We start from the raw sequence: 54,135 nt of genomic DNA, 5'->3' as shown, positions 1-54,135 counted from the left end.
CCAGGCCGAGGATCTGGCAAAGCTGCTGATGCAGGAGGATCCCTTGTTCAAGGCGGCCCTCTCCGAAGCCCTGGCACTGTCTCGCGAAGATGCGCAGGACCCTGCGATGGGTGAGACATCCGGCGGGGCATCTTCGGAAATGATGAGATCCGGTATGGAAATCCCAAAGGCCCGGCGCGGAAAAGCACATTTGAAACTAGCTGAGTTTGCAGCGCGGCAATTGCGTGGGGAGACACGCATCGCTTCGTTTTCATTGAACGGCTGGGATACCCATACCCGTCAGAAGAAAGCACTTGGGGCAGCGCTGACGCGTCTGGGGGACAGTATTCTTGCCCTCAAGCAAGGCCTGGGCGTTGACGTCTGGGACAAGACCGCGATTGTCGCAGTGACGGAGTTCGGGCGCACTGCGCGCCAGAATGGTACGGGTGGGACGGATCATGGCACGGGCGGCGCGATGATCCTAGCGGGTGGCGCCATTCGGGGAGGGCGTGTTTTTGGCCAGTGGCCGGGGCTAGCCGAGGCGGATCTTTACAATCGCCGAGATTTAATGCCGACCGGAGATCTGCGGGCAACCCTTGCTTGGATCATGCAGGGCATGACGGGCGTCAGCCGTACAGTGCTGGAACAGCAGGTCTTTCCGGGAGTGCAGATGGCAGCAGATCCCGGCTATCTCCGTTGAGATCTCAGCCACGGGTGTCTCGCCCAATGAAAACTTGGGCATTGTGATCACTGCAACGTAGTTTCTCACAGAACCGCTTTCTGCCCGGACTGGTTTCGCACGGCCAGCGGTCGGCTTTGTACAGGGTCCCGGCGTTGTAAAGGGTCACAGAGGTCGCGACCCCAGCGGGTATGTGATCACGCTGCTAGTGGTCGCGTGGATGAAGCAGCAGCGGCGACTGGGTAGCGCTGCTTTGGGCCAGGTTTCGACGAATTTCCCGCGCCGATTGGCGGGCTTGCAGATACAATACGATTGCCAGCGTTGCAGCAGCGATAAAAAAAATCTCAAGCATCGTCAGATCGCAATTTTCCGTTCCAAACGCTCTTGGAGAAGACCTGCGATCATCGCGGCATCGCTGGCGACGGGACGCCCTGCAGAGCAGGCTTCGGCCAGGTTTTCAGCAGCCTTGGCAAGCGACGAATCTCCGGCGCTGCGAGCGACACCGCCTAAGAACTGAGCGACATAGTCCAGATGCCCATCTGTCTGTGATTCATTCATAATATCAGCGGCATGGGCCATATCATCAAGGAAGGCCAGCGGGTCTGGCTCGACCGTCTCGTCGTTCAGTTGACGCGGGCCTGTGGGCTGGCGATCATCTGGCAGACGCGACAGAATTGCGTTCTGAAAGGCCGCCAAAGAGGTGATCGGTTTGGCAATGAAGCCGTCAGCTCCGGCCGCCATGGCGTTAGCCTCGACGTTTGCATCGCCGGAAATGGCAAGAACGACCCGCACCCGCGGAGATGAGGTGTTCATTTCCTCGATCAGGTCCAATCCTGAACCATCGGGCAGGCCGATATCTGTGATCACCACAGAAGGGCGATAGACCTGCAAGTGACGCCTGGCGGATTTTAGACAATCCGCGCGACGGATGCGTGCGCCACTGCGCAGACATAACAGGCGAAGGGCTTCACAGGCATAGCGACTGTCTTCGATGACCAGAATGGTCAGACCCAACAGCGGTCGGCGCGCGCTGGGTAGGCGGTGGGCGGCAGCAAACAATTCCGAATCGTCCATAACTCATACTCCTCTCGGGATACAAAGCGACGCTATGAATTCGAGGCTAATTACAGGTTAACAAGCCCGGGTTGTCGCAAGTGTCCGAACGGGAGGGCCGCAGATGGCCGCGAGACGACGCGAACCCTGCGTGAGAAACAGCCCTGGGCGCATTGGCGCACTTGCGTGGCAGGGCTGGCATCGCCAAAAAGGCCGCAACGAGAGTGTTTGCACAGGAGAAGTAAGATCATGATTGGCCGCCTGAACCATGTCGCCATTGCCGTCCCCGATCTGGAGGCCGCCTCGGCACAGTATCGCAACACTTTGGGAGCCAATGTCGGTGCTCCGCAGGATGAGCCGGATCACGGGGTCACGGTTGTTTTTATCGAGCTGCCCAATACCAAGATTGAGCTGCTGTATCCTTTGGGAGAGAATTCTCCGATCAACGGGTTTCTGGAAAAGAACCCGGCCGGTGGTATCCACCATATCTGCTATGAAGTAGATGACATTCTGGCGGCACGTGACCACCTGTTGGCCGAAGGCGCACGGGTCCTTGGCACGGGTGAGCCTAAGATCGGGGCCCACGGAAAGCCGGTTCTGTTCCTGCATCCCAAAGATTTCACCGGCTGCCTGGTGGAACTCGAACAGGTTTGAGGGTAGGCAGAACCCTGCTCCGATCCGGGGCAGGGTTTAGGCAGAAGGAAAGCGCACAATGGCAATCACATCCGGGCTGGTCCTGTTTTCTGTGATCTGGTTTCTGACCTTTCTGGTCATTCTGCCGATCCGTATCGAGACACAGGGCGACAAGGGCGAGATCGTGCCGGGAACCCATGCCGGCGCGCCCGAGAACCACTATCTCAAACAAAAGGCCTGGATCACCACGGGGGTTGCCTGCCTGCTTTGGATCGTGATCGCCGGGATTATCCTGTCGGGTGTGATCACCGTGAACGATTTTGACTGGTTTGACCGTCTGCCAGATCCGCAATAAATTGCAGTCCGGCCGCGCCCTTGCTGGCGCTTGGGGCGGCGTGCTTTCTTTTGCCTAACCTTGCCGCCAAAGCGCATGGAACAGGTGGGTAAAGGTCGCAGCACCCAGGATCGGGATGACCAGGTTGACCAACGGTAGCGACAGAGGCAGCGCCATCAGCGTGCCTGCCGCCCAGATTGTCGCCATGTGTTTGCGTCGCATCTTGCGGGCTTCTGCCAGACCTACGCGCCGGGCCGCCGCCAGTGTGAAATACTCGCGCCCCAGCAAAAATCCGTTCAGCCCCCAAAAGATAAAGGGTGCTGCCGGCGGAAAAATTACATAGAGCAGCAGCGCAAGAATATTCGCACCCAAAAGAACACCGAGAAAATTCACGGTGTCCTTGAGAGCAGCCCAAAGGGGTGTCGGGGTTACGGTCGGTAGATGCGGAAAATGCCTGTCTTCGACGGCCTGCGCCACCTCGTCCAGAAACATCGAGGTAATGGCCGATGCCACGGGGACCATCAGGAACATCGACAGGACCAGCATGAAGATCAGCGATCCCACTGACAAAAGATCGTCCAGCCAGGTGACTTCGCCGATATAGGGGAGCGTGACGGTGGCGCCTGTGAACCACTGGATCAGAAACAGGAAGGCAGCATAGGCCGCGATCAGCAGGGCAATGGTCAGGCCGACCCCCAGAAACAGCACCCTGCGAAAGCGCGGATCGCCGGTCTGGCCGAGGGTCTTGTAGAAGGCGTCAAGAATCATTTGTCCATCCATGTGGTCAATTGCGAAAGATCGGGGCGCGGTCGTTCTGGTGGCTTTGGCCCTTCGGTTGCAATGTGGATGATGCCGGCAATGCGTTCGTGACCTGCCATATCAAAGGCGGCCCGGCAAAATTCGGGATCATGGCTGGCCCAGCCAGAAAGCCAGTTGGCTCCCCATCCTGCAGCCAGTGCGGCATTGACCAAGGCCAGGCAGACCGCGCCGGCACTATAGGTCTGCTCGATCGCGGGGACTTTGGGGCTGTCTTTTTGCACTTCGATCACCACGACCGCGAGGTGCCCCAGCTCAAACTGGCTGCGCGCCTTGGTGATCTCCTCGGGTGATTTTCCCAGACGTGCTCCGGCCTGTGCTGCGAGATCAGCTAGCCGTTGCATGGCTCCGCGTTCGACCACGACAAATCGCCAGGGTTCCAGTTTGCCATGATCCGGGGTGCGGGCCGCAGCCGTCAAAAGCGGTAGCAACTCCGTGCGGCTGGGGGCCGGGGCGACCAGTGTCTTGGCAGGACGGGAGCGACGCGACAGAAGAAAATCCAGGGCTGCATCATTGCGTTGTGTCATATGTAAAGCCTTTTTACATTTATGCCGTAAACCTTGGCATCACGAAGGTGGTTTTCAAGTGTGAAAGGCCTGGCTGGTCGAATTTTTCCAACCTTCATTCGTCAGGTTGGAAAGCTGCGGGCATCGCTTGGGTCTGGCCGTGTTTATCCGTAGGAGCAGGCAAAAGTCTATGGTCAAGCAGGCCGGAACACGGCATCACTGCCGACATGGGGAAACTGAAAAAGAAAGATCTCCCGGATTTTGGCCATCTGGCGCAGCCTGGTACAGAGATCATGGTACGGGTGACGCCCAAAGCGGCGCGCAATGCGATCCTGGTCAACAAAGATGAGATCCAGATCACGGTGACGGAGGCGCCGGAGAACGGCAAGGCAACCGAGGCCGTGCGCCGCCTTTTGGCGCGGGCCATGGGCACGGCAACCTCCAATCTGGAACTGCGCCGTGGTGCCACCTCCCGAAATAAGGTGTTCGTTTATGTTGGCCTCTGAAATGAATGGTCCCTGAAACGAATGGCACCTGAAAGGGCTAGCGAATTGGATCCTGACAGCCAATTAGGCTGCAGTCACCCATTCCATTTCAGCCCTTTTCTGTGACCATGCGATACACGCCCTCTGGCAGGTCAAGAGCTGCCGCCAGATCCCGGACCTGGCTGAGAGAGAGGGTGATCTTTTGCACGCTGTCCGTTCTGGGGTCGAACTGTTCCACAGTGACGCATTCTGCAAATGCGTTCAGCACAACATCCTCCAGCAATGGCTTTTTGCCTTCGTCCACCAATGTGACGGTGGTGCAGTCAAATTCATGTTCGATGCTAAACATAGGCATAAGGGTGCCCGGTTTGTCAGGGACTTGCAAGGGGGGCGGGCAACGCAGGGCCAAAGCGGCGGGCCAACAGACCATGCCTGTGCCGACCTGTTAGCTATGGCACGCGTGTTACTGCCGTAACAACGAGTTGTGATTGAACAATCCATAGGTTGCAGCCTATTCTTGAGCAGTCATAGCCAGAGGAAGCCGCAATGCGCCGCCCGATTTCGAACCTTCTATTTGTCGCTACATCCGTGTTGCTGGCCGGCTGTGGGGTCTCGCTTGAGGTGCCGCCACAAAGCTCTGCGGTACCGGCTCCAGCGGCGCAGCGGGTCTCGGGGATGGCTCCGGTCGAGGCGCGACAGGCCTTTGGCGAAGTGACCCGGCGGGTTGAACCTGTCGCCGAACGCAGCTGCCGCGAGATGACAACCAATTTGAATTGCGATTTTCTCATCCGGATCGACCCGGACAGAAAGGCACCGCCCAATGCCTATCAAAGCTTGAGCAAGTCTGGCCGTCCGGTGATTACCTTTACGCAGTCGATGCTGGGGCAGATCGCCAATCGCGACGAGTTGGCCTTTGTGATGTCGCATGAAGCCGCCCATCACATCCGCGGCCATCTGGCACGCCAGCAACAAAACGCGGTGGCAGGGGCGGTTCTCCTGGCTGGATTGGCGAGCCTCGCTGGGGGCACGGCGGCGGATATTTCCAATGCGCAGGATCTAGGGGCCACGGTTGGCGCCCGCAGCTATTCCAAGGGCTTTGAGCTGGAAGCGGATGAGCTGGGTACCTTGATCACCCATAAAGCCGGCTATCGCCCCAGCGTCGGAATTCAGTTTTTCTATCGGCTGCCGGACCCCGGTGACCGTTTCCTTGGCACCCATCCCGCAAATCCTGACCGGGTGCGGGTGGTGCAGCAAGCCATAGACCGTTATGGCTTGAACTGACGCCAAAGCGCGCTTTGGGGAAGCTGCAGAAAGACGGATTGCCTGATCATGACTGGACGACCCAAGACCGATCCTACACCCGCGGTGAGCAAGCCCATGATGACCAAGCCCATGATGACCAAGCTTGGCGTGGTGCTGACGGATCGTGGCTCACGCTATGCGGTGACAGGGGCCAGTGTGCGGTCACGGGCCGAAGTTGACGCGGTACTAGCGGCGCTGAAAAGTGACCGTGCCTATGCCAAGGCCACCCACAATACCTGGGCGGCGATCCTGCCTACGGGTGGTTTGAAAGCCGATGATGGCGAAAGCGGTGCAGGCATGGTGATCCTGCGCATGCTGGAACGCGAAGGATTGAGCGATCACGTCATTATCGTCACGCGCTGGTATGGCGGCAAAAAGCTGGGCGGCGACCGTTTTCGCCGTGTGCAGGATGCCGTGCGCGCCTATCTGGAGCGATAGGGGCACCACCGGCCTCACCCTTGGATCCCACCCAAGTGAGCGTTGATCTGCATCAAGGCATTTTACCGCCTTTTTGGATAGGTTTTGCCGCAACACCCTGGTGCAATACACTGGCAGGAGAAGAGATTTGCGCGAAGCTTCGACACTCAAGACCCACGCGGCCCTGTTGGATGGTATGAGCAGTGCTTTGGGACTGGACCTGCAGGAGGAAGCCATCGCTGGCCGCCTGCAGTTTGATGAAATCTCCGAAGCTGTGCTGCGGTGTACCCGCTGTGCCCATCCGCAGCGGTGCAAAACCCAGCTGGCGCAGGCCTCTGTTGGAATGACGGCGCCGCCGGATTACTGCCGCAATCGCGATTTGTTGGACTACCTGCTGGAACAAAAAGCCTGACCCTGCTTTGGCCAGGCAGGGCAGGGTGTCACCCATAGTCGTCAGGCACGGGGAAGGGGTGTGCAGTGCTGGCCTGAGTAGGTCGCGCGTAACAGGTTGAGTAAACGGTGTAAAAGGTACTGAGTTATGGGGAATACAGCGCCGACCATTGGAGTTTCTCAAGGTGAGGTTGCTCCCAGAAGTCTTTTGGGGGATTTCAACCGGCACTTCTGGCAGCTGCGGTCGGTTGCAAGAGTGGCAGGTATCGATCTTGGCGAAGCGATGCGCGAAGGCCAGATCAGTGAGTCTGACTATGCGGCGATCGTGACACGCTGCCGTGGCGCCGGATGTGCGCAGGCCTGTGCCCAGTGGCTGGCTAACAGCTCTGGCGCACAGCGGGAGATCCCCGAATTCTGCGTCAACCGGGCTGAGCTGGAGCGCCTGCGCACCAATCGCTAGCGGCGGGGCAATGGCCTGTAGTCAGCCCCATGCCTGCGCGTAAGTCTGCGAGTCTACAGCCCGGAGTGGCTGCCATCGCAGAGCGGTTGCTTGGCGGAATGTTTACAGCCACAAAAGAACAGCTTTCCCGATTTCTCGGCGGTGTATTTCACCGGTGCAAAGGAGCTGCCCTTGTGGCTGCCGTCACAAAAGGGCTGTTTCTGGGACTTGCCGCAGGAACACCAGAAATAGCTTTTGCCTTCGGTGACCTCGACGGCATAGGGGCTTTTCTGGGCGATCACGGGAATCTCATCTGACATGGCTTGGGTCTCTCCCTGGCTGGTTGCAATGGGGAGAGCGTAGCAGGATTTAGCTCACAAAGCCTATCGGGCGTAGACTGTGCCCGACCCTCCCGTCAAACCTTAGGTTTGCCTCCGGCAAAAGGGGAAGGCGCTTTCGCTCCCTCCCCTCGGTCCGGGCTGGATGGCGTGCTTCAAATACCGTCAGGGCTGAAGGGCTGAAGGGCTTGGGGGCGTAGGGGCCTCGGATTACTCCGGCGTGGCCAGTTTCCCCCAGAGGTCATAATCCCCGGCCTCATCGACCTCGACGGTGACCAGATCTCCGACGGATAGCTGCCCGGTGCCCTCGTCAATGAACAGGTTGCCGTCGATCTCTGGCGCGTCGGCCTTGGTGCGGCAGGTGGCGATGCCGTCTTCGTCGATGTCATCGACAATGACCTGCATGGTCTGGCCGACCTTTGCCTGCAGTTTGGCCTCGGAAATGGCCTGTGCCTTTTCCATGAAGCGTTCCCAGCGGTCCTGCTTGACTTCTTCGGCCACATGATCGGGCAGGGCGTTGGACCGTGCGCCATCGACGTTTTCATATTTGAAGCAGCCGACCCGATCCAGCTGCGCCTCATCCATCCAGTCCAGCAGATGCTGGAATTCAGCCTCGCTCTCCCCCGGATAGCCGACGATAAAGGTGGAGCGCAGGGTGATGTCCGGGCAGGTGGCGCGCCAGGCGGCGATCTCATCCAGGGTCTTGGCACCTGCAGCAGGGCGGGCCATGCGTTTCAACACGTCCGGGTGCGAATGCTGGAAGGGGATATCCATGTAGGGCAGCAGCGCGTTGTCGGGATCCGCCATCAGCGGGATCAACTCGCGCACATGCGGATAGGGGTAGACATAGTGCAGCCGCACCCACAGCTCATCCGCCGGGGCCAGTTTGCCCAGCTCACGCGACAGATCCAGGATATGGCTGCGCACCTCACCATCTTGCCAGGGGTTCATGTCATATTTGCGATCCAGCCCATAGGCAGAGGTGTCCTGGCTGATCACCAGCAGTTCGCGCACGCCTGCCTGAACCAGCTTGTCGGCCTCGCGCAGGACCGCATGTGCGGGGCGCGAGGCAAGACGGCCTCGCATATCAGGGATGATGCAGAACTTGCACTTGTGATTGCAGCCTTCCGAGATCTTCAGATAGCTGAAATGGCGCGGGGTCAGCTGCACGCCAGTGGCGGGCAACAGATCAATAAAGGGGTTCGGGTCTGCAGGAACGGCGGCATGTACGGCGTCCAGCACCTGCTCATATTGATGCGGTCCGGTGACGGCGAGAATATTGGGGTGATGTTCGCGGATGTAGTCCGGCTCGGCCCCTAGACAGCCGGTGACGATAACCTTGCCGTTTTCCTTCAGTGCTTCGCCAATAGCATCGAGGCTTTCGGCCTTGGCGCTGTCGAGAAAACCGCAGGTGTTGACGATCACCGCATCTGCGCCTGCGTAGTCCGGCGAGATGCCGTAGCCTTCGGCGCGCAGACGGGTCAGGATACGCTCACTGTCTACCAGTGCTTTTGGACACCCCAAAGAGACCATGCCAAGGGTTGGCTGGTCAGGGCGGGCACCGTCTCCCAACAGGGGTTTCGGGGCGAGGTCGGGGCGGAGTTCTGGCGGATTGCTGGTCATAGCAGCGCATATAGTATGCGCGCGGGTATTTTGGAATGGAGGATTTTGGCAGCGTGACTGCTCCAAATGACATGTTCCGTTTGAAAGGACGCTATTTTTGCCAGGGTTGTGCCATTGCGCCCGGCAGTACTTGCGCTAATCTGTTAGAAACAAAGGGCAGGAGCAAATGATGCGGCTGATACTACGGGTGATAAGCGCACTGTTTTTTACGCTGGCGGTTTTGATCGGGTTGGTGTTCTTGCTGCCCGGGGAAAAGGTCGCAGCGCTTGCGGCTGATCAGATTGAGGCTCAGACCGGGCGCAAGCTGACATTCCACGGCAAGGTGCGGTTTACGCTTTGGCCTGTTCTTGGGGTCAAATCCGACAGGGTAACGCTGTCCAATGCAGATTGGGCCGGCGCGGCGCCATTGCTGACGGCTGAACGCCTGTCAATCGGGATTGCACCTGGGGATCTGCTACAGGGCAAAGTTCGCGTGACCGAGGTGTCTGCGGTGCTGCCGCATCTCAACCTGTCAGAGCGCGAAGACGGGCTGGGCAACTGGGTGTTGGAAGGGCCGACCGATGCAGCCGCCACAGAGGTGGTTCCGGCGGAAATTCAGGATGCAGTGCTGCCCATCAGTATCGAAAAGCTGACCCTGACAGGGGCTTCGTTGCGCTATAGCCCCTATGGGGGCGATGTGGTTGAGATGTCCTCGATCGATATGGTGCTGCAATGGCCGGATCCCAGTGGCACGGTGAATGTGGACCTGACGGTGCGCCCGGCAGGAGAGCCGGTTGAAATCAAGGCTGAGGTCGGAACTTTTGCAGATTTCCTGGCTGGTGAGGTGGCCTCGGTTGGAGCCTCGGTGGAGGCTAAAGGCGGCTTTCTGCGTTTTGATGGTCGGGCCGATCTTGCGGGTGCCGCTTCAGGCCGTATCACAGCCAAGACCACTGATACAGCTGGGCTTTTGGGTGCCTTTGGGCAGACTGGCCTGTCTTTGCCCAAGGGATTGGGGCAGCAGATGACGGTTGGGGCCGACGCGACCTATACGCCTGATGGGCGCTTGGCTTTGCGGGATTTGGCGCTGAATCTCGATGGCAATGCTTTGGAAGGCGCCGTGGATATAACCCTCGCTGAGGTGCCGCAATTTGCAGTTCAACTGAAGGCCAAGGAATTGCATGTGCCGGGGCTGGAAGAGGCTACGGGATCGGGGGCTTCGGCTGGCACAACCAGTGCATCTGGTTGGTCTAAGGAGCCCATTGATGCCTCGGCTCTGGCACTGGCAAACGGCACGGCGGTGCTGAGCTTTGATCGTCTGGTTGCGGGCGGGTATGACCTGGGCGCAAGTCGTCTTTCGCTCAGTTTGGATCGCGCCCGTGCGGTGCTGAAACTGCAACCGGCCGCCGTGTTTGGCGGCAGTGTCGAAGGTCAGGTGGTAGCCAATAATCGCAAGGGGCTCTCGGTTGGGGGTAAACTGGCCTACAATGGGATCCGTCTTGAGCAGGCACTGGGGCAGATGGCAGGCTATGACCGTCTGAACGGTGAGGCCCTGGGAGAGCTGGAATACCTGGCCTCTGGCAATTCGCTGGATGCGATCATGCACAGCCTCTCTGGCAAGGGCTGGGTTGAGGTCGGCAAAGGCTTTTTCTCAGGCTTTGACCTGGAAGCTCTGATGCGGTCGGGGCAGGGCAACGGCGGTAGCACCGTTTTTGACCAGCTCACCGGTAGCTTTACTCTGGCCAAGGGCAACCTTCAGAATGAGGATCTTCTGATCACGCTCAAGGGCATTCGCGTTGACGGGGCCGGTCGCATTGGCCTCGGGGCGCAGGATCTCGACTATCTGTTTACACCGACGATTTCGGGGGTGAACGGTTCTGCCGGCCTGTCCATACCAGTAGCCGTCACAGGCCCTTGGGCGGATCCCAAAATCCGGCCCGATCTGAAACGGGCGCTGCAGCCCGAGATCGACGCCGTTGAGCAGGACCTAAAGGACCGCGCCCGACAGAAGTTGAGCGAGGAGCTGGAGACCGAGATCGCGCCCGAGCAGGACCTGAACGAGGTCATTCGTGACCGGATCGAACAGGAAGCCAAAGACCAGTTGCTGCGCCTTTTGCAGGGCAATTGATTTCGGCGTTATCGCCCTTGGAATAGCTGATCCGCACAAAAGGAAGGCCCGCCAGATGGCGGGCCTTCCTTGTTTGAAAACTGATCAATAAGACCTGTCAGATCGTTTGGTCGTAGTCGCCGACCAATGGTTCGGTGCGAATGACCGCATCAATATCAGCAAAGATGGCGCGCATCTCTGCTTCGCTGTCGGAGCTTTCGCAGACCACCACCAGGTTTGGTGTGTTGGACGAGGCGCGCACCAGCCCCCAGGAGCCATTATCAAGAATGACGCGGGCACCGTTCACGGTCACGACTTCCTTGATGGCGCGGCCCGCCAGTTGCTCGCCCGCCTCGTGTTTGGCGACCAGTTTTGCGACCAGACGCTCCAGCACGGTATATTTTTCGGTGTCGGCGCAATAGGGCGACATGGTCGGGGTCGACCAGGTCTTGGGCAGTGCCTTGCGCAGATCCGACATCGACATGTCCGGGTTGCGCTCCATCAGTTTGCAGATCTCAACCGCGACGCGCATGCCGCAGTCGTAGCCCCGCCCCACAGGTTCCGCGAGGAAGTAGTGGCCGGATTTCTCAAAACCCGCCAATGCGCCAATTTCCTTCACACGCCGTTTCATATGGCTGTGGCCGGTTTTCCAATAGTCTGCTGTCACCCCATTTTTGATCAGCTCGGGGTCCGAGGCAAACAATCCGGTGGATTTCACATCCGCCACAAAGGTCGCATTGGGATAAATTTTGCTGAGATCGCGCGCCATGATGACGCCCACCTTATCGGCAAAGATCTCTTCGCCCTCATCATCGACCACGCCACAGCGGTCGCCATCGCCATCAAAGCCAAGCGCCATGTCAGCGCCCGAGGCTTTGACGCTGGCTGACATGTCATGCAGCATTTCCATCGCTTCAGGGTTGGGATTGTAGTGGGGGAAGGTATAGTCCAGCTCATTGTGGCTGGGCACAACTTCGACGCCGATACGTTCAAACAGTTCCGGCCCAAAGGCCGAAGCCGTGCCATTGCCGGTGGCGCAGACGACCTTGAGCTTGCGAGTCATTTTGAAATCACCGACGAGATCGTCGAGATAGGCCTCCTTGACGCCATCGACAAACTCGTATGAGCCGCCGGGACGGGTCTCGGTTTCGCCGTTCAACACGATGTCGCGCAGTTCCGACATTTCATCGGGGCCGTGGGTCAGCGGGCGTTCAAAGCCCATTTTGACGCCAGTCCAGCCGTTGGGGTTGTGGCTGGCGGTGACCATGGCCACGGCGGGGACATCGAGATGGAACTGGGCAAAATAGGCCATTGGCGACACGGCCGGGCCGATATCTTTGACCTGAATACCCGCCTGCATAAGGCCCAGGATCAGCGCCTGTTTGATCGCCAGAGAATAGTCGCGGTAGTCGTTTGCGACCGCAATCACCGGCGGGATGCCACGGCGGTGCATCTGGGTGCCCAGCCCCAGACCCAGCGCGGTCATGCCGGGCAGGTTGATTTCTTCGGGGTATTTCCAGCGGGCGTCATATTCGCGAAAACCCGTAGGGGTAATCATCGGGTCACGCAGAAAATTCCAGGTGTTTGGCTGCACCGGAGAGCTTGGTTTGATCATTGTAAGAATTCCTTGGGGCTCAAATCTTAATCGGATTTTCTTTGGCTAAGGTATCAAAAGCCATCAGGGTCTCGATCAGTTTTGGCATCTGGTCTAGATAGATCATGTTGGGGCCATCACAGGGGGCATTGTCAGGGTCTTCATGAGTTTCCATAAAGACCGAAGCGATGCCGGTCGCGACGGCTGCGCGGGCCAGAACCGGTGCAAATTCCCGTTGCCCACCAGAGGCACCACCCAGGCCACCGGGCTGTGCCACGGCATGTGTTGCATCCATCACCACCGGGTAGCCGGTGCGGGCCATCTCAGGCAGGCTTTGCATGTCGACAACCAGGCGGTTGTAGCCAAAAGAAACGCCACGTTCGGTGAGCATGATCCGCTCGTTGCCGGTGCTTTCGATCTTGGCCACTACATTTGGCATATCCCAAGGGGCTAGGAACTGTCCTTTTTTGACATTGATCACCGCGCCAGTGCGGCCAGCCGCAAGCAGAAGCGAGGTCTGGCGGCACAGAAAGGCGGGGATCTGCATAATGTCGACCACAGCCGCGACTGGGTCGCATTGATCGGCTTCATGGATATCGGTCAGCACGGGAACTCCGATACTGTCCTTTACGGATTGCAAAACCGCCAGCCCCTTGTCCAGACCGAGTGCCGGTTTGGCATTTATAGAAGTGCGGTTGGCCTTGTCAAAAGAGCCCTTGAATACAAACTGCGCCCCGACCTTGTCGCAGGCCTCTTTCAGGGTGCCTGCGATCATTTGGGCGTGATCTGCGCTTTCCAGCTGGCAGGGGCCGGCAAGAATGGTCAGAGGGCGATCATTGCCGATATTGAGGTCGGCGACTTGGATGTTTTTCATGACTTACGATGAAACCTGTTCCCGGAGAATGGAGGCTGTGAGCGAACACATCAGGTAGATACCGGAAAAGATCAAGAATGCCAAAATCGTATTTTCGAACTTGCGCGGATAGGTGGCTTCCTCGCTGGCGACAGGGGCTACGGCGGTGGTCAGATAGCGTACCTGCCGGTTGGCCTCCATACGGGTGGATTCCACTTGCTGCAAAGCCGATTGCAGCATCAGATCACGGGTCGCTAGATCGGCCTGGGCCATCTGAATTTGCACCCGATGATTGGCAAGCGAGTTTTCGCCGGCCGAGGCGTCTGTCATACGGTTGTTTAGGCGCTGGATCACGCCATTCAGGCGGCTGATATCTGCAGTGGTGCCGTCAACCTTGGCGCGGTTGGGGCGGGCATTGTCCAGCAGGGCGGCCAGCTCCAACTCCTTTTGTTGCAGCTGGATCTCGAATGTATTGATCTGCGAGCGCAGCGAGACGATCACGCCTTCTGGATCGAGAACCATACCTTTCTGCTGCAGGTGCACCAGGCGTTCCTGCGCAGTTCGGCGTTTTCCCTCGGCCAACTCCAAAGCAGCTTCGGCTTCGCCAACCTGGTCGGCCCGCTTTTGCTCCGAAAGGCTGTTCACCTCTTCCTGGGCATAGGAGATCAGGCGTCGGGAGAATTCGGCGGAGACTTCGGGATCAGCTGCGGAGACTTCCATGCGGACGACGCCTTCGGTCGGATCATAGCCAATTTTTACGTTGCGCGAATAGACTTTATAGGCTTCTTCATTGGTCGCATCAGGTTCCAGTCTCTGGATCGGGTCGATCCAGCCTTGGGCGAAATGCGAGGTGAAACCAATGTCATCGTCAAGGCGCAGCATCGCGACTTTGGATTGCAAAAAGCCCTGTACGGCGATGGAATCCTGACTGGTGGCAAACTGGGTGCCGCTCAGCAGCCCGCTGACCGCACCGGCGCCATCCGCCTTGAGCACCAGGAATTCTGACTTGGTGGCATACATCGGCGTGGCCACGGCGTAGAAAAAATATCCAGTGATAATGGTGGGAAGCATGACAAAAAACGCCAGCCGTCCCAGCAACAAGGTCAGTTTGCGCCGCCGCCGAGCGGCGATGTCACGCTGAATTTCGCGGATTTCGCGATTGCGACGTTCGGCCGGGCTAAGTTCCGTGGATGGCAGGTTGGTCTTTGCTGCAGGAACTGTCTGCGGCAAGTGAACCGGGTCACCGGGCTTTGGAATGCCGTCGGGACGGGCCTTGTTATGGGGAACGACCAATTCCAGCATATTTGCCCGTTTGAAAGGATCGATACCCTTTTCGCGAAGCAGTCTGACAGCATCAAAATCAGAGGTGGCAGGAAGGCCATTCTTTTGAGCGACGCGTCGGGCCATACGCAACTGGCGCCCGGTCAGCCCTTCTTTGCGAATCGCGTCGATGTCGGTTTCAAGTTTGGTTTCGCGGGCCGAACTGACCTGTCCTGTCAGCGGGGTGCGCGCGTCGGTCTGTGGTGCATTGGGGTCTGCCTGCGGGCTGCCATTTTGCGGCCCAGCTGCTGGCGGAGAGGTCGAGGCACTGGCCGCGCTGGCACTGCTATCGGCCGCAGGCGCAGGCACGGCGCGGGCCGTGTCCGAAGCCTTGTCGGGGGTCGCCGGGTTGCGGCGAATTCTGAATTTTTTAGCCTTGGGTTTGGTAGTCATAGAGCTGTTTCGCTTCTTCCAAGGTTTCAAACATGTTCAACTGGCCGTCTATCAGGACTGCTGCGGAACGGGCAAATTTTTCCAGTGTCTTGGCCTGATGCGAGACGATGATGATCGTTGTCGTCTGCAGACGCTCCTGCAAGATCGCACCGGCTTTCTTATTAAACTCGACATCTGTTGTGCTGGGCATGCCCTCGTCGATCAAGTAGACGTCAAAATCCAGCGCCAGCATCAAAGAGAAGCTGAAACGCGACCGCATACCCGAAGAGTAAGTGCCCAGTGGCTGGTCGAAATATTCGCCCAGACCACAGAGCCAGCGGCAGTAGGCTTCGACATAATCGGGGTCCAGGCCGTAAAGGTTCGCGATGTAGCGACAATTGGCCTGGGCAGAAAGGCGGCTGACAACGCCGCCCATGAACCCCAGCGGAAAGGAAATCTTGCAGCCGCGGCGGATTTCACCTTCGTCCGGTTTTTCGAGCCCGGCCATCATATTGATCAAGGTGGTCTTGCCGGTGCCGTTTGGGGCCAGAATGCCTAGGGATTTACCGAGTTCAACACGAAAGGACACCCGGTCAAGAATGACCTTGTGCTGGGTCCCCGTCCAAAAGGACTTGCTGACGTTTTCAAACTCAAGCATCGCTTGTTCCGGTTTTGCCTGTTTTGCCCTTGGGCCCCTTTACGATGGGCTCTTGGGGCGACGGTTTCTTGGTTACGTGTGGCTTCTTGAAGAAAGCCATGTCTGCCATATCTCAGGATTATCCCAAGAATGTTAAGGGTATGGGCCTCGATTTGGGCTTTATTATGTCGAATTATGGCATAAATTTTCAACGGATCATTAACCTTTTGAACGGATCCGCCTTCAGGTGCAAACGGAAACAAAACTCGCTTAAGCTTAGCATTTGTATTTACTGGGGAAACAATATCGGTCTCGCAGTTGAGCGCGGGAAAGGGGGAGCAGGACGCGGATGAGTGAGACTGACATCAAAAAACTGCGCGCGGAGGTTTTGGCGTGTGAGCTATGTGCCGCGCGATTTGCCGCGACCGAAACCAGGCACCAACCGCGCCCGGTGGCCTGGTTTTCCAGCTCAGCCCGCATCCTGATTGCCGGGCAGGCACCAGGTCTGAGGGTGCACAAGAGCGGCAAGCCCTTTACAGATCCTTCGGGGGACAGGCTGCGGGACTGGCTCGGCCTGTCAGAAGAGCAGTTCTATGATCAGGACCGGGTGGCAATTGTTCCCATGGCTTTTTGCTTTCCTGGCTACAATGCCAAGAAATCCGATCTGCCACCGCCACCGATTTGTGCCAGAACCTGGCATGACCGGGTGATGCGCGGGCTGAAGAATATCGAACTGACCGTGCTGGTTGGCGGGCATGCCCACGGGTTTCATCTGGGGGGGAAGATGCCGGTTAACCAAAGGGTGCAAGCCTGGCGAGACCATGCGCCGCGTGTCTTTCCCTTGCCTCATCCGTCTTGGCGCAATACCGGGTGGTTGAAACGAAACCCCTGGTTCGAAGCCGAGCTGCTGCCGGTGTTGCGCGGGCGGGTAAAGGAGTTGATGGAATGACGGAACAGACACCTTTGGATCAGGCCCATGCAGCCATGCAGGCCGCGCCGGACGATGATGCGGCACGCCTGCGGTTCTATGAGCGTCTTGCTGATAGCGAAATGTTCCTGATGCTTAGCCGCGAAGCGGAAGGGGATCAGATCAGCCCGGAGCTGTTTGAAACACCAGAGGGCCGTTTCGTGCTGGTCTTTGACCGCGAAGAACGATTGGCACAGTTTGCCGGGCGCGCGGTTCCCTATGCAGGGCTGGCGGGGCGCGGCATCGTTGAAATGCTGGCGGGGCAGGGCATTGGCCTAGGGGTGAACCTTGAGGTGGCATCTTCGTCGGCGCTGTTGCCCGCAGAGGCCGTCAGCTGGCTGCATGACACGCTGCAGAATGCGCCGGATCAGGTTGAGGCGGCGATCGAAGAGCTGTTGCCCCCGGCTGGATTGCCAGAGGTGCTGCTGACAGCGCTGGATGCCAAGCTTGCGACAGCAGTTGGCCTGGCAGAGGGGGCCTATCTTGTGGCGCTGCGCTATCAGGGCGGTGGGCAGGGGCATCTTCTGGGTTTTGTCGGGGCAAAACCCGAGGCGGAAGGCGCGCTGGCCAAAGCTGTGAGCGAGGCGCTGACATTTTCCGGGATTGAGGCGGGAGCGCTGGACGTTGGGTTCTTTGCCGCTGCGGATGCGATGGCCGCCAGTCTGGCCCGCGTAGGCCTGCGGTTCGATCTGCCAAAGCCGCAAGAGCCAAAACTGTATCAGCCGCAAATTCCGGGAAGTGACCCAGACAAGCCGCCCCTGTTAAAGTAGGTATGCCGAGGCCGGTTGCGGGCCGTAGCCGTAACTGGGTGGATACACATACATACTGATCGGTACTGTCGGGTTGATCGGTACTGTCGGGCGTGGTTCTCGACAGCCAAATGCTCCCGCCCGTCATCGCCCCTGAAGGGGCTCTTCCCGTTGGGCATGGCGCCACGCGATGCGTGGCGCAGTGGCGCGCTTTGCCAGGGGCATCGCATCTCGGAGGTCTGATTCCAGATTTTGTCTGTCGCAGGGTCTCTGCGGATATCATCGCGCAAACACAAATGGCCCTGCGTCAACACACAGGGCCATACTTCGGGTCATGTCCGAAATTTCCAATCGTTGTGCTAGCTTTCTGTTGGCTCAGCGGCTTCTAGCTTGTCCTGTGTTTTGGTCTCAAAATCACTGGCATCGTGACGCTCGCGCAGCTGCGTGTGCAGCTCGCCAAAGGCGCGGTTTACCATACGGCCGCGGCTGACGGCAGGGCGGGCATCGATGGCCTTGGCCCAGCGCATCACGTTTTTGTAGCTTTCGACGTCAAGGAACTCTGCCGCGCTGTAAAGTCGGCCCAGTACCAGCTGGCCGTACCAGGGCCAGATCGCAATATCGGCAATGCTGTAGTCTTCGCCCGCAATGAATGTGTGGTCCGCCAGTTGCCGGTCGAGCACGTCAAGCTGGCGCTTGGCTTCCATGGCGAAGCGATCAATGGGGTATTCCCATTTTTCCGGCGCATAGGCGTAAAAGTGACCAAAGCCGCCGCCCAGATAGGGTGCGCTGCCCATCTGCCAGAACAGCCAGTTCATCACCTCGGTGCGGGCTGCGCCCTCTTTGGGCAACAAGGCGTCGAACTTCTCAGCCAGATGCACCAGGATCGAGCCGGATTCAAACACCCGCTGGGGAGCATCCCCACTAAGATCGTGCAGCGCCGGGATCTTGGAGTTGGGATTGATCGCCACAAAATCTGAACCGAACTGGTCGCCTTCGCCGATGTTAATCAGCCAGGCGTCATATTCCGCGCCGGAATGGCCCAGTTCCAGAAGCTCTTCGAGCATGACCGTGACCTTAACGCCATTGGGCGTGGCCAGTGAATACAGCTGAAAGGGATGCTTGCCGACTGGCAGCTCCTTGTCGTGGGTGGCGCCGGCAATGGGTCGATTGATCGAGGCGAACTGGCCGCCATTGCCCGGCTCCCAGGTCCAGACCTTTGGCGGGGTGTAAGTTGTGTCACTCATGTGAGGGCCCTGTCTTTGGAGAAGTCTTTTGCAAATCGCGGAGTGAAGAAGGATCATGTCGATCCTGCCGCTGTGGAATATCTCAGATAGGAGCCTTGCTGAAAATTCCAATGACTGGAAGGTCTGTCGTGTTCAAATTTTACGTGATCACGGAAAACGCCGGGTCAAACACAGTGACGTGAGACCTGTTTCGCCACGCAGTGTTACCGAATATTGTCACTAGCAGAGCATACTGCGCATCGGGCGCAGGGCCGTTTTCCTTGGCGCCGATTCCTGCGCCCCGACTGATCTTAGGAGAGAACAACATGAAGCGCTTTGCATTTGCCGCCCTTGCGGCCCTGAGCTTTGGCCTCCCAGCCTTTGCAGGTGAGCAATTTGTCGACCACACCGGCTATGCAGTGTCCGGCTATGATGTCGTCGCCTACCGTGGCCTGGATCAGGTCGCCGTGGGTGAGGCGCAGCCAGCCGGCGTTCCAGGGCGTGCGGATATCACGGCAGAATACAACGGGGCGAAATTTGCCTTCGCCAGCGAAGAGAACCGCGCAAAGTTTCTGGAGAACCCCGCGCATTTTGCCCCACAGTATGACGGGCATTGCGCCTATGGCGTCTCCAAGGGCGGTAAGGTTCCGGGCAACCCGAACCTGTGGCGCATTGTTGATGACAAGCTGTTTTTGAACATTACCAAAAACGTTGTCGGTTTCTGGGAAGAGGATATCCCGGGCAATATCAATCTGGCCGAGGGCAACTGGCCCGGCATTGAGCCAAATGAAGCTTCGGAAAACCCGATCCCGAATTTCTCTTCCAGCGCTCCTGACCAAGGTTAAAGCTGCGGGGTGACCTGCGGCTTCGCGGGTCCCGGAAAAATTGAACTGAAGAGTGTCAGATAGACACTTGGCAGGAGGCCCGTTGGGCCTCCTGTTTCTGTATTACGCTTCAGAAACCTTCTAAGACGAGCTTGCCACGGGCGGCGCCGCTTTCCAGAATGGCATGGGCCTTTTTCAGGTTGTCGGCATTGATCACACCCAGCGTTTCGGTCGCGGTTGAGGAGATCTTGCCCGCATCCAGCAGCTGCGCGGCTTCGTTCAGGATCTCGCCCTGACGCGCCATGTCAGGCGTTTCAAACAGGGGGCGCGTGAACATCAGCTCCCAGTGTGTTGAAACCGCTTTCACCTTGAAGGGCATGATGTTCAGGCTTTCAGGGTCGTCTATCAAGCCGAACCGACCCTGTGGAGCGATGAATTCTGCTGCCTGTTCAACGTATTGGTGGGTGTGGGTGGTAGAGAAGACAAACCCCGGCGCACCAAGGCCCAGGGATTCGATCTGTGGGGTCAGTGGCTTGCTGTGATCAATGACATGATGCGCGCCCAGGGTTTTCACCCAGTCTTTTGTCTCTTCGCGCGACGCGGTGGCGATCACCGTCAGGTCTGTCAGGGCGCGCAGCAGCTGGATGGCGATTGAGCCGACGCCCCCCGAGCCGCCGATGATGACAACCGCATTTGCGGCTCCGGGAACGGGCGTGGCGACACGCAGGCGGTCAAACAGCATCTCATAGGCGGTGAGGGTGGTCAGCGGCAGGGCTGCTGCCTGCGCATCGCTGACAGATTTCGGCGCCTTGCCGACGATGCGCTCATCCACCAGATGGAATTCGGCATTGGTACCGGGGCGATTGATTGCGCCGGCATACCAGACCTGATCGCCGGGTTTGAACAGGCTTGTGTCGTTGCCGACCTCCACCACTTCGCCGACGGCATCCCAGCCCAGAACGGCGGGTTGATCAGTCTCCGGGGGACGGGACTGGCGAATTTTGTAGTCGACCGGGTTCACCGAGACCGCGCGCACCTTGACCAGCAGGTCACGCCCCGTCGGGGCAGGGCGGTCCATGTTCAGATCAACCAATGCATCGGCGCGCTCGATGCTTCCGGTTTCAAAATATCCAACAGCTTTCATAAAGGGATTCCTTGGTTTGCGTCTTGTAGTCTGCAGGTGGGGCAGCGTTCAGTCGGTTTTGGTCATTTCATTGAGGACAAAGGCGTCAACCGCATCCTTTGTGGCCTCAATATAGGCTTTGAGATGCGGCGCGTTCATATGCTGCTGCCACAAGGCGCGGCTTTCCCACTCCTCATAAAAGACAAAGAAATGAGGGTTTTCATTGTCGCTGTGCAGGACGTATTGCAGACAACCTGGCTCCGCGCGTGTAATATCGACCAGCTTGTTCAGCTCTGCACGCACGAAGTCTTCCTTGCCTTCGGTAGCAGTGATTTGTGCCAGAATGGTGAGGGTCATAACAGATTTCTCCTTTGACATTGATCTTGCTGGAAAGCATGTATCTTCAGGAGCAATCTGGGCAATACGCACATAATTGGCAGGTAGGCACGAAATGGATACTGTAAAAGCTATTCCCGCAACGGAGGACGCGATGAAGCCAGATGCGGAGACATCCCTGGCTGGCGCGCAGGCGCGGTTTCCACAGTATAATTGTAGTGCAGGCTGCCCGGTCGAGGCCGGGCTGGAGCAAATCGCTGGCAAGTGGAAGGGGTTGATCATCTATCATCTGCTCAGCGACACTTTACGCTTTAACCAGCTGGCGCGCCGGATGGGCAGCGTCACGCAGCGCAGCCTTACCAAACAGTTGCGCGAGCTTGAGGCGGATGGAATTTTGAACCGCAAGGTATTCCCGGTGGTGCCGCCACATGTGGAATACAGTTTGACGGAAAAGGGCCAGAAGCTGCGCGGTGTCATTGAGGCGCTGCATGCCTGGGGCCGGGAATACAGGCGCTAGGGAAACGGATTTGACCTCAGAGGTTTAGGTCACGAAAGGGTTGATCATTCAGACAGAGACGCCCTTTAGCAGCTCTGCCTTTGTCAGCACGTCCTTTGCCCCCTCAAGCATAACCTCGCCACGGCGCAGAACCACGAATGTATCTGCCAGATCATAGGCAAATTCAAAATATTGCTCCACGAGGATAATCGCCATATCGCCCTGCTTGCGCAGCAGGCGAATGACTTCGCCAATCTGCTGAATGATATTTGGCTGGATGCCTTCGGTCGGCTCGTCCAGAAGCAGGAGTTTGGGGCGGGTGATCAGCGCGCGGGCGATGGCCAATTGCTGTTGCTGGCCGCCGGACAGATCACCGCCGCGCCGCGCCTGCATCTTGTGCAGGACCGGAAACAGTTCAAAGATCTGGTCAGGAATGACATGGTCCTGAGGCGGCAGGCAGGCAAAGCCGGTTTCCAGGTTTTCTCGCACAGTCAGCAGCGGAAAGATCTCCCGCCCCTGCGGCACATAGGCGATGCCCATCTGCGCCAGCTTATGGGCAGGTAGCACCCCGAGATCCTCGCCATCCAGAGACATGGTTCCGCCAGAGCGTGCATGGGTGCCCGAAATCGCCTTGATCAGGCTGGTCTTGCCAACGCCATTGGTGCCCATGACACAGGTCACTTCGCCCTGTTTCGCCTCCAATGAGATGCCATTCAGGATTTGCGAATGCCCATAGTGCAGGGTCAGATTGTCAAGTTTCAGCATGGTTTATCGCCCCAGATAGACATCAATGACTTTTTGGTTCGCAGTCACATGATCCAGACTGCCTTCAGCCAGAACAGAGCCTTCGTGCAGAACTGTCACCTTGCAGTTCAGGCGACGCACGAATTCCATGTCGTGTTCAACAACCACGACGGCGCGGGTCTTGGCAGCCTCCAGCAGGATGTCGGTTGTGTGCTCGCGCTCTTCGGGTGTCATGCCGGCTGCGGGTTCATCGACCAGCAAAAGCCGAGGCTCCTGCGCCAGCAGCATGCCGATTTCCAGCCATTGCTTTTGACCATGGCTCAGCTCGCCTGATTTACGCAGGAGCGCATCCGCCAGACCAACTTGCTGCGCCAGATCTGCGACCTTGGCAAAATCGGTGTCATTTGGCCGGTACATCAGCACGGCCATCCATCCACGTGGTTTCTTTAGCGCCAGCAGCAGGTTTTCCTGCACGGTTTGATCCTCAAACACGGTGGGTTTTTGGAACTTGCGCCCAACACCAGCCTGGGCAATCCGGGCTTCGCTCAGTTTGAGCAAAGATATCGATCTGTCTTCGCTCGTCTTCCAGGTGACGCGGCCTTCATCGGGGCGGGTCTTGCCGGTGACAATATCCATGAACGTGGTCTTGCCGGCCCCGTTTGGGCCAATGACAGCCCGCAGCTCTGCCTTGCCAATGCGAAAGGATAGGTTGTTGATGGCGCGGAACCCGTCAAAGCTGACGGACACGCCGGAAACTTCCAATAGTGGGCTCATTTCAAAGCCTCCTGTTCGCGTAGGGCGCCATCATCGGGGCCAAGATCTGCGCCATGTCGGTCAGGTGTCTGGCGATTGGTCCAATAATCCACCAGACCGCCGATGCCTTTGGGGGCGAACAATGTCACTGCGACAAAGGAAAGCCCCAGCAGGACCAACCACCAATCAACCCACTTGATTGTGTAAAACCCTAGCGAGATGTCGGGGGCTTGGCCGCCAGTGAACCATGTGGACAACAGGCTAACCAACGCGGCTCCGATCACCGCGCCATACAGCCGCCCACGCCCGCCGATTGCGACCAAAACTGCCAGGTAGATCGACGCGATGGGGGCCATCTCTGCTGGATTGATAATCCCCGCCTGCGGATAATACAGCGCCCCTGCGATGGCCGCGATGCAGGCGGTCAGGGTGAAGATCGCCAGCTTGTAGGACACGACCGAATAGCCAAGGAACCGCACGCGGGCCTCATTGTCGCGAATGCCGCGAATGGCAGAGCCGAATTTGCCGGAAACGATCCAGGCGGACAGCAAATAGCCAAGCCCCAGAGCCAGCGCCGAGGCCCAGAGAAACCAGAGCGAGACCGCATCCTGCGAGGCGGAAACTCCTGGCAGGTTCTGCAAACCAGACAGGCCGTTGTTGCCCCGCAAGCCGCTATCGTTCTGAAACAGATATAGCGCCAGCGCCAGGGTCATCGCCTGTGTCAGGATTGACAGATAAACCCCGGTGACCCGGCTACGAAAGGCCAGCCAGCCAAAGACCAGTGCCAGAATGCCGGGTACCAGCAGCACCAGTGCCAGCTGCAAAACCAGACTGTCGGCAAAGATCCAGACCAGCGGGAATTCACTGGATCCAACCACGCCGAAAATCTGGTTGCCGATGGCGTCGACCACCTCGGACTGGGTGGGGGGGATTTCCGATTGCGATAGCGATTGCACCACGATCAGGCGGGTGCGCTCATACATCAGCCACATGCCGATCATATAGCCGCCCAGGCCAAAAAAGGCGAAATGCCCGAGGCTGAGAATTCCTGTAAAGCCCCAGACCAGATCCATCGCAACCGCAATCAGGCACAGACACAGGGTCTTGCCCAGGGTTTTGACAAAACTGGTGGAGATGAGCCCAAGCCCAAGCCCTTCGGACAGCAGGGTCACGCTCAGGGTGAACAGCGCAAGGATTGCAAGAAAGACCAGAACAGACGGGTTTTTGCTGATGAAAGAATGCTGCATGCCCTTAGTCCCCCGCAGCCCGACCTTTGAGGGCTATGATGCCTCTGGGTCGGAACTGAATGAAAATGATGATGAAGACGATCATGTAGGTTTGCGCGGCAAGGGTGTTGGAAGGGTTCAGCCACTCGATCCCTTTTTGCAAAAAGCCCACCATGGCAGCGCCCGCGAGGGTGCCCCAGATATTGCCAACACCGCCGACCACAACGGTCATGAAACTTTGGACGATATAGTCCGACCCCAATTCCGATGTGACCTTGGCAAACAAACCAATCGCCACGCCTGCGACGCCGGCAATGCCTGAACCCAGCCCAAAGGTCAGCATGTTCACCCACCCCGGATTGATCCCCATGGAGGCGGCCATGTTGGGGTTCTGGGTCACCGCACGGGTTTCCAGCCCCAGTCGCGTGCGTTTCATGATGTAGAGGAAAATCCCCAGAAAGATCAGCGCCAGACAGAAGATGGCGATGCGGATGTAGCTGATGGAGACCACGTCATTGAGCGCCCATGCCCCATCCAACCAGCCAGGGGAGGTTAGCGGTCGGGCTTGGGTTCCAAAGATGTTTTTCGCCAGCTGTTGCAGGGCAATGGAAATCCCAAAGGTTGCCAGAAGGGTTTCCAGCGGGCGGGCATAGAGCCAGCGGATCACCAGTCGCTCCATCGCGACCCCGGCGGCAAAGGTGACGGCAAAGGCAGCTGGGATCGCCACGATAATGGACAGTGTGTGATCCGGAATGATCTGCTGCACAACGTAGCCGGTATAGGCCCCCATCATGATGAATTCGCCATGGGCCATATTGATCACCCCCATCACCCCAAAGGTGATAGCGAGACCAATGGCGGCCAGGAAATAGATCGAAGCAAGCGACAGTGCGTCCAGTGTAAGATCAACCGCCTGGTTCAGGCTGACCTTTGCGTCGATGTTGCGCAGTGCTGCAACAGCGGCAGTGGTCACTTTGGGCGAAGGATCGGCGAAGCTGTCAAAAAAGACGTGGCTTTGCAGCGCGGCGGCGACTTGATCGTCGGTTACAAAGGGTGAAACAGCCCCTGAATTTGCCAGGACACTATAGGCCTGCTGTCGGGTGGCGTCATTGTCCAGCTCTGTCACGGCAAAACCGGCAACCTGTTCATCCTTGATATTTGCAGTCAGGGCCGCGCGTATGTCCGCCTGCGTGATGCGCGGCGGTGCCAGTCCTTTGGCAACCAGTAGCTCATAGGCTTGGGCCTGTGAAAACCCGTCCTGCCCTGGGGTGAGCACCGCTGCGACATTGGCCGTTTCGGGCCGCGCGGCGGGGAAAGTGCCAGCGACGACATTTCTGGTGGTGGCGACAAGTGGGTTCAGGGTGGCGCGCAGATCTACGCCGAGACCCCCGGACATATCGCTGATGGCCGCGATACGCGCCTGGGTGTCGCTGTCATAACCAATGGTCATCAACCGTTCCAACCGCTGTTTCTGTGCCTTCAATCCTGCATCCGGCTCAGCAGGGATCGAGGCCCGCAGGGGGGCGAGGAGCGTGGCGTCGGGGTCTCTTTGCAGCGAGGTCAGCGCGTCCTGGCGACGGGCTGGGTCTGGATCGCTCAGCTGAAACCTGACCAATGCGGTGGCGATCAGTGCCCGTACACCGCTGTTGGGTTTCAGTTGCTTTACTTCGGCCTTGGGAAGCGCTCCCAGAACAGCGCCACCGTCGAAATCGGTCAGTTCGATCAAACCATTCTCTGTTGGGGCACCGATAAAGAACTGCAGATCGGATTTGCGCATCCACATCTTTTTTTCGGCCCAGACCTGCAGCACGGTCTGCGCCTGTTCAAGCCCGCTGTTGGCAATCGCATCAATCGCAGGCGCAATTGTTTTGCGTGAGCTTTTGGCGATCAGTGCCTGATGCTCCTGCAAAACGGCCTGAATCGCAGGCCCCTGTCGTACCTCCTGTCGTACCTCCTGCGCGGTGGCCATCAGGCAGGACAAAAGAATTGCGAGACCCGCAAAAAGTAGGTTTTTCATATCAGGACGTTCCGCAGGTCAAAAACGGGAGAGGGCCAGCCCGGCCCTCTCCGAAGGTTGTAAAGGAAAGTCGGATCAGTAGTTCGACAGCGTCTGAACGCAGGTCTTGGTTTCGGTATTGTACATACCGCAGCCCAGATCTTTCCAATCAGACACCAGAACCGCAGATTCCGGCAGGAAATCGGTCCAGGCATCGCCGGGAACCTCGGTGGTCTGGCTGATGATGTCAAACTGGCCGTCCGCCTGGATCTCGCCGATCAGAACCGGCTTGGCCAGGTGGTGGTTGGGCAACATCACAGCGGTGCCGCCAGTCAGGTTCGGGTATTCTTGCCCGTACATGGCGGTACGCACGGCATCGACCTCGACACTGCCAGCTTCGGTGGCGGCATTCAGCCACATGTTGAAGCCGATGAAATGCGCTTCCATCGGATCATTGGTGACGCGTTCCGCCCCCATGGTGGTTTTCCAGGTGTCGACAAATGAGGCGTTGATCTCTGTGTCGGCAGATTGGAAGTAGTTCCAGGCCGCCAGGTGTCCCTCCAGATTGGCAGTATCCAGCCCCGACAGTTCTTCTTCACCAACAGAGAAGGCAACGACTGGAATGTCATCCGCCGAAATACCAGCTGCGGCCAGCTCCTTGTAAAAGCCGATATTGGCATCGCCGTTGATGGTGGAAATCACCCCGACCTTTTTGCCATCCGCACCCAGTGCCACAACGTCTGCCACGATCTTGGACCAGTCAGAGTGTCCAAAGGGAGTGTAGTTCACAAAGATATCGGCATCGGCAATGCCGTTGGATTTCAGATAGCTTTCAAGGATATTGTTTGTGGTGCGTGGGTAGACGTAGTCGGTGCCGAGCAGGGCGAATTTTTCAACCCCCAGCTCTTCGAGGAAGTAATCCGTCGCCGGGATGGCCTGCTGGTTGGGCGCCGCACCAGTGTAGAACACGTTCTTGGAGCTTTCTTCGCCCTCGTATTGCACCGGGTAAAACAGCAGGCCGTTCAGCTCTTCGATTACTGGCAGCACGGATTTACGGCTGACAGAGGTCCAGTTGCCAAAGATCACGTCGACCTCATGCACGGACAGCAGCTCGCGGGCTTTTTCTGCAAACAGCGGCCAGTCAGAGGCCGGGTCAACCACAACCGCCTCAAGCTGTTTGCCAAGCAGGCCGCCCTTGGCGTTTTGCTGTTCGATCAGCATCAGCATGGTGTCTTTCAGCGTGGTCTCGGAAATGGCCATGGTGCCGGACAGCGAATGCAGCACGCCTACCTTGATGGTGTCTTCTGCGGAAAGGGCCGCCGTGGCCAATGAGGCAAAAACCATTGAGCCTGCCAGAGTGGATTTCAGAAAGTTCATGTTGTTCTCCCTGCGGGCTCCCGGTGGGAAGGGCTTGCACAGCAGTGCCCACTTCCCTTACCTGATCCCGCAACTTCGTGTTGCAAACCGTGTGGCGGCCGTCTCGAGGTCCAATCGTCTGGTCGTCACACACCCCCGTTTTCAGACATCCTGTTTTCAGACACCCTGTCCCCGGCAAGTTCCTCATCGTTTCTTGCGGGGGAGCTTTTTGGCAAATCTGCCAAGGGGGATTTTCACAAATAGCTGCGCTATGCCTTTTTTTTCAGCGCAAACGACTGGCGGCGGGCGAAATTTAGGCGCCGCAGTGGCCTGTGATGCAAAAACAGGCGAATTTTGTGGTGGGCAGGCCTTGTGAGAGCAAAATGCAAAGGCATTTGGCGCAACCCGAGGATATCCCGATTACCCAGCAGTTCAGTATAATTGCTACGCGGCCCGTGCTGCCGCAGCCGCCACAGCCGAGAGCGCGCGGTCGGTTGCATGTCAGCACCAAGCGGGCAGGCCAGCGCAGCGTGCTGGACGCTCTGCATCAATCGGGATCTGCGAAATGCCTGTTTCCGCGGTCGCCGGGACGCAGTGCTGATAGTGCTGCCCATGATAGTGCTGCCCATACCGGTGTCGCCTATGCTGGTGCGCTGGAGGCGGTTTTTCTGAATACTGCTGGGGGCATTACCGGCGGCGATCAGTTTTCATTTTCTGCGCAGGCAGCCGCTCACACGCAATTGACCATTACCACACAGGCCTGCGAGCGGGCCTACAGGGCGCAACCGGACGAGACAGGTGAGATCAGAACCGATTTGCGTGTTGCAGCAGGAGGGAGACTGAACTGGCTGCCGCAGGAAACCATTCTGTTTCAAGGCTGCGCAGTTGATCGGCGCCTGGATGTCGATCTGGAGGCAGGTGCAGAGTTTCTGATGGTCGAGCCGCTGGTTTTTGGGCGCACCGCCATGGGCGAGATCCTGACGCAGATCGATTTTCGCGACCGGATCGAGATCCGACGCAGAGGGCTGCCGTTGGTTCTGGATGCCATGCAGCTGTCAGGCAATGTCGCGGATCACTTGCAAAAGCCCTTTATCGCAGGCGGAGCGGGGGCCATGGCACTGGTCGTCTACGTTGCCCCGGATGCGGCAGCGCATCTTGACAGCATCCGCCGCCAACTCCCCGAGACGGGTGGGGCAAGCCTGCTGCAGGAAGATGTGCTGATCCTGCGCCTGCTGGCGCCGGATAGCTTTTTGCTGCGCCAGACCCTTATGCCTGTTCTGAAACGCCTAAATGGCGCCTTCCTTCCCCGATGCTGGATGACATGACATGAACCTCACGCCCCGAGAAAAAGACAAACTGCTGGTGGCTATGGCTGCTGAAGTTGCCCGCAAACGACTGGCGCGCGGCGTCAAGTTGAACCACCCCGAGGCCATCGCCCTGATCACGGATGCCGTGGTCGAAGGCGCGCGGGACGGCCGTTCCGTGGCCGAGATGATGGAGGTTGGCGCGCAGGTGGTGCGGGCCGATCAGTGCATGGAGGGGATCGCTGCGATGATCCATGACGTGCAGGTCGAAGCGACCTTTCCGGACGGCACCAAACTTGTCACGGTTCACAATCCGATCCGCTGATCCTTCCGCTGACCTATTCGAAAAAGGAGAAACCTCATGACTTCACGATTTATCCCTGGAACAGCCCTGGGAGCCACCCTGATTGCGACTGCACTGCTGGCCACACCAGCTTTGGCCCATACCGGAACGCACCTTCATCCGCATGGTGCCGAAACACCCTGGGGGCTGGTTCTACTTGCCGGATTAGCGGTGGCTGCGGTTGCTGGGGTTCTGGCCCTGCGCGCCAGATGATCCCTGGCGAGCTGTTCCCGGCCGAGGGCCAGCTGACCTTGAATGCAGGGCAGGCGCAAACCGTTTTGATGGTTGCCAATACGGGTGACCGCCCCGTGCAGGTCGGCAGCCACTATCATTTTGCCGAAGCCAATGGGGCGCTGGACTTTGACCGAGCAAAGGCCCGTGGCCTGCGGCTGGATATCGCGCCGGGGACTGCGGTTCGGTTTGAGCCGGGCCAGCGCCGCGAAGTCCGTCTTGTTCCGATTGGCGGCGCGCGGCGGGTCTTTGGCTTCAACCAGGCCGTCATGGGCTCGCTCTGATCCCTTAGCTGTTGCGCGGTGTCACTGGTGAACCCCTGTTGCGGTGAACACCTGCTGCGCTGCCAGCTCCAAATTCAAAGGACCTTTTCATGCCCGCCCAGATTGATCGCGCAGACTATGCCGCCATGTTTGGCCCCACCACCGGTGACCGGCTGAGGCTGGCCGATACGGATCTGATAATCGAGGTTGAGCGCGACCTGACCGCAGACCTGGCCGCCGGGGCGGGCAATGCACCGCGCTATGGCGAAGAGGTCAAATTCGGCGGTGGCAAAGTGATCCGCGATGGTATGGGCCAAAGTCAGGCAACCCGTGCCGAAGGCGCGGTTGATACGGTCATTACCAATGCGTTGATCGTTGACCACTCTGGGATTTACAAGGCGGACGTCGGCCTCAGATCGGGGCGCATCCGTCAGATCGGCAAAGCGGGCAATCCGGACACTCAGCCAGGGGTGAATATCATCATTGGCCCCGGCACCGAAGTCATTGCTGGCGAGGGCCGCATTCTGACGGCCGGGGGGTTTGACAGCCATATCCACTTTATCTGTCCGCAGCAGATCGACGATGCATTGCATTCCGGCCTGACCACCATGCTGGGTGGTGGCACCGGCCCGGCCCATGGCACATTGGCGACGACCTGTACGCCGGGGCCTTGGCATATGGGACGGATGTTACAGGCGGCGGATGCATTCCCAATGAACATGGCCTTTGCAGGCAAGGGCAATGCCTCGCTGCCTGCCGCCCTCGAAGAGCAGGTGCTGGGCGGCGCCTGCGCGCTGAAACTGCACGAAGACTGGGGCACCACACCGGCCGCCATTGATTGCTGTCTGTCGGTGGCCGATGACATGGACGTGCAGGTGATGATCCACACCGACACGCTGAATGAAAGCGGCTTTGTGGAAAATACCGTGGCCGCCATGAAGGGGCGCACCATCCACGCCTTCCACACCGAAGGGGCCGGCGGTGGCCATGCCCCTGATATCATCCGCATCTGTGGCGAAGAGCACGTGCTGCCCTCATCGACCAACCCGACGCGGCCCTTTACGGTGAACACCCTCGAAGAACACCTGGACATGCTGATGGTCTGCCATCATCTGGACAAATCCATCCCCGAAGACGTCGCCTTTGCCGAAAGCCGCATTCGCCGCGAGACCATTGCCGCCGAAGACATCCTGCACGACATGGGCGCCTTTTCGATCATCGCCTCTGACAGTCAGGCGATGGGGCGCGTGGGCGAGGTCTTGATCCGCACCTGGCAGACCGCTGACAAGATGAAAAAACAACGCGGGCGCCTGTCGGAGGAAGCTGGTGAAAATGATAATTTCCGCGTTCGCCGCTACATCGCCAAATATACCATCAACCCGGCCATCGCGCATGGGATCTCGCATGAAATCGGTTCTGTCGAGGTGGGAAAACGCGCGGATCTGGTCCTGTGGAACCCGGCCTTTTTTGGGGTGAAGCCTGAAATGGTGCTGCTCGGCGGGACAATCGCCATGGCGCAGATGGGCGATCCCAATGCCTCTATCCCGACACCGCAACCGGTCTATTCGCGGCCGATGTTCGGCGCATTCGGGCGCTCGGTTGAAAACTCTGCTGTTACTTTTGTCAGTGCGGCAGCACAGGATGCAGGCATCGGCGCGCGTCTGGGGCTGGCAAAGCAGACCGTGGCCGTGCGCAACACCCGCGGTATCGGCAAATCGGATCTGTTGCTGAACAATGCGACACCGGACATCGAAGTGAACCCGGAAACCTATGAGGTGCGCGCGGATGGCGAATTGCTGACCTGCGAGCCCGCTGAGGTATTGCCCATGGCGCAGCGCTATTTCATGTTTTGATACCCGTTTTCTGATCAGAAAAGAGACCCGGATGACCGAAGAAGCCAAAATTGCCCGCGCCTATCATGATCACGGCCATGGCCGAGAATTTGCCCGCATTTCATTGGATTACGATGCCAGATTCTTGCGCCGCAAAATGCTGCAGTGCGATGATGGGCAGTCTCTGTTGGTGGATCTGCCTCAAACCACCTCGCTGAACCATGGGGGCGTGCTGGTGCTGGATGATGGATCCGAGATTTCCATCATTGCCGCCCCCGAAGAGCTGCTGGAAGTCACCGGCGACGCCCTGGCCCGGATTGCCTGGCATATTGGCAATCGCCACACGCCCTGCCAGATCGAAGACACCCGTCTGTTGATCCAGCGCGACCATGTGATCCGCGACATGTTGGGCAAGATCGGCGCGCAGGTGCGCGAAGTGGTGGAGCCCTTTACCCCCGAAGGGGGCGCCTATGGTCATGGTCGTACGCATTCTCATGCCCACTGAAAAAGATATCCTGACGCTGGCACAGTGGTTTTCACCCGGATTCCCGGTCGGCGCCTATGCCTATTCTCATGGGCTTGAGTGGGCCGTGGAAGTGGGGGACGTCTGCGATGCGGTGTCTGCGCAGCAGTGGATCAGTGATGTTTTGCAACATGGGACTGGCCGCAATGACTGCCTGTTGTTGGCAGCAGCCTATCGGGCTAAAACTGCTGACGCACTAGCTCAAGTCGATGCAACCAGCCGGGCCTTTGCGCCATCGCGCGAACGGCTGAAAGAAGCCGATCTGCAGGGCAGTGCCTTTTGTCAGGCGGTCGCTGCGATCTGGGAGGCAGAGTTAAAAGCGCTTTCCTATCCGGTTGCGGTGGGGCGCGCCGCGCGGTTGCAGAGGCTGCCGCTCGGGCTGACAACGCAGATGTATTTGCAGAGCTTTGTTAGCAATCTTGCTGCGGCGGCGATGCGGCTGGTGCCTTTGGGGCAGACCGAAGGCCAGCGCATGATCGCTGCCCTGATGCCGCAGGTTCGCGACGTCGCCACTGACACACTGAGCCAGGGGTTGGATGCGCTCGGGGCAAGCAGTTTTTTGTCGGATATCGCGTCCATGAAACACGAAACACAATATTCAAGGATCTTTCGCACATGACCTCTATGAATGGCCCGTTGCGCGTGGGGATCGGTGGTCCCGTCGGCGCTGGCAAGACAACACTGACTGCGGCGCTTTGCGAAGTGCTGCGTGATCGGCATTCCATTGGTGTGATCACCAATGACATCTACACGCAGGAAGATGCAGAGGCCCTGATGCGGTTGCAGGTGCTGCCTCAGGACCGGATCATCGGCGTCGAGACCGGCGGCTGTCCGCATACAGCCATTCGCGAAGACGCCTCGATCAATCTGGCCGCAGTTTCCGAGATGGTCGACCGGCACCCGGATGTCGAAATCGTGCTGATCGAAAGTGGCGGTGACAATCTGTCTGCTACCTTTAGCCCCGAGCTGGCCGATGTGACGCTCTATGTCATCGACGTGGCAGCGGGCGAGGAAATCCCGCGCAAAGGCGGTCCGGCGATTACAAAATCCGATATCCTGATCATCAACAAAACCGATCTGGCCCCCCACGTCGGAGCCTCGCTGGAGGTGATGACACGCGATGCTACAAAGATGCGGCGGGGGCGTCCTTTTGTGTTTTCCTCTCTGCGCAATCGGCAGGGTGTCGAGGAGATCGCAGAGCTGCTTGCCAAGATCGGCGGATTCTCCTTTCCCCCAAGCCAAATCTCAAGCCAAACCCCGGCTCAAGCCCTGGCTTAAATCCTGGCTTAAACTCCGGCCGGATCCTTTGTGGCAGCCTCGATGGCCTAGGCAAGAGACTGCCCGCTAGTCGCACTAATTACGGCGAAAACGGTCGGCGAGAAAGTTCACAAAAGCGCGTGTTTTTGGTGGAAGGTTGCGTTTTCCAGCAAAGACGGCCGCGACGTCGGCGTGTTTTTGAACATAGTCCGGAAACAATCGGATCAGCGCGCCTGAGTTGATTTTGTCTGCAACCAGGTAGGTTGACAGCCGCGCGATCCCCAACCCGGCGAGGGCGGCCTTGAAAACCGCATCGGCGCTGTTCCCTTCAAAATTTCCAGTAGCATCGACCCGGTGTTCAACCCCGTCCAGCTCTGCCTGCCAAGCGTTTCTGCCCACAACATTCGATGTGCGCAGACAGTTGAAATTGGCCAAGTCATCAAATGATTTGGGGACGCCGTGGCGGTTGAGAAAGGCAGGAGATGCGCAGATAATACGTTCATTTGACATGATTTTTTTGGCGATAACATGCTGGTTAGTCAATTGTTCGGCAAAGCTAACCGCGACATCAAAACTCTCCTCTTCCAGATCGACCTTGCGATCGGTCAACTCGAGCGAGACTGTGATTTCGGGATGCATTTCCAGAAATTCCGGCAAAGATTTTATCAGCTGAGATTTACCGAAGGCCACGCTGCAGGCGACGCGCAAAATGCCTTTGGGTTGGCCTTTCAGGCTGGAGATATGTTCTTCCGCCTGACCGAATGTATCGGCAAGGGCACGGCACTTTTCGTAGTATTCCCGGCCTTCATCGGTCAGCGAGACGCCGGATTTGGTCCGATGTAACAGGCGGTGACCAACGTGGTCTTCGAGATGTCCGATCTGCTTGCTGACTGCCGAAGGTGTCTGCCCGCTCAGCCGGGACGCGGCGGAAAGACTGCCCATTTCGACAACCTTCACGAAGGTGAGCATCTGTGAAGGTACATCCATTTTGCTGCTATCCTTTCCTGTTCGGCAAGACCCCTATGCGAATTGAGAGACTAGGACGTTCGCCGCGTTAGCGCTACTTCTGCAGTGCAGCATAAATACTGCAATGCAGCAAAAGCAAAAGGAGACGCAGCGATGTTCATGCCTATTTCACGCGAAAACCTTCGTCCACAGACCGTTCTGAGCGATTTTTACGCGCAGTTTGCGGGATTGCGGCTCGCTGCACAAAATTTCATCGCGCGCCAAACCCGCTACCGGCAGACAATGTCTGAACTGCAGGCGCTGTCAGCACGTGAACTTGCAGATCTTGGAATTCACCGTTCGCATATTCGTCGCCTGGCATTGGAAGCAATGAAGAAGGAGCCACAAAATGAAGCTTAACAGTAGCCTTGTAGGCGGCCCAATGCTCTGGCCGCATCTTTTGACCATCCTTGGTGGCACGGTGAAAATGCTGGCTCGGGGTTTTGTCAGTATCCGCCTGGCCGGGGCGCGGGCTTTGACACGCATGCAGGTTGGCAGAATGCAATCTGTCCTGCAGGAGCTGTCTGACGCGCAACTCAAACAAATCGGAATAGATCGCAGCGGTATCCGCGAGCACGCTGAATACCTTGTGAACTACGAATACGACGGGCTTTGAGCGCCCTGTTTAGCGCGCCCTGTCAGGTGCAGCATGTCCTGCGCCAAACTTTTAGCTGAATCAATCGCCCGCATGTAGGAACGTGGACGATTGCCAGGTGTCAGAGCTCGCTCCTCCCAGAGTAAATCTGACGCCACCCTTAACGGTCTTTCCTCCCGAAACCCGTTAAATTAGGGGCCAGCACATTCCTCCTCCTCCCGAAAGTGCTGGCCCATTTTCCCTCCATCAATAAGTATTTCAGTTTGATAGGCGCAGTGGCTGCAAGGCTAAAACTCAGGCTGGGTATTTTTCTGTGTTTGCCGGGTTCGCTAAGTTCGCCGGGGCAGGTCACAAGCAAAAAGCCCCGCATCAAATGATGCAGGGCCTTTGAAATTGACTGGAGTGTTTGCCGATTCAGCGTTTGCGATCGCGGCGTGCGCTCATCGGCTGGAAGGCGACGCCGACATGGGCCTCACAATAGGGTTTGCCCTGTTGCACAGGCAGACCACAGAACCAAAAGTCTTCGGTGGCGGGATCGCCCACGGGCCATTTGCAGGTCCGTTCTGTCAACTCCATCAGCGAAAGCTTCTTCGCCTTCTTTTCGATCTCGTTGACCTTGGCCAGTGCCTCGGGGCTGATCTCGTTGGCCGAAGGTTGTGGCGGCAGCGGCTGACCGGCCGGAATGATCTGTTTGCGCGCAGGCACAAGTGGTTTGGCCTCGGCTGCTGGGCTCGCGGCGGGCGGCGGCGTCACCGGGCGCGCGGGCTCCGTCTTGGGCTGCGGTTTCGGCTTTGGCGCCGGTTTCGCAGCTGCTGCGGGCTTTTCCTTGGGCTCGGCTGCGGCCTTGGCACCCGTGGTGGTGCGGTTGGACAGGCCGAGGCGATGCACCTTGCCAATCACAGCATTGCGGGTAACCCCGCCCAGTTCTTTTGCGATCTGGCTGGCCGACTGACCTTCGCCCCACATCTTCTTGAGCAATTCGACGCGCTCGTCTGTCCAGGACATCTGTTGCCTTTCCAAGCTAATAGCGGCCCCAGAATCCTGCGGCCGCCATCGAGTTCCGTATTAGCTCTCTATCTTAATCACTGGGGCGCGAGTTACAAGAGACCTTGCGCCTCAGAACCCAACGGCTATGCAGTGAAAACACAACAATTGCGGGGAAAACATGCCGGAGCATCAGACAGGTTACCAGATTCCACTGGGCGAACGCCGCTTTGGTCGGGTCAATTGGTTGGGGCTGAAAACTCTGGCCGGGCGTGAAATTACCCGGTTCTGGGTGGTCTGGACGCAAACCTTGCTGGCGCCATTGGTGACGGCGGCGTTGTTTTTGATGATCTTCAACCTGGCGATTGGCCCGAGCCGGGGTGATGTCATGGGCGTGCCTTTCCTGAATTTTCTGGCGCCGGGCATCATGATGATGGCGGTGATCCAGAACGCTTTTGCCAATACATCCTCGTCGATTGTGATTTCCAAGGTGCAGGGCAATATCGTTGATACCTTGATGCCGCCCCTGTCGGGGCTGGAGATTTTGCTGGGGTATCTGGCGGGGGCTGTCGCGCGCGGCACTGTGGTGGCGCTGGGGATCGCGCTGGGACTGGCGCTGTTCTTGCAGATTGTTCCGGCCCATCCGCTGGTGGCGCTTGGGTTTGTGATCCAAGGCGCACTGTTTCTGGGTGGTCTTGGCATTGTTGCCGGGGTATTTGCGGACAAGTTCGACCAGATGGCCGCCATTACCAATTTTATCGTCACCCCTTTGGCGTTCCTGTCCGGTACCTTCTATTCAGTATCGGCGCTGCCACCAGTGCTGCGGACCCTGTCGCAGCTCAACCCGGTCTTCTATCTGATTGATGGGGTGCGCTATGGCATGATTGGCACTTCGGATGGATCACCCGTGACGGGAATGGTGATTTGCAGTGCTGCGAGCCTTGCTATCTGTTTTCTGGCCTGGCTCATGCTGCGCAGTGGCTACCGCTTGAAAGCTTAGGCTGCATCTTGCAGTTCTGGCCGCCTGCGCCCTTCGCGCCAGGCCAGAACCGCTGCTCCCGTGAGGATAACGCAGGCGCCAAGAACCGTCACCCGGTCTGGGATCTGCCCGAAGCCCACAAAATCATAGAGCGTGGCAAAGATCAGCGTCGCATAGCTGAACGGGGCCACAAACGACGCATCGCCGCGCGCCATGCCATTTACGAAACAGGCCTGCGCGCAGGCCATCAGGGTGCCAAGCGCTGCCAGCGCGCCCCATTGTTCCAGCGTCGGCATCTGCCAGACCGGCAGCACCGCAAGGCTGGCAATGGTCATGCCAAGGGCATTGTTGAACCACAGCACCTGCAGGGGACGTTCGCGCCCTGATAGCTTCTTGATGAAAATCAGCTCCAGCCCGATCACCATAGCCGCGGCCAGCGCCAGCAGGGCTGCGGGCTGAAAACTATCCGGTGTTGGGCGCAGCAGGATCATGGCACCTATGAAGGCGATTCCGGCAGCCGCCCAACGCCAGGGGCCGACGCTTTCTTTCAGCAAGGGGATGGCCAGCAGCATGGCAAAGACCGGGTTCAAGAACGTGATGGCCGTGGCATCTGCCAGCGGAATATGGGCCACGGCGGCGAACATCAACGTGATACCGAGCCAGCCACAGCTGGTGCGCCCCAGATGCAGACGCCAAAGGGGGCGCTGCAATTTGAACCGCAAGACTGCAACAGCGCTGGAAATCGCAATGAATGCAAAAAAGAACCGGCCAAAACTGACCTGCATTGGATGCAGGGCAGGCCCCAGGGTCTCTGTTCCCAAAGCCTTGGCAAGCAGGGTTGTCGCGGCCATGAATATGGTTGCGATCAGGATCAGACAGGCTGCGAGGCGTGGGTTTTGCGGTGTTGAAATGCTCATGTGACAGGGGTGCGCTGCTGTCGCATCATTTGCAAGCCTTATCGCGTCATTGGCGGGCTTGGGTCAGCAGGCTTGGGTCAGCGGACGTGGGGGGGAGCACGCGCCGAAGGTGATTTGGTCGTTAGGGGGGCGAAGTTTCAAAATGCCACATAGGGCTTCACAAAAGGGCTTTCATTTCGTCAATTCCTCCGATATGGAGCCTGACTATGATCAAAGCCACGCATATCCCCTTGCTTCGACGCCGACGCCGTTTGGCGTAATCCGGCCCGCTTGATCTGTGTCCTGGCCCCTTCTGCGGCGCGGGAACACAAAAACACTTTCTCTTTATTGACCCTCTGGCCCAGCTCATGCACTGCTTTGGCCTCAACTTGTGAAAAAGGATGATCCCGATGATCCCGTCCGTACTGCCCACCTATAATCGTGCTCCGCTGGAGTTCGTAAAAGGCGAAGGTTCCTGGCTGTTCGAGGCGGACGGGCGCCGATTTCTGGATCTGGGATCTGGCATCGCTGTGAACGCGCTGGGCCATGCCAACCCAAAGCTGGTCGAGGTGCTCACCAATCAGGCGCAGAAGCTCTGGCATGTCTCCAATCTCTACAAGATTCCACAGCAGGAAAAACTGGCGGATCTTCTGGTTGAAAACACATTTGCTGACACGGTTTTCTTTACCAACTCCGGCACCGAAGCCTGCGAGCTGGCGGTCAAGATGGCGCGCAAGTATTTCTATGAAAAAGGCCAGCCTGACCGGGTTGAGATCATCACCTTTGATGGTTCTTTCCATGGACGCTCCTCGGCGGGTATTGCGGCTGCGGGTACCGAAAAAATGGTCAAAGGGTTTGGCCCCTTGTTGCCGGGCTTTGTGCATCTCACCTTTGGCGATCTGGATGGGCTGACCAATGCCATCTCAGACAAGACCGCAGCGGTGCTGATTGAACCGGTGCAGGGCGAAGGCGGTATCCGCCCGGTTCCCGATGCCGAGATGAAGGCGCTGCGCCAGATCTGCGACGACGCTGGGGTGCTTTTGATCCTTGACGAAGTGCAGTGCGGTGTCGGCCGGACCGGTAAATTCTTTGCCTATGAATGGGCCGGGATCACGCCGGATATCATGATGGTCGCCAAAGGCATCGGCGGCGGCTTTCCCCTCGGCGCTGTTTTGGCCACCGAAGAGGCTGCATCGGGCATGACGGCTGGCACCCATGGGTCCACCTATGGCGGCAACCCGCTGGGCTGTGCGATCGGCTGCGCTGTGGTCGAAGAGGTGCTTGCCCCTGGGTTTCTGGAAGACGTGAACCGCAAGGCAGGGCTTTTGCGCCAAAAGCTCGAAGGGCTGGTGGCGGCTCATCCCGATGTCTTTGAAGCGGTGCGCGGATCGGGCCTGATGCTGGGGCTGAAATGCAAGGCCAGCAATATAGACGTGGTCAATGCAGGCTATGACAACGCCGTGATCACGGTGCCCGCCGCAGACAATGTCGTCCGGCTTCTGCCGCCTCTGACCCTGAGCGATGAGGATATCGCCGAGGCCTTCGCCCGTCTGGATCAGGCCGCGACACAGGTCGAGCAGGCCTGAATCTCATCTTTCTTCAAATATTCCCGGGGGTGCGGGGGCAGGTAGCCCCCGCTTTTGGAAGCACCCCAATCGACAAAAAGAGCAATACGATATGAACCATTTTCTCGACATCCACAAAACCAGTTCAGAAGATCTGCACGGCATCATCGATCAAGCCAAAATGATGAAGCAGGCACGCGCCGATCGCCCCAAGGGCACACCGGATGACGAACAGCCACTTGCCGGTCAGATGGTCGCGCTGATCTTTGAAAAACCCTCGACCCGGACACGGATTTCCTTTGATGTTGGTGTGCGCCAGATGGGCGGGCAGACCATGGTCCTGTCCGGCAAGGACATGCAGCTGGGGCATGGTGAAACCATTGCGGATACCGCCCGGGTGATTTCGCGTTATGTGGATCTGATCATGATCCGCACCTTTGACGAAACCGTGCTGACCGAGATGGCGGAATATGCCTCTGTGCCGGTGATCAATGGTCTGACTGATCGCACGCACCCTTGCCAGATCATGGCCGATATTCAGACCTACGAAGAACACCGTGGCTCGATCAAGGGCAAAAAGGTGGTCTGGGCTGGTGACGGCAACAACGTCTGCGCCTCCTTCCTGCATGCGGCGGCGCAGTTTGGCTTTGATCTCACCTTTACCGGACCTGCCCAGTTGGACCCCGAAGAGGAATTCGTGGGTCTGGCGCGTAAGGCAGGATCCAAAGTGGTGATTGAACGCGATGCATTCAAAGCCGTCGAAGGGGCCGATCTTATCGTGGCCGATACCTGGGTCAGCATGCATGACAGTCAGTTGTCAAAAGAGCGGCGCCACAATATGTTGCGCCCCTATCAGGTCAACGAGGAGCTGATGGCCCACGCCAAATCGGATGCCTTGTTCATGCACTGCCTGCCTGCGCACCGCGAAGAAGAAGTGACTTCTGCCGTGATGGACGGGCCGCAGTCGGTGATTTTTGACGAAGCCGAGAACCGTTTGCACGCGCAAAAGGCTGTTATGCGTTGGTGCCTTGGGGTCTAGTTGACCTGCCGCAGGGACTGGATATTTTGAATGACATCTGCAACCCTCGGGCCAATTCATTTTGGCGCGGGGGTTTTTTGATGGAACTTGGCACGGCACTTTTGATTGTTGATATGCAGATGGAGATGGCAAATGCCACGGCGGCGGGGCGTCCACGCGCCAACCCAGGTGCCAACCCGCAACCCGAAGATAGCATTGCAGAGCTTGCGGCAGGGTTTCGCCGCGCTGGACTACCGGTCGTGCATGTGATGCATGATGATCCGCGCCGGGAAAGCAAATTCCGCCGCGATCTGGCCTCTGGCCAACCCATGCCCTGTGCGCAGCCTCTTGCGGGTGAAAAAGTGTTCTGGAAGACCGGATCATCGGGCTTTGTCGGCACTGATCTGGCCGAGTATCTGCGCGGTCAGGGGATTAGCGATCTGGTGATCGTCGGCGGTGTGGCGGCCTTTTGCGTCAACTCCACCGCGCGATCCGCCGCCAATCTGGGGTTTCGGATCTCGGTTGTTGAGGACGCGTTGATCGCCTTTGCGCTGCCAGACCGCCACGGCGGTGATCTGGATGCGGATGTGGTGCTGGACGTCACGCTGTCCGCATTGGCTGCGGGGTTCGGAGCAGTTGTGCCGTCCCGCGAGGTTCTGGAACAGCTCCCCGTTGCGGCATGAACAGACCTGCCCCCCTCACATCCAGAAAGTCACTGTTTAATTCGGTGCAGCAAACCCCGCGACAAACGCCAAAGAAGCCGCCGCGGATCGTGGTGGCCGGAGCAGGAGCCATCGGCTGCTTCTGCGGCGGGCTTTGGGCCGCGGCGGGGTTTCCGGTGACCCTGCTGGGTCGGGCCCGGGTACTGGCACCAATCGTTCAAAATGGCCTCAGACTGACGGATTTCAGCGGCATGGATAAGGTTTTGCCGCGTGGTTCTCTCAGCTGTAGCGAAGATCCTTCTGTGCTGGCAGGCGCTGATCTGGTGGTAGTGGCGGTGAAATCATCCGCGACGGCGGAAATGGCCAATCTGATTGCCCATCACGCCTCGCCTGCGGCGATGATACTCAGCTTTCAGAACGGTCTTGGCAATGCTGCACTGTTACAGGACATGCTGCCGGGGCGCGATGTGCGCGCCGCCATGGTGCCTTTTAACGTGGTGTCCAGGCAGGAGCCGGAACTGGACAGCGAAGGTGTGGTTAAGGGAGGCCCTGTGATCGCGGGCTTTCACCGGGCATCGTCCGGTGGCATCGTGATGGCGTCCGGGCCCGGCTATTGGGGGCGACGCCTAACCCTGCCGCATATGGTGATCAGCGAAAGTGAGGATATCGCCGGGGTGCAATGGGGCAAGCTTTTGATCAATCTCAACAATGCCCTGAACGCGCTGTCGGGATTGACGCTGGTCGAGCAGTTGCAGGATCGCAGATGGCGTCGACTGATGGCGGATCAGATGGCCGAGGCGCTGCAGGTCATGCGAGCGGCAGGGCTGCGACCGGTGTCGACCACGCCCCTACCTGCCTGGACGACACCCTATATTTTACGCCTGCCGAACTGGGCCTTTACGCGCGTGGCGGCCCAGATGCTGACGATCGACCCTCTGGCGCGCAGTTCGATGGCGCAGGATCTGATGCTGCGGCGGGCGACCGAAGTGGATGCCCTGCAGGGAGAAATCCAGAGACTGGGCCATGCCACTGGCACAGCGACACCAATCACGGACTTGGTTATTCGGGCCATCCGGGTGACAGAAAAGAAACAGGCCGGGCTGCCAATGATGGAGCCCAGCCTGCTGGTGCGTTAGCTGTGTGGCTTGGACGGTCCTTACTGGGTAATGGTTGCCAGCAACAGATAGATACAGCCGGACAGCAGTGCAGCAGCTGGCACGGTGATCACCCAGGCCGCAGCAATGGTCATAAAATGGCTGCGACGAACCAGCTTGCGGCGACGGCGCTCTTCGGGCGCAATACGCTGCTCGGGAGGACGGCCATTGGCCGATGTCTTCATCCGGCGCTCGTGATGCCATTCACGGAAGAACCCAACGCCAAAGACCGCACCGACAGCAATATGCGTGGATGAGACCGGCAGGCCCAGCCAGCTGGCCACGATCACGGTGATGGCCGCCGACAGCGACACACAATAGGCGCGCATCGGGTTCAGCTTGGTGATCTGGCTGCCCACCATGCGGATCAGTTTTGGCCCGAACAGGAACAGACCAAAGGAAATCCCAAAGGCGCCAATGACCATGACCCAGGTCGGAATCGCAACTTTGGAGGCAAAATCACCAAATTCGGAGGCGTGTACAATCGCGGCCAGCGGGCCAACGGCATTGGCCACATCGTTTGCCCCGTGGGCAAACGACAGCAGCGCTGCCGAAATCACCAGCGGAATGCGGAACAAAATTTTCAGAGATTTGTTGCGGTTTTCCATGCCTTCGGACTGGCGCTTGATCAGCGGCGCGGTGATGACATAGGCAAGTGCGCCAATCATGGCTCCGATCAGAAGGGCGGTCTGCAGGTCGATCTTGATGATCCGTTTTAGGCCTTTCAGGGCCAGATAAGAGGCAAAAGCACCGGCCATGATACCCACAAGGACAGGTACCCAGCGGCGCGCTGCGGCGATCTTGTCGTCCTGGTAGATGATCTTGGCTTTGATCAGGGCAAGAAACAGCGCGGCAATGACGCCGCCAAGCACCGGAGAGATCACCCAGCTGGCAGCGATCTTGCTCATGGTGGGCCAGTTCACGGCAGCAAAGCCGGCAGCCGCAATGCCTGCGCCCATGACGCCACCAACCACCGAATGGGTGGTCGAGACCGGTGCGCCGACCCAGGTTGCCAGATTGACCCAAAGCGCCGAGGAGATCAACGCGGCCATCATGGCCCAGATGAAGACTTCCGAGGTGGCAACAACCTGCGGATCAATGATGCCTTTGGAAATGGTAGAGACCACGTCCCCGCCTGCGAGCAAGGCGCCGGCACTTTCAAAGAAGGCCGCAATGACGATGGCGCCGCCCATGGTCAGCGCATTGGCGCCCACGGCAGGTCCCATGTTGTTGGCGACATCATTGGCGCCGATGTTGATGGCCATATAGGCGCCAAAGACGGCAGCGGCCACGACAATCAGATTGGTTTGACTGCTGTCAAACATCATTGCAGCACCAAGACCAACCAGCACGATGAACACCAGCGCGATGCCTGGTGCGACCATGGGTCGTGCAACATATTGGGTGGCGGTCTCAAGATGCGAGAACCGGTGCAGGTCGCGGTCCAGCGTTTCCAGATGGTCAGCGTCGTTGGGCGGTGTGCTCACGAAAAATGTCCCTTCGGCAGGAAGATAGAGATCAGGCAGGTTGGGGACGCACTAAGGGAGCCGGCCTGTTGAGGCAAGCTAAACTGTCACAAAAATGTCGTATTGGTGTTACAATTGGCGCAAAAGGGTCTGTAGCTCGGGTTCCCGCACTAAGTTTGCGGCGTCCTGTGGGCTGAACCATTTACGCTGCCGTTGGTGGGCTTCGGGGTAGTCGTCCGACAATTCCACGTCCCGGATCGTATAGACAAAGGTTTCGACCGGCACTGGCAGGCCAGTCTTCAGTTCTTTGTCATAGCTGAAGGTGCCAATCGGATCTCCTTCGACACAGCCTTTTTGCACGCCGGCTTCTTCCCAGGCTTCCTGCAGAGCGGACTCGGCGCCATCCTTGCCGTTGATCGGCCAGCCCTTGGGCAGGATCCATCGCCCAGTGCCGCGACTGGTGACCATGAGGACTTCTTTTCCCTGACTGGCCGTCCGGTAGCAGAGGGCTGCAACCTGGATGCGTTTGGGGCGAGAGAGCATGGGTTTGATCATTTCTTCCCATGCCTGGGTGAGAATTGGGCTCATCTTGTGCTGCTCATTGTTTGTCTTGGCGAGGCCGTGCCTTGCGAAACTGTTAACAAAATAGGGGTTTGGCGGAAAAGTACAACCAGTTTAGACCTTTTTATGTGTTGAACTGATGACGGGCGCGCCGAGCGGGAGTTGGTAACTTTAACATCCTGTGTGATTTCAGGCGTGACTTCAGGGAGGGGCATTTCAGCGGAACCTGATTGACTTTCCTATCCTCGACTGACCCAGATGAAGCCGGAAACAAAGTTGAAAAACCTGATAGGCAAAACATGAAGACAGCATTGATTACAGGCGCCGCGCGGGGCATCGGCCTCGCAACCGCACGTGGGCTAATTGCAGAGGGTTGGCAGGTGGCAGTTTTGGACCGCGACAGCGCAGAGCTTGCCAAGGTGGCTGAACTTCTGCCCGACGCGATGGTCATTGATGCGGATGTCTCGGTGCCAGCTGATGTGGAAAGGGCCGTGTCGCAGATAGAGGCGGGCTTTGGCCGTCTGGATGGGCTGGTGAACAATGCAGGTGTGGCGGATTTCGGACCGATCCGTGAAACCACATTCGAGCGCTGGCGCCGGGTGATGGAAACCAACCTGGATGGCCCCTTTCTGATGACCCAGGCCTTTACTGATCTGCTGGCGGCAGATGGCGGTGGGGCGGTGGTGAATATCACCTCGATCTCTGGTCTGCGCGCCAGCACGCTGCGGGTGGCCTATGGGACCTCCAAGGCGGCATTGGCGCAGTTGACACTGCAGCAGGCGGTGGAACTGGGAGAGTTGGGCATTCGGGTCAATGCGGTGGCGCCTGGTCCGGTGGCCACCAAGCTGGCGATGGCGGTGCACAGCCCGGAGATTATTGCAGCCTATCACGATGCCTTACCGCTCAATCGCTACGGTAAGGAAGAAGAGGTCGCAGCGGCGATCACGTTTCTTTTGTCGGACAAAGCGAGCTTTGTCACTGGGCAGATCCTGGCGGCAGATGGCGGCTTTGAAGCCACTGGTATCGGGCTGCCCGCTCTGCGAGATTAACGTAGAGCGGGGGGCTCCCGCCTGTCGGGCGATGCATCTGCAGATGCCCCGCCGACAGTTGGGGGTGGCCGCGCGCCAGCTTTGCTGGCGCGCGGCGGTGGCGCTATTTGCGCCGTTTTGCCCGCAGCGTTGGGTCTTCCTGTGTGGGATCCTCGGGCCAGGGGTGGCGCGGGTATTGTGCGCGCATGTCTTTGCGCACATCGGCGTAAGATCCGGCCCAGAACCCCGGCAGATCCCGGGTGATCTGGATCGGGCGCTGGGCAGGTGACAAAAGCGTCACCTTCAGGGGCACACCACCGACGCTCGGATGGCGGGTGACGCCAAACAGCTCTTGTAGACGTACAGAGATCTCGGGGGCTTCGGTGCTGTAGGTGATGGGGATTTTGCGTCCCAGCGGGGTGGTGAAACTGCCCGGTGCTTCGCGGTCCAACAGCTGTGTCTGGTCCCAGGTCAGGGCCGCACGCAGGGCAGGCAGCAGGTCGAATTGTTTCCAGGCGGCTGCAGTCTTGACCCCGCCCAGCATTGGCAACAGCCAGTCTTCGAGACGGGCCATTAGCCCTGCAGTCGTGAAATCCGGTAGATCATGGCCATCGTCGCGCAACAGCTCGACCCGGGCAGCAAGCCGCGCCGCCGCCCCGTCCAGCCTGAGCCCGAGATCACGGATACCTTCCAGCATGGCATGGGCGACAGCGTCGGGCGGCACATCCTTCCACAGGCGATCATCAAGGGTGATGGCGCCAAGGCGCTCCTGTTGGCGGGCGTCTACGCGGCGATCCCGTTTGGACCATTGGCACTGATCCTGCCAAGTGATCTGATCTTTGAACAGGGCATGGATTTCGCCCAGTGTGATCTGCACAGCCATGCGCACGCGCGCCTCGCGCGGGTTTCCGTCGGTGTCCAGTGCGACGATGAAAGGGGCAGTGGCCAGCGGGTCGCTTGGGTCCAGCAGCACGCCTTTGCCGCCAGAGAGCACATAACGTGGCTGGTCGCCTTTGCGCCGCTGGCCGATCCGGTCAGGGTAGGCGAGGGCAGCCATGGCCGCAGCAGAGAGCTCGATGTGGGCACTGCGGGCCTGCTTTCCAACCGCTTGCTTTTGCAATCTGCGGCTTTCGCTGCGAATGCGGTCCACCACCGGAAAAGAAAGCTGGTAGGGACGTTTGCGCTGAAAGGCTTTCGGATCCTTCAGGGCTTCCAGGCGCAGGGCCAGATCGCTGGGCGCGCCACGCAGTGGGTCGCGTTCCGCCAATAGGGCGGCCAGATCGGCAGCTTTCGGCCCGGCGCTAAGCAGCATATGGCCCAGGCGGGGATGCAGCGGTAGCGTTGCCAATGCCTTGCCATGGGCGGTCATCTGCCCCTTGGCATCCAATGCCCCGAGCATCTGCAAGAGCTTTCGTGCCTCGGCCATGGTGCCGTCGGGGGGCGGCGTCAGAAAGGCCAAATCCTGAGAATCTGCCCCCCAGAGCGCCAGTTCAAGCGCTAGCCCGGTCAAATCGGCCGAGGCGATTTCAGGCGGGGGAAAGGCGGCCAGTGCGCCTTCTTCTCCTTTGGTCCAGAGCCGGTAGGCTGTCCCTGGTGCGACACGACCCGCGCGCCCCTGACGCTGGGTGGCTTCGGCGCGGGTGACCTTTTCGGTCACCAGACGCGACATGCCCGATCCAGGATCAAAGCGGGCGCGCCGGGCTTGGCCCATATCGACCACGACGCGAATGTCCTGAATGGTGAGCGAGGTTTCGGCGATGGATGTCGCGAGAACCACCTTGCGCCCTGTTGCGGCCGGGCGAATTGCGGCCTGCTGATCTTTGAACGGCAGCGCGCCAAACAGGGGCTGGATCTGGCAATCACCCGGCAGGCGTGAGGCAAGGTTTTGTGCGGCCCGGCGGATCTCGCCTTCGCCGGGCAGAAAAACCAACAGTCCGCCGCCCATCTGGGCGCCTTTGGCGGTGTCACGGCTTTCCTTTTCGGCCTGTACCACCAGATCGCAAAGCGCATCCAGGCGGCGCGCTAGTGGCCCAAGCGGACGGTCCAGCCAGCGGGTTTCTACCGGAAAGGCACGCCCCTCGGAGGTGATCAGCGGGGCCTCGATCAATGTCGCCACAGGCGCGGTATCCAATGTAGCGGACATGGCCAGCAGGATCAGATCCTCGCGCAGAGCACCAGCCACTTCGAGGCAGAAGGCAAGGCCAAGATCAGCGTTGAGAGAGCGTTCGTGAAATTCATCAAAGATCACCGCACCGATGCCGGGCAGGTCTGGATCTCTTTGGAGCATGCGCGTCAGGATGCCTTCGGTGACAACCTCGATGCGTGTGGATTTGCTGGTCTTGGCTTCACCACGGATACGATACCCGACAGTCTGTCCAACCGGTTCGCCCAGGGTTTCTGCCATGCGTTCTGCGGCGGCACGAGCCGCGAGGCGGCGCGGCTCCAGCATGACAATGCGCTGATCGGTGAGGCCTGCCTGCAGCATGGCCAGTGGCACCTTTGTGGTTTTTCCTGCACCCGGCGGCGCCTGCAGGACGGCACGGTTCTCGCGCGTCAGGGCGGCCAGCAACTCGGGTAGGGCGTCATCAATCGGCAGGCGTGTCATGCGGGGATGTGTCATGCCTCGCTTATCACCAAAGCCTACGGTCCTTGTCCAGAGTGCATGGCCAAGAGCGCAAAAAGCTAAAGTGCAGGGCTGCCGGTTGACGGGGCTTTGGACTTGCGCCTCCTGAGACAAGGTTCACACTGGACAACCGGAGCCGGGCTGCGTCAAGTATGCGGAAATTTTTGCGACCTGTTCAAAATCTGGAGACCCGGCATGAATATCGCCGAGCTGAGCGAGAAGATCCTAAATGGCGACCGTCGGGCCCTGGCCCGTGCCATCACCCTGGTGGAGAGCGGTCGCGAGGACCATCGCGCCCAGGCGGGCGAATTGCTGGCCTTGCTGGCGCAATCGGGGCGTCAGGCGCTGCGCATTGGCCTTTCGGGCACACCCGGGGTGGGGAAATCCACCTTTATCGAGAGCTTTGGCATGATGCTGGTGGCACAGGGGCTGCGGGTCGCGGTGCTGGCGGTGGATCCCAGTTCGGCGCGTTCTGGTGGTTCCATCCTGGGGGATAAAACCCGCATGGAGCGCTTGAGCCGCGAAAAAAACGCCTTTATCCGACCCTCGCCGAGCCAGACCAACCTCGGCGGTGTCGCGCGTCGCAGTCGCGAAGCCGTGGCTGTCTGCGAGGCTGCCGGGTTTGATGTAGTGCTGATCGAGACGGTCGGGGTGGGGCAGTCAGAAACCGTTGTTGCGCAGATGTCGGATCTGTTCTTGCTGCTGCTGGCGCCCGCGGGCGGAGATGAGCTGCAGGGCGTGAAGCGCGGCATCATGGAAATGGCGGATATCATTCTGGTCAACAAAGCTGACGGAGATCTGAAATCGGCAGCGATGCGCACCTGTGCCGACTATTCCGGAGCCCTGCGCCTGCTGCGCAAACGGCCGCAGGATCCCGAAGGCTATCCCAAAGCGCAGACCGTTTCCGCGCTCGAGGACAGCGGCTTGCAGAGCGCCTGGGACGCAATGCAAGAGCTGGTCGACTGGCGACGCGAACAGGGGCACTGGGACCAAACCCGCGCCGATCAGGGACGCTATTGGTTCGGCGAAGACGTGCGGCAGGCCCTGTTGTCCCGGCTGGAAACCCCCTGGGCGCGGACGCGGATGGCAGAGCTGTCAGATCAGGTGGCTGAGGGAGACCTGTCCCCGGCAACTGCGGCGCAGGATTTGCTCAAAGGCCTGGGCGTAGCTGGCTGAGTCCGGGGTGCGACTGCCTGTCGGGAGACCGCAGGCGTGAGAAGGTGGTAGAGTTTGCCGACTAAGAGGGCTGGTAAAAGGCTCTGTGAAGGCCTAAAGAGCTGTTGAAAATCACAGGTTGGAACGGGCTGAGCCATTTCAACGGGGTGCTGCCACAAAACCCCGTCATATGGCTTGACCCTCGGGGCGATTCCTCCTAAACGCATCCAACCAGTTTTCGGGCGTCGCTTTTGGCTGCGCCCTTTGAGATATGGCAGACGATTCGGGGCAATCCTCCGGCGCTGCCCCAGATACGAAGGATGAACCTATGTCGCGCCGTTGCGAACTGACCGGAAAAGGCCCGATGACTGGCAACAATGTCAGCCACGCCAAAAACAGAACTCGTCGTCGGTTTCTGCCGAACCTGAACGATGTAACCCTGCAGTCCGAGGCTCTGGGTCGCGGCATCAAGCTGAAAATTTCGGCTGCTGCTCTGCGCAGTGTTGATCACCGCGGTGGTCTGGACGCTTTCCTGGCGAAAGCCAAGGACGATGAGCTGTCCACAAGCGCGCTGAAAGTGAAAAAAGAGATCGCCAAGGCGCAGGCCGTTCAAGCCTAATCTCTTTTCACGATAGAATTTGAAACGCCGTGCATCTGAAGATGCGCGGCGTTTTGCCGTTTCAGGCGATTGTATTTCCAACTTGCAGCGGCGGTCTGGCGGGGGCATATGGGTATCCATGGCACGTTTCCTGCGGATATATCTGGCCTTAAGTCTGGCCTTGGTTGTGGCCCTGACGGGACATGCCTCGGCGAGCGCGCAGGGCAGCCAGGATGCTGCAGGGCAGATGGTGATTTGTTCCGGCAGTGCTGCCGTCGTCATCTATGTGGACAGCGAAGGGCAGCCGACCCAGGCGCCGCATTTTTGTCCTGACTGTGTGATGCACCTTCTGGATGCGCTGCCATTGCCGGATGCTGCGAGCTTTTTGGCCTATGCAGGTCAAGCGTTTGAGCAGACACAGATCCTGCCATGGCAGGACAACCGGGTCTTGCTGCATGCACTGGCACGGGCACCGCCAGCTTTGATCTAAGACAGGGATGGCCCTAGGCCAACCCTGTATCAAATCAAGATCAGGTCAGATCGGGTCTGTTGCCCCAAGCTGACCAAACCGATTTATTCTTTTCAAACCCCTGAAAGAGGAGACAGATGATGTCCCTGAAATCCGTCCTGTTTGCGGCTGTAGCCGCAGTGAGTTTTGCTGGTTCCGCCTATGCCGAAGGCGCCAAGATCATGGTGCATGATCAATTCGCCCGTGTGTCGGCCAAGATGTCCAGCAGCGGTGCTGCCTTTATGGAGATCATGAACATGTCCAGCGAAGATGATCAGCTGGTAGAGGCGCGCTCTGATATTGCCAAGCGGGTCGAGCTGCATACGCATATGGAAACCGGTGACGGTGTCATGAAGATGGTGCATGTCGAAGAAGGTTTTGCGATCCCCGCCGAAGGCAGCCACATGCTGCAGCGCGGCGGCGATCATGTGATGTTCATGGGTCTGACCCAGGAGCTGAAGCATGGCGATGTGGTGCCTGTGACCCTTGTCTTCAAAAATGCTGGCGAGGTGACAATCGAGATCCCAGTCGATCTGGAGCGCAAGCCTGGTCATGGCGGCCATATGAAGCACTCGAACTAAACAGTGTGACAGTCGGCTGTTGCGCGGCGTCAATCCGCGCCGCAGTCGTCCTGTGCGTCCACCAAGGTCGCCCCCGTTGGGGCGGCCTTTTTGCTTTTGCGATCTAATCAATGGGCTTGAACGGTGTGGTGGGCGCAGTGTGGAGAAGGGTTTTGGAGGGATACCTAACTGATCTGGGGAGCCCAATGGGCGTATGTCGAAACATCTCATGTTTGAGAACGGTACCGCCTTCTCCTTCAAGATAAATGGCAGATGGAAGGGGGCGTAAAAGGCAGGGATAAGTGCAATTGGGAAAATGGTCTGCTTTGCCGTACGGAAATATGGAGCGGCAGGGAGCGTGTTGGCGCCCTGAACGGACTATTTCTGCTAGGAGCTCTAGATAAAGGAGCCTTCATCCTCTGAGGAATATGAAGCTTCTTCTGAATTTTCCTGGGAGGTTCAATCTGGTTGAGCGCTCAAGATGGTGCGAGGTTAGCTGGGGCTTTCGATCAGTTTGAAACCTTCAGCAAGCCAGGGCAGGCGGGAGATGGCCGGATCCACCATTTGACGTTTGATCAAGCCCTGAATGGTCTGGGCGACGCTGCGCGGCAACTGATCGGCCCAATCATTGCTGGCAAACAGGGAAATGGTGCGCGCTGAAGTTCCAAAGGGCAGCGGAAAGGCCTCAATATCATCGTGGAAACGTGCGGCGCGCATGTAGCCAAGCGGCGTGGTCACAGCCCAACCGATACGGCCTGCAACCATGGCCATCAGGGCCAGATGTGAGCCGATTTCGAAGCGGTTTTCAAACTCGCTCTGGTGCTGCTGGAGTTGTGCTTCGATCTGCTGCGAGATGAGCTGATCTCCGGCGTAGCGCAGGAAAGGCAGGCTCTCTAGCTGGCTTGCAGCCGTCTTTGCGCTGGCGATCATGCCTTTGGGAGCCACCAGGATGAAAGGGTCGCGTACCAGTGGGAACTCGATCAGTCCCTCATGCGGCTCTCCCGTGGTCGCTGTGACCGCAATATGGATCTCACGGGCCTCGATGGCGCGCAGAATGTCGTGGCTGGAAGCGGTGATCATCTTGAAGCGACATTCGGTCAGGCTCTCGGCGAGGGCCGTCACCAGGCGCGGCGTCAGATCATTGTCGAAATCATCAATCAGCCCGATGGAGAGGGCGGGCAGGTGGCTCAGATCCATCATCGAAAGCTCGCTCTGCGCCAGACGCAGCTCGGACAAAACCGCCTCGGTTCGGGCCAGAAAATTACGCCCGGCAGAGGTCGGCACCATGGGGCGGCGGCCATGATCGACCAGATCAGCCCCCAGGGCTTTTTCAAGATTTCGCAACTGTTGGCTGACGGCTGGCTGACTCAGACCGGTGACTTCTGCTGTCTGCGCGACTGAACCGGTTTTGGCCAAGGTTTCAAAAACCTCCAAGCCTCTGAGGGTAACGCCCTTCATCAACATACACATACTCCGGAGAAAAAAATTCTGGGATCAGTTTTCCCGGGCGAGGGCTGTCGGGTCAAGGGTGCCTTTGTGGCTGCCGTTCCCCCTAAAGTGACATCCGAGGGACAGGTATTGGCTGGGCAGTGGTCGTGGATCACGAAGGCTGTGGCACCGGCCAGCCGATTTGACGTTTTGAATACTGCTGCGCATTCCCCGAAAAGTGACGGACTGGCCCAAAGGCGATTGCACTACTCCAGAGCGGGATGCGCAGTCAAAGCCGCGGGTCAGCTTGTTGCAAACCTGATCTGCTAGCCGCAGGTTTTGGCGGCGGAGTCGCCAAACAGCTTGTAGCGTTCCCAGAGCTGCTCATCACGGTGATTGCTGGACTGACGTACCACCTGTGCCTGATGTGGGTCGCCAAACCATTTGGAGACGGTCTTGCGATCAGAGGAGGTCAGCTGGATGTTTGCCACTTTTTGAATGCAGCGACACAGCGAGGGGCTGGCGGCAGAGCGATCCGATTGCCGACAGGCACGTTCGATAACCCCGGCATTGGCTGGTTGCGGCGACAGGAGTTCCACGGTGAGAACCTGAACGGCCAAAACGGCACAAAGCCCTGCGCGGCGCAGGGAGAAAAGCGGCAGTGTCATCAGGTGTCCCTCGTGTATCGATGCTCGGAGTTTAGGCCCGGTTTTGAGGGAATATGCCGAAACTGGGAATGGGATTCAATCATGGTTAAAGCGTAGTCAGAAATGCGCAGAAATTTGCCGGGTGCTTACGTGAGGAAGAAAGCGTCGAAGGGCGCCGCTATCCCTGGACCGGCGGCACCGCCGGTCAGCGCCCGACCCTCCCCACGGGAGGGCGCTTCACGCCCACCCAGGGTCAGGCGCTGACCTTGTTGGATTAAAGCACCCCTAAAAAGCGGAGGCCAATTTGTACGACTGCATAGAGTAGATCGAGAGCTGTATACCCAAGGTGTGCCAAGCGTGCGGTCTTGACCTCTTTACTGTCAAAGATCTTGCCACCTCTCTCAGTCACCACTGCCATTTTCGACACCCGGCTAAACACTCGGGTTGTCACGTCTGCGCCGGGCAGGGGCGGTGCGCCATCTGGCAAAGGCAAGAGCGCGTCGTTGATCAGCTCAGGAATGTCATGCGTAAAATCGTCAGCCAACTCCGGTTCGCTGAGCACTTCGAGGATGGGCTGGGCCTGTCGCAGCAGTTCTTTGTCGTCCGGTCCTAGCGCCTTGAACGCTTGCTGTGCCAGTTGCTCACGGTTGGCGGCCACCTCTGGATGATTGGCGCGAATGCCATGCACGCCTTCCACAACTGCATTGAGCAGGGCGAGGTTGTCCTCATTGTCCGGCAGTTCGTGCGTCTCATGTAATTGACTACGCAGGCTACCTGCAACGCGGGTGAGGGTGAGTTCGGCGTTTTGTGGATCGGTCTTGTACTTGGTCAGAACCCGGTTGAGTTTTTTGACATTGCCAGCCTGTTCGGACAAGCCATTGTGGCCCCCAAGGCAATCCTCAAGTGCATCACTAATTTGCGACAGCGAAGCGGAGATCGTGACTGGGTTTTCTACCGCGATCGGAACCGCGCGGAACTTTCCGGTCTCTGGGTTTAGTTCAATGGTTTCTGCCATCGGCAGCTTTTCCGAGAGCATCGTTGCTTTTATACGCTCGATTTCTTTGGCGACGGCTTCGGGGCCTGTCTCCCAGATGGCATTTTCAATCTGGGCTACCCGGCGTTGTAACTCCCAGTTGAGTGGTTTTCCGTCGAGAAAACCTTTGTACCAAGTGCGCCAGAAGGTCCATTCGAAAGTGGCTGAACTCCAATGACCGAATATATTATCGATCACGGACTGGACGTCTGGATGGGCTTTGTTGCACAAATCGGGTGAGGGATTCATTTCGTGAATCCAGCATGGTAGC

61 protein-coding genes (1 of these 61 only partly in view) are annotated in these 54,135 nt (G+C 58.6%); 33 read left to right on the top strand and 28 right to left on the bottom strand.

What is annotated here, in order from left to right; genetic code table 11:
• Positions 1–679: the 3' portion of a DUF1501 domain-containing protein gene (locus PH5382_RS15405; protein WP_058335279.1), read on the top strand. The gene continues 572 nt to the left of window position 1, outside the view; only the last 679 of its 1,251 coding nucleotides appear in the window; its start codon lies off the left edge, out of view; the stop codon is at positions 677–679.
• 184 nt (positions 680–863) lie between these two features.
• Here PH5382_RS15405 and PH5382_RS20030 read toward each other — a convergent pair whose 3' ends face one another.
• Both PH5382_RS20030 and PH5382_RS15400 read right to left on the bottom strand, forming a co-directional pair.
• A complete protein-coding gene (locus tag PH5382_RS20030; protein WP_197410056.1) occupies positions 864–1,010 on the bottom strand; it encodes a hypothetical protein in 147 nt (48 codons plus the stop codon).
• 2 nt (positions 1,011–1,012) lie between these two features.
• Entirely contained in the window at positions 1,013–1,732 is a 720-nt protein-coding gene (locus PH5382_RS15400) for a response regulator (RefSeq protein WP_058335278.1), read from the bottom strand.
• A gap of 228 nt (positions 1,733–1,960) precedes the next feature.
• On the opposite strand from PH5382_RS15400, the gene mce reads away from it, so the two are divergent.
• Both mce and PH5382_RS15390 read left to right on the top strand, forming a co-directional pair.
• Positions 1,961–2,365 (top strand): methylmalonyl-CoA epimerase, encoded by a 405-nt coding sequence (gene mce / locus PH5382_RS15395; RefSeq protein ID WP_058335277.1) that lies wholly within the window; start codon positions 1,961–1,963, stop codon positions 2,363–2,365.
• Positions 2,366–2,423: 58 nt separating this feature from the next.
• Entirely contained in the window at positions 2,424–2,699 is a 276-nt protein-coding gene (locus PH5382_RS15390; RefSeq protein ID WP_058335276.1) for a DUF1467 family protein, read from the top strand.
• A 54-nt stretch (positions 2,700–2,753) separates the two neighbouring features.
• Here the strand turns inward: PH5382_RS15390 and PH5382_RS15385 are convergent, their stop codons facing one another.
• Entirely contained in the window at positions 2,754–3,446 is a 693-nt protein-coding gene (locus tag PH5382_RS15385) for an EI24 domain-containing protein (RefSeq protein WP_058335275.1), read from the bottom strand.
• A complete protein-coding gene (locus tag PH5382_RS15380; RefSeq protein ID WP_058335274.1) occupies positions 3,443–4,021 on the bottom strand; it encodes a nitroreductase family protein in 579 nt (192 codons plus the stop codon). The genes PH5382_RS15385 and PH5382_RS15380 overlap by 4 nt, the downstream gene beginning before the upstream one ends.
• A gap of 206 nt (positions 4,022–4,227) precedes the next feature.
• Between PH5382_RS15380 and PH5382_RS15375 the strand changes: the two genes are divergently transcribed.
• Complete coding sequence (locus PH5382_RS15375) at positions 4,228–4,506, top strand: DUF167 domain-containing protein (protein ID WP_058335273.1); 279 nt, start codon at positions 4,228–4,230, stop codon at positions 4,504–4,506.
• An 88-nt stretch (positions 4,507–4,594) separates the two neighbouring features.
• Here PH5382_RS15375 and PH5382_RS15370 read toward each other — a convergent pair whose 3' ends face one another.
• Positions 4,595–4,834 (bottom strand): hypothetical protein, encoded by a 240-nt coding sequence (locus PH5382_RS15370; protein ID WP_058335272.1) that lies wholly within the window; start codon positions 4,832–4,834, stop codon positions 4,595–4,597.
• A 197-nt stretch (positions 4,835–5,031) separates the two neighbouring features.
• Here PH5382_RS15370 and PH5382_RS15365 point away from each other — a divergent pair, with 197 nt between their 5' ends.
• The 4 genes from PH5382_RS15365 to PH5382_RS15350 all read left to right on the top strand — a co-directional run bounded on the left by PH5382_RS15365 (position 5,032) and on the right by PH5382_RS15350 (position 7,054).
• Entirely contained in the window at positions 5,032–5,766 is a 735-nt protein-coding gene (locus PH5382_RS15365) for a M48 family metalloprotease (RefSeq protein WP_058335271.1), read from the top strand.
• 99 nt (positions 5,767–5,865) lie between these two features.
• Positions 5,866–6,225 carry a YigZ family protein gene (locus PH5382_RS15360; RefSeq protein ID WP_197410058.1) on the top strand — a complete coding sequence of 120 codons (360 nt, stop codon included), beginning with the start codon at positions 5,866–5,868 and terminating at the stop codon, positions 6,223–6,225.
• A gap of 127 nt (positions 6,226–6,352) precedes the next feature.
• Positions 6,353–6,616 carry a DUF6455 family protein gene (locus tag PH5382_RS15355; RefSeq protein WP_197410055.1) on the top strand — a complete coding sequence of 88 codons (264 nt, stop codon included), beginning with the start codon at positions 6,353–6,355 and terminating at the stop codon, positions 6,614–6,616.
• A gap of 126 nt (positions 6,617–6,742) precedes the next feature.
• Positions 6,743–7,054: a DUF6455 family protein gene (locus tag PH5382_RS15350; protein WP_058335270.1), complete on the top strand. Its 312-nt coding sequence runs from the start codon at positions 6,743–6,745 to the stop codon at positions 7,052–7,054.
• A 53-nt stretch (positions 7,055–7,107) separates the two neighbouring features.
• On the opposite strand, the gene PH5382_RS15345 is transcribed toward PH5382_RS15350, so the two are convergent.
• The gene (locus PH5382_RS15345; RefSeq protein WP_058335269.1) at positions 7,108–7,353 is read right to left on the bottom strand and encodes a CDGSH iron-sulfur domain-containing protein; all 246 of its coding nucleotides are present in this window, start codon (positions 7,351–7,353) and stop codon (positions 7,108–7,110) included.
• 228 nt (positions 7,354–7,581) lie between these two features.
• Positions 7,582–8,994: a 30S ribosomal protein S12 methylthiotransferase RimO gene (gene rimO / locus PH5382_RS15340; RefSeq protein ID WP_058335268.1), complete on the bottom strand. Its 1,413-nt coding sequence runs from the start codon at positions 8,992–8,994 to the stop codon at positions 7,582–7,584.
• 169 nt (positions 8,995–9,163) lie between these two features.
• Here rimO and PH5382_RS15335 point away from each other — a divergent pair, with 169 nt between their 5' ends.
• Positions 9,164–11,098, top strand: coding sequence for an AsmA family protein (locus PH5382_RS15335; protein WP_058335267.1), 1,935 nt, complete (start codon positions 9,164–9,166; stop codon positions 11,096–11,098).
• Between the two features lie 97 nt (positions 11,099–11,195).
• Here the strand turns inward: PH5382_RS15335 and PH5382_RS15330 are convergent, their stop codons facing one another.
• From PH5382_RS15330 to PH5382_RS15315, 4 genes are read right to left on the bottom strand one after another with little or no spacing between them, the layout of a single operon-like run.
• Positions 11,196–12,692 (bottom strand): phosphomannomutase/phosphoglucomutase, encoded by a 1,497-nt coding sequence (locus tag PH5382_RS15330; protein WP_058335266.1) that lies wholly within the window; start codon positions 12,690–12,692, stop codon positions 11,196–11,198.
• A 19-nt stretch (positions 12,693–12,711) separates the two neighbouring features.
• Positions 12,712–13,545 carry a 3-deoxy-8-phosphooctulonate synthase gene (kdsA, locus tag PH5382_RS15325; protein WP_058335265.1) on the bottom strand — a complete coding sequence of 278 codons (834 nt, stop codon included), beginning with the start codon at positions 13,543–13,545 and terminating at the stop codon, positions 12,712–12,714.
• 3 nt (positions 13,546–13,548) lie between these two features.
• Positions 13,549–15,237, bottom strand: a complete 1,689-nt coding sequence (locus tag PH5382_RS15320) for a KpsE/RkpR family capsule polysaccharide export protein (protein ID WP_058335264.1) — start codon at positions 15,235–15,237, stop codon at positions 13,549–13,551.
• Positions 15,215–15,874, bottom strand: coding sequence for an ABC transporter ATP-binding protein (locus PH5382_RS15315; RefSeq protein WP_058335263.1), 660 nt, complete (start codon positions 15,872–15,874; stop codon positions 15,215–15,217). The genes PH5382_RS15320 and PH5382_RS15315 overlap by 23 nt, the downstream gene beginning before the upstream one ends.
• 328 nt (positions 15,875–16,202) lie before the next feature.
• Between PH5382_RS15315 and PH5382_RS15305 the strand changes: the two genes are divergently transcribed.
• Both PH5382_RS15305 and PH5382_RS15300 read left to right on the top strand, forming a co-directional pair.
• Positions 16,203–16,802 (top strand): uracil-DNA glycosylase family protein, encoded by a 600-nt coding sequence (locus PH5382_RS15305; protein WP_058335261.1) that lies wholly within the window; start codon positions 16,203–16,205, stop codon positions 16,800–16,802.
• Entirely contained in the window at positions 16,799–17,590 is a 792-nt protein-coding gene (locus PH5382_RS15300) for an SseB family protein (protein WP_058335260.1), read from the top strand. Before PH5382_RS15305 ends, PH5382_RS15300 begins: the two co-directional genes overlap by 4 nt.
• A gap of 338 nt (positions 17,591–17,928) precedes the next feature.
• Here the strand turns inward: PH5382_RS15300 and yghU are convergent, their stop codons facing one another.
• A complete protein-coding gene (yghU, locus tag PH5382_RS15295; protein ID WP_058335259.1) occupies positions 17,929–18,813 on the bottom strand; it encodes a glutathione-dependent disulfide-bond oxidoreductase in 885 nt (294 codons plus the stop codon).
• A gap of 305 nt (positions 18,814–19,118) precedes the next feature.
• On the opposite strand from yghU, the gene PH5382_RS15290 reads away from it, so the two are divergent.
• Positions 19,119–19,637: a YHS domain-containing (seleno)protein gene (locus tag PH5382_RS15290; protein ID WP_058335258.1), complete on the top strand. Its 519-nt coding sequence runs from the start codon at positions 19,119–19,121 to the stop codon at positions 19,635–19,637.
• A gap of 109 nt (positions 19,638–19,746) precedes the next feature.
• Here the strand turns inward: PH5382_RS15290 and PH5382_RS15285 are convergent, their stop codons facing one another.
• Both PH5382_RS15285 and PH5382_RS15280 read right to left on the bottom strand, forming a co-directional pair.
• On the bottom strand, positions 19,747–20,760 hold the full coding sequence (locus PH5382_RS15285) for a zinc-binding alcohol dehydrogenase family protein (protein ID WP_058335257.1): 1,014 nt from the start codon (positions 20,758–20,760) through the stop codon (positions 19,747–19,749).
• Positions 20,761–20,808: 48 nt separating this feature from the next.
• On the bottom strand, positions 20,809–21,096 hold the full coding sequence (locus PH5382_RS15280) for a putative quinol monooxygenase (protein WP_058335256.1): 288 nt from the start codon (positions 21,094–21,096) through the stop codon (positions 20,809–20,811).
• Positions 21,097–21,190: 94 nt separating this feature from the next.
• On the opposite strand from PH5382_RS15280, the gene PH5382_RS15275 reads away from it, so the two are divergent.
• Entirely contained in the window at positions 21,191–21,592 is a 402-nt protein-coding gene (locus PH5382_RS15275) for a winged helix-turn-helix transcriptional regulator (RefSeq protein WP_231751901.1), read from the top strand.
• 48 nt (positions 21,593–21,640) lie between these two features.
• Here the strand turns inward: PH5382_RS15275 and urtE are convergent, their stop codons facing one another.
• The 5 genes from urtE to urtA form a co-directional block, all read right to left on the bottom strand.
• Entirely contained in the window at positions 21,641–22,336 is a 696-nt protein-coding gene (urtE, locus tag PH5382_RS15270) for an urea ABC transporter ATP-binding subunit UrtE (RefSeq protein ID WP_058335254.1), read from the bottom strand.
• A gap of 3 nt (positions 22,337–22,339) precedes the next feature.
• Positions 22,340–23,089: an urea ABC transporter ATP-binding protein UrtD gene (urtD, locus tag PH5382_RS15265; protein WP_058335253.1), complete on the bottom strand. Its 750-nt coding sequence runs from the start codon at positions 23,087–23,089 to the stop codon at positions 22,340–22,342.
• Positions 23,086–24,315 (bottom strand): urea ABC transporter permease subunit UrtC, encoded by a 1,230-nt coding sequence (urtC, locus tag PH5382_RS15260; RefSeq protein WP_058335252.1) that lies wholly within the window; start codon positions 24,313–24,315, stop codon positions 23,086–23,088. Before urtC ends, urtD begins: the two co-directional genes overlap by 4 nt.
• Before the next feature lie 4 nt (positions 24,316–24,319).
• Positions 24,320–26,311: an urea ABC transporter permease subunit UrtB gene (gene urtB / locus PH5382_RS15255; protein ID WP_058335251.1), complete on the bottom strand. Its 1,992-nt coding sequence runs from the start codon at positions 26,309–26,311 to the stop codon at positions 24,320–24,322.
• 75 nt (positions 26,312–26,386) lie between these two features.
• Positions 26,387–27,667: an urea ABC transporter substrate-binding protein gene (gene urtA, locus PH5382_RS15250; protein WP_058335250.1), complete on the bottom strand. Its 1,281-nt coding sequence runs from the start codon at positions 27,665–27,667 to the stop codon at positions 26,387–26,389.
• A gap of 362 nt (positions 27,668–28,029) precedes the next feature.
• Between urtA and PH5382_RS15245 the strand changes: the two genes are divergently transcribed.
• From PH5382_RS15245 to ureG, 8 genes are all read left to right on the top strand, one after another.
• Positions 28,030–28,971 (top strand): urease accessory protein UreD, encoded by a 942-nt coding sequence (locus PH5382_RS15245; protein WP_082645706.1) that lies wholly within the window; start codon positions 28,030–28,032, stop codon positions 28,969–28,971.
• Position 28,972: 1 nt separating this feature from the next.
• Entirely contained in the window at positions 28,973–29,275 is a 303-nt protein-coding gene (locus PH5382_RS15240) for an urease subunit gamma (protein ID WP_058335249.1), read from the top strand.
• A gap of 36 nt (positions 29,276–29,311) precedes the next feature.
• Positions 29,312–29,506, top strand: coding sequence for a hypothetical protein (locus tag PH5382_RS15235; RefSeq protein WP_058335248.1), 195 nt, complete (start codon positions 29,312–29,314; stop codon positions 29,504–29,506).
• Positions 29,503–29,808 (top strand): urease subunit beta, encoded by a 306-nt coding sequence (locus tag PH5382_RS15230; protein WP_058335247.1) that lies wholly within the window; start codon positions 29,503–29,505, stop codon positions 29,806–29,808. Before PH5382_RS15235 ends, PH5382_RS15230 begins: the two co-directional genes overlap by 4 nt.
• 89 nt (positions 29,809–29,897) lie before the next feature.
• The gene (gene ureC, locus PH5382_RS15225) at positions 29,898–31,640 is read left to right on the top strand and encodes an urease subunit alpha (protein ID WP_058335246.1); all 1,743 of its coding nucleotides are present in this window, start codon (positions 29,898–29,900) and stop codon (positions 31,638–31,640) included.
• A gap of 31 nt (positions 31,641–31,671) precedes the next feature.
• Positions 31,672–32,124, top strand: a complete 453-nt coding sequence (ureE, locus tag PH5382_RS15220) for an urease accessory protein UreE (RefSeq protein WP_082645705.1) — start codon at positions 31,672–31,674, stop codon at positions 32,122–32,124.
• A complete protein-coding gene (locus tag PH5382_RS15215) occupies positions 32,090–32,761 on the top strand; it encodes an urease accessory protein UreF (protein WP_231751900.1) in 672 nt (223 codons plus the stop codon). The genes ureE and PH5382_RS15215 overlap by 35 nt, the downstream gene beginning before the upstream one ends.
• Positions 32,758–33,420, top strand: coding sequence for an urease accessory protein UreG (gene ureG / locus PH5382_RS15210; protein WP_058335245.1), 663 nt, complete (start codon positions 32,758–32,760; stop codon positions 33,418–33,420). Before PH5382_RS15215 ends, ureG begins: the two co-directional genes overlap by 4 nt.
• Positions 33,421–33,495: 75 nt before the next feature.
• Here ureG and PH5382_RS15205 read toward each other — a convergent pair whose 3' ends face one another.
• Positions 33,496–34,386, bottom strand: coding sequence for a LysR family transcriptional regulator (locus PH5382_RS15205; RefSeq protein ID WP_058335244.1), 891 nt, complete (start codon positions 34,384–34,386; stop codon positions 33,496–33,498).
• Between the two features lie 132 nt (positions 34,387–34,518).
• Here PH5382_RS15205 and PH5382_RS15200 point away from each other — a divergent pair, with 132 nt between their 5' ends.
• Together PH5382_RS15200 and PH5382_RS15195 are read left to right on the top strand one after the other, a co-directional pair.
• Complete coding sequence (locus PH5382_RS15200) at positions 34,519–34,764, top strand: DUF1127 domain-containing protein (protein ID WP_058335243.1); 246 nt, start codon at positions 34,519–34,521, stop codon at positions 34,762–34,764.
• Positions 34,754–35,020: a DUF1127 domain-containing protein gene (locus tag PH5382_RS15195; protein WP_156414936.1), complete on the top strand. Its 267-nt coding sequence runs from the start codon at positions 34,754–34,756 to the stop codon at positions 35,018–35,020. Before PH5382_RS15200 ends, PH5382_RS15195 begins: the two co-directional genes overlap by 11 nt.
• A gap of 393 nt (positions 35,021–35,413) precedes the next feature.
• Here the strand turns inward: PH5382_RS15195 and PH5382_RS15190 are convergent, their stop codons facing one another.
• Positions 35,414–36,004, bottom strand: a complete 591-nt coding sequence (locus PH5382_RS15190) for a GcrA family cell cycle regulator (RefSeq protein WP_058335241.1) — start codon at positions 36,002–36,004, stop codon at positions 35,414–35,416.
• 160 nt (positions 36,005–36,164) lie between these two features.
• Between PH5382_RS15190 and PH5382_RS15185 the strand changes: the two genes are divergently transcribed.
• Positions 36,165–36,983 carry an ABC transporter permease gene (locus PH5382_RS15185; protein ID WP_058335240.1) on the top strand — a complete coding sequence of 273 codons (819 nt, stop codon included), beginning with the start codon at positions 36,165–36,167 and terminating at the stop codon, positions 36,981–36,983.
• On the opposite strand, the gene PH5382_RS15180 is transcribed toward PH5382_RS15185, so the two are convergent.
• The gene (locus PH5382_RS15180) at positions 36,980–37,879 is read right to left on the bottom strand and encodes a DMT family transporter (protein ID WP_058335239.1); all 900 of its coding nucleotides are present in this window, start codon (positions 37,877–37,879) and stop codon (positions 36,980–36,982) included. The two genes, PH5382_RS15185 and PH5382_RS15180, sit on opposite strands and share 4 nt — an antisense overlap.
• A gap of 389 nt (positions 37,880–38,268) precedes the next feature.
• On the opposite strand from PH5382_RS15180, the gene PH5382_RS15175 reads away from it, so the two are divergent.
• From PH5382_RS15175 to PH5382_RS15160, 4 genes are all read left to right on the top strand, one after another.
• Positions 38,269–39,444: an aspartate aminotransferase family protein gene (locus tag PH5382_RS15175; RefSeq protein ID WP_058335296.1), complete on the top strand. Its 1,176-nt coding sequence runs from the start codon at positions 38,269–38,271 to the stop codon at positions 39,442–39,444.
• A gap of 91 nt (positions 39,445–39,535) precedes the next feature.
• Positions 39,536–40,462 carry an ornithine carbamoyltransferase gene (gene argF, locus PH5382_RS15170; RefSeq protein ID WP_058335238.1) on the top strand — a complete coding sequence of 309 codons (927 nt, stop codon included), beginning with the start codon at positions 39,536–39,538 and terminating at the stop codon, positions 40,460–40,462.
• A gap of 80 nt (positions 40,463–40,542) precedes the next feature.
• Positions 40,543–41,124, top strand: a complete 582-nt coding sequence (locus PH5382_RS15165) for an isochorismatase family protein (protein WP_058335295.1) — start codon at positions 40,543–40,545, stop codon at positions 41,122–41,124.
• Positions 41,121–42,239, top strand: coding sequence for a 2-dehydropantoate 2-reductase (locus PH5382_RS15160; RefSeq protein WP_082645704.1), 1,119 nt, complete (start codon positions 41,121–41,123; stop codon positions 42,237–42,239). Before PH5382_RS15165 ends, PH5382_RS15160 begins: the two co-directional genes overlap by 4 nt.
• Positions 42,240–42,259: 20 nt before the next feature.
• On the opposite strand, the gene PH5382_RS15155 is transcribed toward PH5382_RS15160, so the two are convergent.
• Together PH5382_RS15155 and PH5382_RS15150 are read right to left on the bottom strand one after the other, a co-directional pair.
• A complete protein-coding gene (locus PH5382_RS15155; protein ID WP_058335237.1) occupies positions 42,260–43,744 on the bottom strand; it encodes an inorganic phosphate transporter in 1,485 nt (494 codons plus the stop codon).
• Positions 43,745–43,852: 108 nt separating this feature from the next.
• On the bottom strand, positions 43,853–44,311 hold the full coding sequence (locus tag PH5382_RS15150; RefSeq protein ID WP_058335236.1) for an NUDIX hydrolase: 459 nt from the start codon (positions 44,309–44,311) through the stop codon (positions 43,853–43,855).
• A gap of 272 nt (positions 44,312–44,583) precedes the next feature.
• Here PH5382_RS15150 and PH5382_RS15145 point away from each other — a divergent pair, with 272 nt between their 5' ends.
• Entirely contained in the window at positions 44,584–45,333 is a 750-nt protein-coding gene (locus tag PH5382_RS15145; RefSeq protein ID WP_058335235.1) for an SDR family NAD(P)-dependent oxidoreductase, read from the top strand.
• Positions 45,334–45,436: 103 nt separating this feature from the next.
• Here PH5382_RS15145 and hrpB read toward each other — a convergent pair whose 3' ends face one another.
• Positions 45,437–47,917, bottom strand: a complete 2,481-nt coding sequence (gene hrpB, locus PH5382_RS15140; RefSeq protein ID WP_058335234.1) for an ATP-dependent helicase HrpB — start codon at positions 47,915–47,917, stop codon at positions 45,437–45,439.
• A gap of 213 nt (positions 47,918–48,130) precedes the next feature.
• Between hrpB and meaB the strand changes: the two genes are divergently transcribed.
• The 4 genes from meaB (at position 48,131) to PH5382_RS15120 (ending at position 50,777) form a co-directional block, all read left to right on the top strand.
• On the top strand, positions 48,131–49,111 hold the full coding sequence (gene meaB, locus PH5382_RS15135) for a methylmalonyl Co-A mutase-associated GTPase MeaB (RefSeq protein WP_058335233.1): 981 nt from the start codon (positions 48,131–48,133) through the stop codon (positions 49,109–49,111).
• A 307-nt stretch (positions 49,112–49,418) separates the two neighbouring features.
• A complete protein-coding gene (gene rpmB, locus PH5382_RS15130; RefSeq protein WP_058335293.1) occupies positions 49,419–49,709 on the top strand; it encodes a 50S ribosomal protein L28 in 291 nt (96 codons plus the stop codon).
• Between the two features lie 118 nt (positions 49,710–49,827).
• Positions 49,828–50,178 (top strand): hypothetical protein, encoded by a 351-nt coding sequence (locus PH5382_RS15125; RefSeq protein ID WP_058335232.1) that lies wholly within the window; start codon positions 49,828–49,830, stop codon positions 50,176–50,178.
• A 119-nt stretch (positions 50,179–50,297) separates the two neighbouring features.
• Positions 50,298–50,777, top strand: a complete 480-nt coding sequence (locus tag PH5382_RS15120) for a copper chaperone PCu(A)C (RefSeq protein WP_058335231.1) — start codon at positions 50,298–50,300, stop codon at positions 50,775–50,777.
• A 471-nt stretch (positions 50,778–51,248) separates the two neighbouring features.
• Here the strand turns inward: PH5382_RS15120 and PH5382_RS15115 are convergent, their stop codons facing one another.
• From PH5382_RS15115 to PH5382_RS15105, 3 genes are all read right to left on the bottom strand, one after another.
• Positions 51,249–52,220 carry a LysR family transcriptional regulator gene (locus tag PH5382_RS15115; RefSeq protein WP_058335292.1) on the bottom strand — a complete coding sequence of 324 codons (972 nt, stop codon included), beginning with the start codon at positions 52,218–52,220 and terminating at the stop codon, positions 51,249–51,251.
• 290 nt (positions 52,221–52,510) lie between these two features.
• Complete coding sequence (locus PH5382_RS15110) at positions 52,511–52,852, bottom strand: hypothetical protein (RefSeq protein ID WP_058335230.1); 342 nt, start codon at positions 52,850–52,852, stop codon at positions 52,511–52,513.
• Between the two features lie 253 nt (positions 52,853–53,105).
• A partial coding sequence (locus PH5382_RS15105; protein WP_231751899.1) for a hypothetical protein occupies positions 53,106–54,135 on the bottom strand: 1,030 nt, incomplete at its 5' end.

Source organism: Phaeobacter sp. CECT 5382 (genome assembly GCF_001457775.1).
In the GTDB taxonomy this organism is placed as follows: Bacteria; Pseudomonadota; Alphaproteobacteria; order Rhodobacterales; family Rhodobacteraceae; genus Pseudophaeobacter.
The sequence above is the reverse complement of the archived record's forward strand: the minus strand, read 5'-3'. Positions and strand labels throughout refer to the sequence as shown.

Coding starts and splice junctions, on each gene's coding strand:
- PH5382_RS15390 (WP_058335276.1), top strand. CDS start 2,424: ATGGCAATCACATCCGGGCTGGTCCTGTTTTCTGTGATCTGGTTTCTG.
- PH5382_RS15385 (WP_058335275.1), bottom strand. CDS start 3,446: ATGATTCTTGACGCCTTCTACAAGACCCTCGGCCAGACCGGCGATCCG.
- PH5382_RS15125 (WP_058335232.1), top strand. CDS start 49,828: ATGGCACGTTTCCTGCGGATATATCTGGCCTTAAGTCTGGCCTTGGTT.
- PH5382_RS15320 (WP_058335264.1), bottom strand. CDS start 15,237: ATGACTACCAAACCCAAGGCTAAAAAATTCAGAATTCGCCGCAACCCG.
- hrpB (WP_058335234.1), bottom strand. CDS start 47,917: ATGACACGCCTGCCGATTGATGACGCCCTACCCGAGTTGCTGGCCGCC.
- PH5382_RS15165 (WP_058335295.1), top strand. CDS start 40,543: ATGGAACTTGGCACGGCACTTTTGATTGTTGATATGCAGATGGAGATG.
- urtD (WP_058335253.1), bottom strand. CDS start 23,089: ATGAGCCCACTATTGGAAGTTTCCGGCGTGTCCGTCAGCTTTGACGGG.
- PH5382_RS15235 (WP_058335248.1), top strand. CDS start 29,312: ATGACTTCACGATTTATCCCTGGAACAGCCCTGGGAGCCACCCTGATT.
- mce (WP_058335277.1), top strand. CDS start 1,961: ATGATTGGCCGCCTGAACCATGTCGCCATTGCCGTCCCCGATCTGGAG.
- kdsA (WP_058335265.1), bottom strand. CDS start 13,545: ATGAAAAACATCCAAGTCGCCGACCTCAATATCGGCAATGATCGCCCT.
- PH5382_RS15330 (WP_058335266.1), bottom strand. CDS start 12,692: ATGATCAAACCAAGCTCTCCGGTGCAGCCAAACACCTGGAATTTTCTG.
- PH5382_RS15120 (WP_058335231.1), top strand. CDS start 50,298: ATGTCCCTGAAATCCGTCCTGTTTGCGGCTGTAGCCGCAGTGAGTTTT.
- ureC (WP_058335246.1), top strand. CDS start 29,898: ATGCCCGCCCAGATTGATCGCGCAGACTATGCCGCCATGTTTGGCCCC.
- PH5382_RS15280 (WP_058335256.1), bottom strand. CDS start 21,096: ATGACCCTCACCATTCTGGCACAAATCACTGCTACCGAAGGCAAGGAA.
- PH5382_RS15180 (WP_058335239.1), bottom strand. CDS start 37,879: ATGAGCATTTCAACACCGCAAAACCCACGCCTCGCAGCCTGTCTGATC.
- meaB (WP_058335233.1), top strand. CDS start 48,131: ATGAATATCGCCGAGCTGAGCGAGAAGATCCTAAATGGCGACCGTCGG.
- PH5382_RS15375 (WP_058335273.1), top strand. CDS start 4,228: ATGGGGAAACTGAAAAAGAAAGATCTCCCGGATTTTGGCCATCTGGCG.
- PH5382_RS15335 (WP_058335267.1), top strand. CDS start 9,164: ATGCGGCTGATACTACGGGTGATAAGCGCACTGTTTTTTACGCTGGCG.
- PH5382_RS15215 (WP_231751900.1), top strand. CDS start 32,090: ATGGTCATGGTCGTACGCATTCTCATGCCCACTGAAAAAGATATCCTG.
- PH5382_RS15230 (WP_058335247.1), top strand. CDS start 29,503: ATGATCCCTGGCGAGCTGTTCCCGGCCGAGGGCCAGCTGACCTTGAAT.
- PH5382_RS20030 (WP_197410056.1), bottom strand. CDS start 1,010: ATGCTTGAGATTTTTTTTATCGCTGCTGCAACGCTGGCAATCGTATTG.
- ureG (WP_058335245.1), top strand. CDS start 32,758: ATGACCTCTATGAATGGCCCGTTGCGCGTGGGGATCGGTGGTCCCGTC.
- PH5382_RS15315 (WP_058335263.1), bottom strand. CDS start 15,874: ATGCTTGAGTTTGAAAACGTCAGCAAGTCCTTTTGGACGGGGACCCAG.
- PH5382_RS15300 (WP_058335260.1), top strand. CDS start 16,799: ATGACGGAACAGACACCTTTGGATCAGGCCCATGCAGCCATGCAGGCC.
- PH5382_RS15370 (WP_058335272.1), bottom strand. CDS start 4,834: ATGTTTAGCATCGAACATGAATTTGACTGCACCACCGTCACATTGGTG.
- ureE (WP_082645705.1), top strand. CDS start 31,672: ATGACCGAAGAAGCCAAAATTGCCCGCGCCTATCATGATCACGGCCAT.
- PH5382_RS15185 (WP_058335240.1), top strand. CDS start 36,165: ATGCCGGAGCATCAGACAGGTTACCAGATTCCACTGGGCGAACGCCGC.
- PH5382_RS15245 (WP_082645706.1), top strand. CDS start 28,030: ATGCAAAGGCATTTGGCGCAACCCGAGGATATCCCGATTACCCAGCAG.
- urtA (WP_058335250.1), bottom strand. CDS start 27,667: ATGAACTTTCTGAAATCCACTCTGGCAGGCTCAATGGTTTTTGCCTCA.
- PH5382_RS15360 (WP_197410058.1), top strand. CDS start 5,866: ATGACCAAGCCCATGATGACCAAGCTTGGCGTGGTGCTGACGGATCGT.
- PH5382_RS15205 (WP_058335244.1), bottom strand. CDS start 34,386: ATGGATGTACCTTCACAGATGCTCACCTTCGTGAAGGTTGTCGAAATG.
- PH5382_RS15240 (WP_058335249.1), top strand. CDS start 28,973: ATGAACCTCACGCCCCGAGAAAAAGACAAACTGCTGGTGGCTATGGCT.
- PH5382_RS15400 (WP_058335278.1), bottom strand. CDS start 1,732: ATGGACGATTCGGAATTGTTTGCTGCCGCCCACCGCCTACCCAGCGCG.
- PH5382_RS15345 (WP_058335269.1), bottom strand. CDS start 7,353: ATGTCAGATGAGATTCCCGTGATCGCCCAGAAAAGCCCCTATGCCGTC.
- PH5382_RS15290 (WP_058335258.1), top strand. CDS start 19,119: ATGAAGCGCTTTGCATTTGCCGCCCTTGCGGCCCTGAGCTTTGGCCTC.
- PH5382_RS15380 (WP_058335274.1), bottom strand. CDS start 4,021: ATGACACAACGCAATGATGCAGCCCTGGATTTTCTTCTGTCGCGTCGC.
- PH5382_RS15350 (WP_058335270.1), top strand. CDS start 6,743: ATGGGGAATACAGCGCCGACCATTGGAGTTTCTCAAGGTGAGGTTGCT.
- PH5382_RS15145 (WP_058335235.1), top strand. CDS start 44,584: ATGAAGACAGCATTGATTACAGGCGCCGCGCGGGGCATCGGCCTCGCA.
- PH5382_RS15365 (WP_058335271.1), top strand. CDS start 5,032: ATGCGCCGCCCGATTTCGAACCTTCTATTTGTCGCTACATCCGTGTTG.
- PH5382_RS15150 (WP_058335236.1), bottom strand. CDS start 44,311: ATGAGCCCAATTCTCACCCAGGCATGGGAAGAAATGATCAAACCCATG.
- urtC (WP_058335252.1), bottom strand. CDS start 24,315: ATGCAGCATTCTTTCATCAGCAAAAACCCGTCTGTTCTGGTCTTTCTT.
- PH5382_RS15190 (WP_058335241.1), bottom strand. CDS start 36,004: ATGTCCTGGACAGACGAGCGCGTCGAATTGCTCAAGAAGATGTGGGGC.
- argF (WP_058335238.1), top strand. CDS start 39,536: ATGAACCATTTTCTCGACATCCACAAAACCAGTTCAGAAGATCTGCAC.
- PH5382_RS15200 (WP_058335243.1), top strand. CDS start 34,519: ATGTTCATGCCTATTTCACGCGAAAACCTTCGTCCACAGACCGTTCTG.
- PH5382_RS15275 (WP_231751901.1), top strand. CDS start 21,191: ATGGATACTGTAAAAGCTATTCCCGCAACGGAGGACGCGATGAAGCCA.
- PH5382_RS15115 (WP_058335292.1), bottom strand. CDS start 52,220: ATGTTGATGAAGGGCGTTACCCTCAGAGGCTTGGAGGTTTTTGAAACC.
- yghU (WP_058335259.1), bottom strand. CDS start 18,813: ATGAGTGACACAACTTACACCCCGCCAAAGGTCTGGACCTGGGAGCCG.
- urtE (WP_058335254.1), bottom strand. CDS start 22,336: ATGCTGAAACTTGACAATCTGACCCTGCACTATGGGCATTCGCAAATC.
- PH5382_RS15175 (WP_058335296.1), top strand. CDS start 38,269: ATGATCCCGTCCGTACTGCCCACCTATAATCGTGCTCCGCTGGAGTTC.
- rimO (WP_058335268.1), bottom strand. CDS start 8,994: ATGACCAGCAATCCGCCAGAACTCCGCCCCGACCTCGCCCCGAAACCC.
- PH5382_RS15110 (WP_058335230.1), bottom strand. CDS start 52,852: ATGACACTGCCGCTTTTCTCCCTGCGCCGCGCAGGGCTTTGTGCCGTT.
- rpmB (WP_058335293.1), top strand. CDS start 49,419: ATGTCGCGCCGTTGCGAACTGACCGGAAAAGGCCCGATGACTGGCAAC.
- PH5382_RS15195 (WP_156414936.1), top strand. CDS start 34,754: ATGAAGCTTAACAGTAGCCTTGTAGGCGGCCCAATGCTCTGGCCGCAT.
- PH5382_RS15285 (WP_058335257.1), bottom strand. CDS start 20,760: ATGAAAGCTGTTGGATATTTTGAAACCGGAAGCATCGAGCGCGCCGAT.
- PH5382_RS15160 (WP_082645704.1), top strand. CDS start 41,121: ATGAACAGACCTGCCCCCCTCACATCCAGAAAGTCACTGTTTAATTCG.
- PH5382_RS15305 (WP_058335261.1), top strand. CDS start 16,203: ATGAGTGAGACTGACATCAAAAAACTGCGCGCGGAGGTTTTGGCGTGT.
- urtB (WP_058335251.1), bottom strand. CDS start 26,311: ATGAAAAACCTACTTTTTGCGGGTCTCGCAATTCTTTTGTCCTGCCTG.